Here is a 57,671-nt window from a genome sequence, read left to right as displayed (position 1 = left end):
ATCTCCACCACATACAGTTGTCGTGCTTTTTGTTCGCCCAGGTCGGTTACCTGTTCGGCAAACTGCTCGTGCAGATCACCCAGCAGTTCTTCCAGCAAATGAGGTGGACACAGCCATGCTAATAAGCGATCGGCCCAGGCCGGGGGAGTTGGTGTATGATTTGCCATGATTTATGCCAGAGAAGGAGTAGGAATAGAGTCCCAGAGGTCGTTATGTACAATCCGCATCTCATTCAGTGTTTGCCTTCCTGTTGCCGTAACGGTAAACAACCGCTTCCGATGCCCACCTCGGTTCATGGTAGCCCCTCCAAGTTCTGAAGAAACAAAGCCTTTTTCCTCTAGCCTGTAAAGCGCGATATGTACACCACTGAGGCTACTAATTCGATTCGTGCGTTGTTTCAGCTCAGCAGCAATAACGACTCCGTAAGCGTCTCCCTGCAATACAGCCACGGCCAATAAAACCAGTTCCTCGAATTCACCTAAGTAGGCTCGGCCCATACGAATACAGTTTTTGCTCCATTTGATTATTATTTGCTAAACAAATGTCCTGCCAAACCAAAAACATGCCTATTGCACTCCATTAAAGCCTTTTATTTTAGGTATAGTTGACGATCGCTGTCCAGAAACGGACAGTTTTTGTACGCATGTGGACAGCGTACCAAGTCCGTTGGAAGCCAGCTACCCAAGGAATTACTACCAATCTAAAACTGTACGGTGCAAGGCAGGCGTTTTTCAATAGTTTAACGCGCTACTCTCATCCATCATCTGAATTATGGCAAAGAATCCAGTAGTTTTGGGATCTATTCGGAGAAAGTCACTATGAAAAAAAGCCTGTATTGCCTTAGTTTTCTGACCCTATTCAGTTGTTCAACAAAGGAAAAATCAACCCAATCCGGAGCCACCGATACAGGGCGGGCAGCCACCGAAACGGCCAGTGGACAACTTTCCGGGGAGGGAACCATGAAGTCTGGGTCTACGAACCAAGTCCCTGCCAATGCCGGGAAGTGGCAGTATGACCGCACAACCGATCGAACAAACAATCCGGTTTATAAAGCATCGATTATTTCCTCCAACCTGCTCGAATTTCCGTTTCCCTACGAAGGTGGGTCATCGGCAACATTGACCATTCGGAAACGGAGCAGTGGCACTAACGTCTATCTGGAGGTATCAAAAGGGCAGTTCAACCGGAGTTTTCAGGGCGGAAATGCCCGAATCCGTTTCGACAACAAACCCGCTATTCCCTATGCGTTCTCCGCTGCTGAAAACGGACGGGCTAATATCATATTTTTTGATTCAGAACAGAAACTGATCAATCAGTTAAAAACCGCCAAAGAAACCGTAATCGACGTTGGATTCGACGGTCAGGGAGCCCGTGAGATCAAGTTCAGAACCGCTGGCTTGAATTGGGCCCATTAGTTGTTCAGACAAAAAAACGCGAGGCAGGCACAATGGTCACAACGGTTTATTGCTTTGATTCCTTTGCCCCTGCCTCCTACACGTTGTAATGTACAGAATGTCTTTATAGTTTCTGAAAAACCACAATGCTATTGTGCCCTCCAAAACCAAAGGTGTTGCTCATCGCAACATTCACGCTAGACGGCATAGCCTCTTTGGTAACAATAGTCAGGTTTTCCGGAATTGCCGGGTCCAGAATGGCGGTATTGATCGTTGGCGGAATAACGCTGTCACGGATAGATAACAGACAAATAATTGCCTCGACAGCACCGGCGGCTCCTAACAAATGCCCCGTTACGGATTTGGTAGCGCTAATTTTCAGTTTTGTTTTCTCGGTTCCGGTCAGACTTAACACCGCATTTATTTCCGACAGGTCACCTACCGACGTGGAGGTAGCGTGCGCATTCAGGTAATCTACATCCGAAATGGTGATATTGGCCTCATTCAAAGCCAGTTGCATGGCTTTCGATGCGCCGATACCTTCCGGATGAGTAGCCGTCATGTGATATGCATCGGCGGTCATTGAGGCCCCGGTAATTTCCCCGTATATATGTGCGCCACGTTTAACGGCATGTTCGTATTCTTCAAGGATTAAAGCACCCGCTCCTTCGCCCATAACGAATCCATCCCGGTTTACATCGAACGGGCGGGAGGCAACAGCTGGCTCACTATTATGAGCAGACATAGCCTTCAACGCACTAAATCCGCCAAATGACGCCGGTGTGATGGGCGCTTCAGAACCACCACTGACAATGATTTTTGCTTTCCCCAGCCGAATGTAGTTGAAGGCATCCATAATGGCGGTATTCGACGTAGCACAGGCCGAAACCGTCGTATAGTTAATGCCCATGTAGCCGTTCCGAATGGAAATCATACCCGAAGCCATGTTTGCAATCAGCTTGGGAATAAAAAACGGACTAAACCGGGGCTGGCCAGTGCCTAGCGCAAATTCTTTAACCTGCTCTTCGAAGGTATCCATCCCCCCCTGGCCCGATCCCCAAATGACACCTACATCGAATGGGTCCATCTTATCCAATTCGAAACCAGAATCCTTAATGGCCTGATCAGAAGCAATTAAAGCATATTGTGTAAAGAGGTCGGTCCGCTTGATATCCGACCGGCTTAGATACTGCGTAGCGTCATAATTTTTGAGTTCGCAGGCGAATTGGGTGCGAAATAAGGAAGCATCAAAATGCGTGATCGTGGCCGCGCCACTTTGACCATTTACTACATTTTGCCAAAACGTTTCCACGTCGTGACCAACAGGAGTCAATGCTCCCACACCAGTAATAACAACTCGGTGTAACATGTTTGTTTTTGATTAATAACAACTCGGCCTTGCATTCACCAGACCTGGTATTCGGTAAAGCTATCGTTAAAAAAGCGTCGCAAATGTATGAAAATACAATACCAATCGGTATATTTATCAAATCAAATTATTGACACAATTAGTTCTACCAGCCTATAATCGTCAAATAGGTTCTATAAGCAAGGTCATTAGGCTTTTACAGGTACAGCTTTACTGAGCTTTAATACTAGACAGCACATTTATAACATGGCTACCAAACAATCAAAAGCGGAACGAACCCGCCAGTTTATCATAGAAATGACCGCAGGCATTTTTAACACAAAAGGCTATGCAGGAACGTCGTTAGCCGATTTAACTGAGGCTACCGGCTTAACGAAGGGCAGTATTTACGGCAACTTTGAAAACAAAGAAGAAGTGGCCCTGGCTGTTTTTGATTACAACCTATCACGGATTAAACAGGCGGTTCAGCAGCACATGGTGCAGGCAATCTCAAATTCAGAGAAATTGCTGGTCTATGCCGTGGTTTACGGGACTTTCATTCGCGCCCCCTTTTTGCCAGGCGGATGCCCCATTCTAAACACGGCCATTGAAGCCGATGACACCAACAATCTTCTGAAAGACAAAGCTGCGAAAGCAATTCTGGAATGGAAAAAGTCGATAACTGACATTATCAAAGCGGGCATTAAGACCGGCGAATTCCTCGAAACTGTTGAACCCGAGCGCAGTGCCCTGTCAATTATTGCCCTCATTGAAGGCGGTATCATGATTGCCCGAGTGACCAATAATCCAACCAGCCTGGACAAAATCCTAAAGACGGTAGAATTGCTGATCGAGCAGATAAAAGTAGAAAAATAAAGGGTTTCACCTTAGTGCAGGTTCGTTTCCAGGGCCAGTTGCCAGCCCGCGTAAGCCTTTCCTACCGATAGCCGATTCGCCGAAGGATCAATAACAGACTTACAGTCGTTTAACTGCTGTAAATGCGCTAAGTCCCGATAAACACCCGCTTTTAAACCAGCCAGATAGGCAGCCCCTAACGCCGAAATATCGGCCATTTCGCGGTTGATAACGGGCTTATTGAGGAGGTCAGCCAGAAACTGAAGAACGAAACCATTCGAGGTCAAACCACCATTGACCATTAGCTCCGCTAACGTTATACCGGTGTCCTGCTCCATAGTAACGATTACATCCTTGATCTGGTAGGGAATCGATTCAAGGGCAGCTCTGATAATGTGATTTTTGGTGGAGCCAAATGTAAGGCCAGAAATAGACGCTTTCCGGGCCATGTCCCAGTGAGGAGCGCCCAGACCGCTGAAAGCAGGGACAACATAAACGCCCCCATTGTCGGCTACGGCTGTCGCCAATGCTTCCGTATCCCGGCTTTCGGCAAACAACTCCAGATTATTTTTCAGCCATTCGATGGTTGCGCCACAGGTAACGATTACGCCTTCCAGAGCATAGTCGACCCGTTCTTCGGTGCTCCAGCAGATGGTCGTCACCATGCCATGATTCGATTCTTTACACGCTGGACCAATATCCATCATGATCGAACAACCCGTTCCGAGCGTCGCTTTGGCCGTTCCGGGGGCGAAACATCCCTCCCCGAACGCAGCCGCGTGCGAATCACCAATCATACTGGTAATAGGAAGGGGATGGTCGAACATGCCGTTAAAATTCGATTCGCCAAACAAAAACGAGGAAGGGTTTGGCTCGGGCAAATTCAGTCGGGAAAGGCCAAACTGCGCCAGGATTTCCTGATCCCATGCAAGCGTCTGAAGGTTGAAAAAGAGCGTGCGGGAGGCATTGGTATAATCGGTCAGATAGCGCTGCCCATTGGTTAATTTATAAAGTAGCCAGGTATCTACCGTGCCAAAATAAGCCTTTCCGGAATCGATAGCCTGACGGACTTTTTCATTCTGTTCATACAACCAGATGAGCTTGCTCCCCGAAAAATATGGATCGATAAATAAGCCCGTTTTCGTACGAATCGGCTCTTCGAGTCCTTCGGCTTTTAATCGTTCACAAACGGCTATGGAACGCTTGCATTGCCAGACAATAGCCTTATAGAGCGGCACACCGGCCTCATCCCAGACAACGAAGGTTTCCCGCTGATTAGAAATTCCGCAGGCCGTTATCGACCGCAGATTACCGCCCTGAGCGACAAAGGAATCAAGGCACTTGCCAACGGAAGTGAGCACGTTCCGAACAATTTCTTCGGGGTCCTGCTCCACATACCCATCACCGAAATAATTGGTTTTCAACGGTTCCGAAGCGCGCGAAATCACCTGGCCATTTTCATCAAAAAGCAGGGTCTTTGTGCTACTTGTGCCTTGATCTATGGCTAGAATATAGGAACTGTTCATGTTTATTGGCAGAAAATGAGAACAACTAACAATCTGGCAGACAAGAGATTATTTCTGTTTATTTCTCATTATCCGTTCGTTTATCGATAATAACGGCCAGCAGAATAACAAAGCCTTTTACAACTTGCTGCCAAAACGGAGATACATTGAGCAGCACCAGACCATTATTCAACACACCAATAATAATGGCTCCCTGAACGGTTCCTAAAATACTGCCACGCCCGCCAGATAGCGATGTACCGCCAATAACGACAGCCGCAATGGAGTCTAGTTCATAGCTGGTACCGGCATTGGGCTGAGCCGAATCGAGCCGGGAGGTGACCAGTAAACCGCCCACAGCGGCCAGTGCACCCGCGAGAGTATAGACGATAATTTTGATTCGGTTGATGTTAACACCCGATAACCGGGAAGCACTTTCACTACCGCCAATCGCGTAGATATACCGGCCCAAGCGGGTTTTGTCAGTAATTAGTACCGCGACAGCAACGATGATGCCCGATACCCAGACTGGTAACGGAATTCCCAGAAACCAACCCGTACCTAAATAGGTAAAGGAATCACCCAGACCGGTAATGGGAAAGCCTTCGGTCCAGAGCATGGTCAGGCCGCGCGCAATGGTGAGCATAGCCAGTGTAGCCACAAACGGCGGCAACTTAAACCGGGTAATGGCCCAGCCGTTGAACCAGCCCAGTCCTGAGCCTGTCAGCAATCCGGCCAGCATCGCACCGAGCAAGGTAAAGCCAATGTAGAGATTTGCGGACGGAAGCTGAATACCGTTCCGGAGTAATCCGGCCGTTATTGCCCCCGACAAAGCCAGTATGGAGCCAACCGACAAGTCGATCCCCGCTGTCAGGACAACAAGGGTCATGCCCGTAGAAATACAGACGTTGACCGAGATCTGCCGCAGAACGTTCCAGAAATTGGCCACTGTCAGGAATTTGTCGGACATCAGGCTGATACCCAGGCAGAGTATAAACAGCGCAATGAGCGACTGAAATTTCAGAAAAACGGGTCGATAGGTTTGCAACTGTGCCTGCATAAGACTTAGGCGTTTAAAGGGTTTTAGGAATGGCGGCTTTGAGTATAGAATCTTCAGCAGCATCCTCTGCCGACATTTCGGCCGTTATGGTTCCTTCGCTCATGACCAGAACGCGGTCTGAAATGGCCAGAATTTCGGGCAGTTCTGACGAAACGACGATGATGCCCATACCCTCGTCGGCCAGTTGAAGAATGAGTTTATAAATTTCATTCTTGGCATTGACGTCGATACCCCGTGTGGGTTCATCCAGCATCAATAGCTTCGGGTGGGTAGCCAGCCATTTCGACAGAACGATTTTCTGTTGATTGCCGCCACTCAGATTTTTAGCCGCCTGCTTTTCGGAAGGAGTTTTTATCCGTAACTCAGCAATGTATTTTTTAGCCAGATTCGACTCTTTTTGCCGGTTCAGCAAGCCGGTCTGCTCAATGGAGTCGAGGGTCGATAAGCTAATATTGGTTTGAACATCGAGCCCCAGAACGAGGCCATCTTTTTTGCGATCTTCGGGCACCAGCGCCATACCCGCCCTGATCGCATCGATGGGTGCCTTACAGGAAACAGTTTCACCGTTCAGGCGAATGATTCCGTTAGCCCGTTTCGGATGAAGTCCAAATAGCGTTTCCAGCAATTCGGTCCTACCGGCACCCATGAGCCCAAAAATGCCAACAATTTCACCCCGGCCAACTGTCAATGAAATATTCTTCAGTTGATTTTCCTGCGCGCGGACTGGATGCGTAAGACATAGGTTTTCGACGGACAAAAGAGGGCTATATCCATGGTCATTCCGCTGCCGCCGGATACTGGTAATATCCCGACCCACCATTTTACGAATGAGCGTGTCGTGGTCCATGCTTTGCATATCGCCCGATTCGATCGATTTCCCATCCCGCAGCACAACAAAGTGATCAGCAATCGTAAACAGCTCATCCAGTTTGTGGGAGATGTACACAATAGCTTTATTCTCGCTTCTCAAATCGTCGATGATGCCAAATAAGACCGCCACTTCGCTTTCGCTGATGGCCGATGTTGGCTCATCCATGATGATGACTTTTGAGTCAACCAGCAACGCTTTGGCAATTTCTACGACCTGTTGCTGACCAACTTTCAAGTCCGCAATCAGCCTGTCGGGGTCAAGACTTAGCTTCAGTTTGTCCAGTAGCTGCTGGCAGGTATGCCGCATGGCTTTCTTATCGAGTGTACCCCAGCGCGTGGTAATCTCACGACCCAGAAAGATATTTTCCGTGATACTCAGATACGGAATAAGGTTGAGCTCCTGGTGGATAATTGTTATACCACAATCCTGGGCATCGCGAACGGACGAAAACCGGACGGGTTGCCCATTGAACCGAATTTGTCCCTCGTAGTCCGGGTAAACACCCGACAGAATTTTCATCAGCGTAGACTTGCCCGCTCCGTTCTCGCCAATTACAGCAGTTACCTTCCCGGCCTGAAACTCAAGGCACACCTTGTCAAGCGCAGTTACGCCCGAAAATCGCTTGGTGATATCGTCTGCTACGAGCATGGTCGGGTTTCTAGGGTAGTGTCGAGTTTTAAGAGCGCGACACCACGGCAAGGTATTGAACAGGTTTACTTCACGGTGATCGGAATCACCTCCAGATTATCAAGGTGCAGGTGCTCCCGATTCAGTTCGATTGCGCCCACAAAGCTGACTTTATCCCCTTTTTTGGCGCGGCTTTTCAAACCAGGAATCACCTTCCTGCGAATAATATCGTTGAGTGCGGCAGACACGTTGTTCAGATCCATCGTATTGTCGAACTCAGTGATCTGGATTAACCCGGACGCATCCCGGACCGCATTACCAAAAATGTATTCAGTAGCCAGTTTTACGGACTCGCCATCGGGTAATAGAACCGTTACGTCTTCGTCGCTAATGGCGGTTATTATGCCCTCCCCTTTTACCAGAAAATAGCGAATATTACCAATTCCCAACGCATGTGAATAGCTGGACATGGCCTTCTCTTTATCTGTTTTCAACAGAGTCAGGAGCGAGGTTAAATCAGTTGCCGATTGCTGAGTGGCAGGAATCAGTTTGGTAGTCCAGAACGTCTCCGAATAAGTGGCTGCATTAAATGCTGGACCAAGACTTGAACCAGCTGCTTTCTTTACCTCATCCAGTTTTTTGATGTAAACGGAGTTATAGGCAACTACGCCGACCAGAACCAATAACGCAAGATTTTTAAGAATACTTGTAGACATGGTTTCTCAGAGCTTTTTAGGATCTTGATAGTCAGCGATATTCGCCTGATCGACCAGTTCGACAGCTACGGGTACTTTTTTGGCAAAATCCCGCTTACCCTTGATGTATTCGTCGGCATACTGAGCGGCCGTTCTGGCCATCGTCTGGGGCGATTGCAGTCCCGTGGCTTTAATCTTGCCATCACGGATGGAGTTCATCACATCATCGGCCCCATCGAACCCAAACACGCCAACCTCTTTGGCCTTGCCAGCCGCTACCAACGCCTGATAAGCCCCCATCGCCATCGCATCATTTCCACAGAAGACGGCATCGATATCGGGGTGTGCCTGGAGAATTGACTCCAATACTTCCATCGCCTTATTCCGGTCAAAATCAGCACTTTGCTGAGCGACCAGTTTAAAGCCAGGATAGCGATCCACCACACTATGAAAACCCTTCGACCGGTTCCAGGTGTTGTTGTCGCCTACCAATCCTAAAATCTCGACATAGTTAACGGACGCCGTTTTTGCCTTTTTGCCCAAGGTCTGAACAAAATATTTGCCGATTGCCACGCAGCCCGAGTAATTGTCGGACAGAATCTGACAGGTCGCTGCCCCGGGCGAGTTCACTTCCCGGTCCATACAAAACACCGGAATACCCTCCTCTTTGGCTTTCATAGCATTCACGATGGAGCCATCCGAATCGGTTGGATTGAGCAGAATGGCATCAAACCCAGATACGATGGCGTTCTCGAAATGGTCGTTTTCCAGGGCTGTGTTGTTCTGTGAATCAAAGATCTTTGCCTCATAGCCCAATGCTTTCGCCTGAGCCGCAGCAGTTTCAGCCAGCACCACAAACCACGGATTATTGAGCGTTGACACAATAACCGCTACCTTTTTGGGCTGGCCCGTTTTCGATTTGGTCGTACAGCCAATTGCCACTGCGAACAGGAGCAGCAGTGCCAGTAATCTACTGTAGGTGAATAGGTTGTGCATGAGGGTTTAGGAAACAACTGCTACTCGTTTCTCAGTCCGTTCACTTTGTGCCCTGATCGAACTGACAAAAAATCAGGGCAGTACGGTTACAATAACGCGCCGGTAACGCGTCAGAGCGGGCTCACCCGCATCAGTCACGGCCAGTACGATATGGATTGTTTCAGGTGTAGTTACTTTGGGTGCTACGATAAAGGCATTCTTTTTCTGTTTATCCTGTATTTCGAGCGGGCGATTGCTTTCGAATGTCCCAGGTTCACGGTAATAAATCCACTCGTATGTCAACGAATTCCCATCGGGATCACTGGACCCTTCCGCATTTAGCGTAATCTTTTCCCCACCTTTTACCTGTAGCTCACTGGCATGACCCAGAACGGCAACGGGCGGATGATTGGCTTCTTTATAGGGCTTGACCGTCCAGTCGATGCGGGCGGCAAAATCATGCTGATACGCTTTTCGCCATCGCCAGATCGTTGCTTTGTTGCTGTTATGCCAGGCACCGTCGATCCCCTGTACCTCATCTTCAGCATCGGTCCAGATGGGTCGGGTTTCGGGTTCCATGAACCATTTTCGGGTGCGAGGAGTGTAGAGTTCATAACGTCCCCCCCAGCTACCATAATTCGGATGCTCAGGGTCGCTCAGGCCATTGTTTATCAGCCAGAGAAAACTGGGCGTATCGCCTTCCATAATAAAATCCGTATGTGGGTGCTCGGCCCCCAACGGACCATGATTTTTACGAATATTCGCATCCAGCCAGGCATTGTTTACCAGGTTGGAATCAGCCCCATCGAAACCACGCGTAAATCCATCGCCACTGATGCCTCGCCAGGTTGAATAATGATAACCACCGCGTGCATGAAAGCCAGGGCTTACGATGAAGAATAGAGAAGGAAACGTCTTCCGAAGCCACGGCCCGGTATCGTCCTGATCAGAAATCGTATAGACACGAAGTTTAGCAACAAATTTGTCGACCTCGGCGGGTGTACGGGTCTGCCGAACTTTCCAGAGTGCCTGCGCCAGGCAGTTTGCCCCGCCCCAAATGGGTATCCAGACCGGCCGTTCATCTTTTTTGTCGACGACAGCAATGATGTGCTCCGAACCTTCGGAATCGTTGCCCGGCCCAACGGCGTCCATGCCATATTTGGGGACCGACGATTTGATAACGCTCAGCAAATAAGCCTCTTCGGGGTATCCTTTTTCGTGAAGCAGTAAGTTAGTCCGAACTTTACCGTAGGCCTGCACAATCCGCCGGATACGCTCGGGGGCTACCCGATTTCGCTGGTGGACAGACGTGGTCGCCACGAGCCCTTCTACATCCCATTGATTTACGTAGGTCAGAAAACGAACCATCGACTGAGCATCATCCGGCTCATTTTCGATATCGGTCAGGACCAGAATTCGTAACTTTTTACTGACATCCTGTGCCTGACAAATTGTTAGTGCCAGCGCCAGCAGGAAGAGGAAGCAGATAGACCTTTTCATAACGGATCAAGCGTGCTTTTGGAGTAGATTAAGCGCCATATCGGCAATTCCGATTTCCGAGAGCCCATAATGATCGAATATCTCTATCTGTGACCCGGTTACTGTATATTCATCAGGTATCCCCATGATTTTAAACCGGTTACGAAACCCATTCTCCAGCAAAAACGAAGCACAGGCCTCCCCTAAACCACCGTAAACACTGTGTTCTTCAACGGTCAGAATGGGGCAGCCTTTGGCCGCTACCGAAGTCAGCAACGCATAATCCAGCGGCTTAATGGTGTGCATACTAATCACCGTTGCCTGGATACCGTGTACGTTCTCCAGCTGGCGGGCCGCCTGAAGTGCGGGATAGACCGTTTCGCCTGTAGCGACCAGAATTAAATCGTCGCCCTCATTCACAATACGACCTTTACCGAATTCAAATTGTTGATTTTCTTCCGATAAGAGGGGCATCGCTTTTTTACCGAACCGGATATAAATGGGATGGTCCGTTTGAGCCGCCAGCCTGATGGCCTGCTCCGTCTCGAAATTATCGGCGGGTGCCACAACGATCAGGTTATGCACTGCCCGCAAGGCCGCAAAATCGTGTAGACTGTGGTGCGTAGAGCCTAACGCGCCATAACTCACACCGGCACTAATACCAATGAGTTTCACCGGGTTGTTGGAATAAGCGACATCCGTTTTGATCTGCTCGAATGACCGGGCAGTCAGGAAACAGGCGGGCGAAACGGCAAACACTTTTTTACCGGTCGAGGCCAATCCCGCTGCCACGCCGACCAGATTTTGTTCGGCAATGCCGATCTCAATAATCTGTGACGGGTATTTCTGCCCAAAAGGCACGAGCTTTCCAGATCCACGCGAGTCGCTGGTTACCGCCAGAATATGCTTATCGGTACTAGCCAACTCCTGAAGTGTACTGGAAAAAACGTCTAAGTTTGCCAGACTTTTCTTATCCGCTACTAGGGTATTTAGTTCTGCCATGAGTTTATTGAATCTCTACAATGCCATCCCGGCCTCTTCCAACTCTGTCAATGCCTGTGCGTACTGTTCCTGATTTGGTACGCCGTGATGCCATTTCAGTTGATTTTCCATGTAACTGATACCTTTTCCTTTTATGGTATGAGCAATAATCAGACTGGGTTTACCCGGCTCAAAAGGCAGCGAATCGAACGCTTCGGTAAGTTCCTGGAAGTCATGTCCATTCACGTGACGAACCGCCCAGCCGAATGCTTCAAACTTCTTGTCGAGCGGGTCGGTGTTGCACACATCGGCCGTTGGACCCGAAATTTGCAGGGTGTTTTTATCGACAATAGCGCAGAGGTTGTCAAGCTTATAATGCGATGCAGATAAAGCCGCTTCCCAATTGGAGCCCTCGGGTAATTCGCCATCGCCAAGGAGTGTAAAAACGCGATAGGTCAGTTCATCCAGCTTGGCAGCCAGGGCCGTTCCTACACTCAAGGCCAGACCGTGCCCAAGCGAGCCGGTGTTCTGCTCGATTCCGTTTACTTTTCGGGTTGGGTGACCAATGTAATGCGACTGATATTTGCACAGGGTCTCCAGATCCGATTCCGGGAAAAATCCTTTATCTGCCAGTACAACGTAGAGAGCCTCTACCGTATGCCCTTTGCTCTGGATATAGCGGTCGCGGTTGGGCGATTTAGCTGTTTCCGGACTGACATTCAGAACGTAATTATAAAGTACATTCAGAATATCGACACAGGACAGACTCCCTCCCGTATGACCAGCTTTGGCCCCAACAATGTACTTCAGAATATTTTTTCGATACGTAACCGACTTGCGGGCTAATTCCTGTAGGCTCATAGACTTCGCAGTTGAACAACACTAAAAATTGATGGTGTGGATAGAATCAGGATTGATGCTCATAAACCTCCCAGCCCATATAATTCGACAGGGCCTCTTTGAGAATACCAGCGGTTTTGGACGCATTCATGACGACATGGTGTTCAAAACCATTTCGGCATACATACTGCATAAGATTCTGGAGATTGTTGATCTTCGCCACAGCCCGGTTGCCGAATGTATTCAGGGCATCGTCGGTTAGGGCACCCTCGCCAATATAGGCTTTGATAATTCCTTTGGGATCGTCGGTACTGATCCGGCCGAAGGTAAGCGGAGAGGCAGGTGTACGCCCTGCTAAAGCGCCATATGTATTTTCTTCCCCAACGGTAGTACCCAGAATCGGTGCCGTGCTGATTTCGATATCGGGCAAAAACGATTTTGCCCAGTTACCGCAATGGAAAAGAACGCACTTGTTTTCGTCGTCGGCGTAGTTGTTGTTCCAGTCGACCAACGCACTCGGCGAACCCGATGCGAGCTGCATGGCATACATGCTCAGCGTGCCAGTTACGTCTACTTCACACGCGCTGGGCAGCATGTTCTCGCTCATGATACTCATGCTCGTACAGACATTGCAGCCATAATTTTGCTGAAGCGATGTCCAGCACTGAATGGCCGTGGCGTCCAGCGCGTGTTCGGCCATAAAATCAGCCAGCACCACATCCAGTTTGGCAATCTGAACCAGTTTGTCGTCGGGCGTACGGCCCGTTGGTGTGTAGGCTTTGATGGCTTCGAGCCGCTCTTTTACCGACTGATCGTCTTTCGTCAGTTTATTGGCATTACCCAGGATCTGCGACAAATCGACGGTAACGACCGATATACCATGCCGCTGGAGTATTTTTTCGCTATACCTTACGGTGTTAAAACCACCGGGCCGAGCGCCAACCGCTCCGATTCTGACATTCCGCATTCCTTTCACGACCCGGCAGGTAGCTACAAAATTCGTCAGGTCTGTGGCAAAACTGGGGTCTGACGGATGCACGACGTGCTTGGTTGTCAGTGAGTATTTTATGCCGAACTGATACAGGTTATTGCAGACAGAGATCTTCCCACACCAGGCATCCCGCCGACGAGCTACGTCCATTCGGTTCAGATCGTCGGGGTAGGCCTGAATCAATACGGGCACATCCAACCGGGCAAGTTTTAATGTTTCAGCAACTCCTCTTTCGTCGCCAAAATTGGGCAGAACCACCAGAATGCCCATTATTTCATCGGCATGTTTTCTAAATAGTTCAGCGCATTTCTGAGCTTCCTGAAAGGTTTCGACACCTCCCAGCTTCGTCTGCGACTCATCCAGCATAATGGGTTTGACCCCTACTTTCTGGAATATGTCCAGCAAATCTGTCCGGCATTCGCCAACTAGTTTATCAGGAAAGAAATCGCGGTTGCCAATGATGACGCCTAAACTTACAGGGGTAGTCGATTTTATACTCATGATCTGGAGAATCGCAATAAATCAAGCAATTGGCCTGCTGGTGAGCGTTTGTACTACGCAGTAACAGTAACCAGAGCAAAGATAAAAGCAATAAATAGAAAATAAAAGAAATAAAATGAAGATTTACGAGGCATTAATTTGGTATTATAAGGTTGTCATTCAGAGTCAATGCAATCGGCACTATGAAAATCAGTGAGATTTTGACCAAGCAATGTGCTTATTTTTCAATCAAAATCAGCTTATTCCTGCTCTAAAGTAGTACCTATTTTATTTTTTATTTAAAAGGAGAATGACTACTTTCTTTTACTTTCTAAAATATTCTTATTTTTGCCATCCCCAAGAAGTTACACGCTTAACACGGTGAAATCTTCAGGTCGACCGCTCGCATTTTGACGCCGATCGTTCGCCATCTCGTCTCTGAATCCTATACATTCCATGAAAAGAGCACTTTCCCTCATTGCCATACTCGTCTCTATTACGTTAACTGGTTTCGCTCAGAATCAGGCGACCTGGATCTGGTATCCGGGTGATTTTGAAATCTGGCTGGGCAATAACATGCAAAACCGGCGCACAGAACGCGGAACATTTTTACCTCCCTTCTGGAAGCTGGACAGCCACTACAACCTCATTGATTTTCATAAGGATTTTGATCTGGCGCAGCCGGAAGAAGTCGATCTTTTTGTGGAAGGGAAATACAATGTAAAAATCGATGGCAAAGCCTTTTCGGGTTACCCTAAACGAATTACTGTGCCTGCCGGAAAACATAAAGTAAGTCTGAAAGTCTTTTGCCAGGACCGTGTCCCAGCCATTTATGTACGAGGCAAGAACGTGGTTTCCGATGGCTCCTGGTTAGTCACATTTGAAGACAAGGAATGGATCGATGAAACCGGGAAAGCATCTGATCAATCCGGTACGACCTGGCTTAAAGCTGGCTCCTGGAACTTTAATGATCCTCAGCAACCGCCCTCCAAATTCAAGCTGAATACCAAAGAGTTATCGGCAGTAAACGCAACCAAAAAGGCGGGCTCACTGCTGCTTGATTTTGGCAGAGAAACGTTTGGCTTTATCAAACTGAAAGGGCTGACGGGTAAAGGCCAGGTCACTATTTATTACGGCGAATCCCGCGAGGAAGCCCTGGCCACTGAAACCTGTGAAACCACCGATCATCTGGAAATCGATCTGACCCAGAAGCGCGATTCGATCATGGAATTGACCAAAGCGTTCCGGTACGTGAATGTGCAATTCGACGGCAGTGTTTCGATCGATTCGGTCTCGATGCTGTACGAATACCTCCCTGTTGCTGATCGGGGGAGTTTTCGATGTTCCGACGAGCAGATCAATAAAATATACGATGTAGCCGCTTATACACTGCATCTCAATACGCGTGAGTTTTTCATCGACGGTATCAAGCGCGACCGCTGGATCTGGTCGGGCGATGCTTACCAGAGCTACCTGATGAATTATTATCTGTTGTTCGACTCGCCCTCTGTGACGCGGACATTGCTGGCTTTGCGGGGTAAAGACCCGGTCACGAGCCACATCAACACCATTATGGACTATACATTTTACTGGTTCATAGGCATTTACGATTACTACCAATATACTGGAGATAAAACCTTTATTCAGCAATTTTATCCGCGTATGCAAAGTCTGATGAACTATTGCCTGTCGCGTCGGAACAAAAATGGTCTGCTGGAGGGGCTGGCAGGCGATTGGGTATTTATCGATTGGGCCGACGGATTGAGTAAAAAAGGGGAAGTTAGTTTTGAACAGTTGTTGTTCGCACGAAGTCTGGAAACGATGGCGCTCTGTGCCACGATCGTGAATGATACGCCAAACGCGGCCACTTACAGTCAGTTGGCAGCAGATGTAAAAACGAAGCTGTTTACCAACTACTGGAGTGATTCCAAACAGGCGCTGGTGCATAGCCGGGTCGATGGTGTGCCGACCCAGAACGTAACCCGGTATGCCAATATGTTTGCCATCTTTTTCAATTATCTGGACGATCCCAAAAAGCAGGCCATCAAACAGCACGTGCTCCTCAACCCGGAAGTACCAAAAATTACTACTCCCTACATGCGTTTCTACGAACTCGAAGCCCTTTGCGCGCTGGGTGAACAAAGCTATGTAACGAAAGAAATAAAGGATTACTGGGGTGGCATGTTGAATCTGGGCGCTACCTCGTTCTGGGAAGAATATAACCCCGCCAAAAAAGGGGCCGAACATTATGCGATGTATGGGCGGGAGTTTGGCAAAAGCCTTTGCCATGCCTGGGGTGCCAGTCCTATTTATCTGCTCGGCAAATATTACCTGGGAGTCAAACCAACAGCGCCCGCCTATGCAACGTATTCCATTGAACCACAACTGGGTGGATTACAGTGGATTGACGGAAAAGTTCCCACGCCGGATGGTGATGTTAGCGTTTATTGCAGCACCAAAGAGATCAAAGTAACGGGAGCTGGCGGAATCGGAACCCTTCGATTTAAAAGTAAGATAAAACCCGTATCCAAACAAGCCGCCATTCGATTAGTGAGTAGTGGCCTGTATGAAATGACCGTAGAAAAAGGCAAAAACTACCAGGTGAATTATCAGCTATAAGCCAGCTGGGCAAATACGACAACATCCTACAATTTCCAGAGAAAATAGCATATCCCATAAGGGATTATTGCTATTAATTTTGACTTTCGTGCTATTTAATTATCAGAATCTCATTGGAACGGATTACAGCCACATACTTCGTAGAAACACCCTTTAACCCTGAATCAGCGGCATCTGTACTGGCGGGAGAGCAATCGTCAGGAACGTTCGTGGCCGTGCCGGGTGAAACAGAAGAATTAAAACACCGGTTTGCGGCCCGTGTCGAATCGGTCGAGCGATTAGAAACGGTTCAGGAACCAGCCATTCCGGGGGCGGTTAGCGCATCGGGAAATTACCATCGGGCCATTATCCGGGTGTCGTGGTCTGTCGAGAATTTTGGGTATAACCTTCCGGTTCTGATTTCTACAGTACAGGGTAATCTGTATGAACTACGGCAATTTACGGGCCTCAAGCTCCTCGATATCGAGCTACCACCTTCATTTGCCAGCCAATATGCAGGGCCAGCTTTCGGTATTGCCGGTTGTCGGACGCTCACTGGTGTGCAGGATCGGCCTTTGATTGGCACTATTGTTAAACCCAGTATTGGGCTGAGTCCCCGGCAAACTGCCGATCTGGTCAAAACCCTTGCAGAAGCAGGCATCGACTTCGTAAAAGATGATGAATTGCTCGGCTCTTCGGCCAATTCGCCCTTTGCTGATCGGGTCGATGCAGTCATGGACGTGATCAATCGACACGCTGACAAAACGGGCAAAAAAGTAATGTATGCCTTTAACATCAGCGGTGACGTAGACGATATGCTGCAACGGTACGAGAAAATAGTTAGCCGGGGCGGAACCTGCGCCATGATCAGCCTGAATAGTGTCGGTATATCGGCCACCAAAAAAATCTGTGACCAACGCGAGCTGGCCATCCATGGGCATCGCAATGGTTGGGGCATGCTTACCCGCCATCCCCTGTTAGGCATTGCGTTTCCGGCCTATCAAAAACTCTGGCGTTTGGCAGGTGTCGATCAGATTCACGTAAACGGCATTCAGAATAAATTCTGGGAGTCGGATGATAGCGTTGTGCAATCCATTGAAGCCTGCCTGACTCCGCTGTTTGGTGGTTATTCAATACTGCCCGTAGTATCGTCGGGGCAGTGGGGTGGTCAGGCTCCCGAAACGTATCGCCGAACCAGAACAACCGATTTACTGTACATGGCCGGTGGCGGAATTCTGGCTCATCCAATGGGACCAACTGCGGGCGTAATAGCTCTACAGCAGGCCTGGAAGGCTGCAGTCGATGGATTAAGTGTTCAGGAAGCGGCTAGCGTCTATCCTGAGTTTGCGAAATCAGTCGAAAAATTCGGTGGAAGTTAAGCCCAATTCATATAACCCTGATTTACAGCACCATTACAACATATCAATAGTACAATTCAATGAACTCCTCCCTGCTCTTGGCCTATTATGGCGATGATTTTACGGGCTCTACCGATGCACTGGAATTCCTGAGCCGGGCAGGGGTCAAAACGGCTTTGTTTATTGAAACGCCAACACCTGAGCAGTTGGCATCCTATCCCGATCTGCGTGCAATGGGCGTGGCTGGCATGACCCGTTCCATACCACCAGCGTCCATGGAACCAATTCTGCGATCGGCATTCACGGAATTGCGGAAGCTCGGTTCACGGCATGTACATTATAAAGTTTGTTCAACGTTCGATTCGTCCCCTACGATGGGCAGCATCGGAAAAGCGATTGACGTCGGCCAAGAGGTTTTTCATAAGAATTTCATTCCGTTACTCGTCGCGGCACCGTCGCTTGGGCGTTATTGCGTATTTGGTAACCTGTTTGCCCGGATGGGTATTGGCAGCGATGGCGCCATTTTTCGGCTCGACAGGCATCCGTCCATGAGCAAACATCCCGTAACACCCGCTGATGAAAGCGATCTCCGGCTTCATTTAGCCAGACAAACAACTAAAAAAGTGGGCTTGCTGGACATACTACAACTTGTTAAAAATCAGGAAGATATTCAGAACACGATTACGGCCTTATTGCAGGACGGGTCGGATATAATCCTGTTTGACGCCCTCTATGACGATCAGTTAACACCCATTGGCGAACTGATCGATTCGTATGGGCATCCGCACAATCCGTTGTTTTTGGTTGGCTCGTCGGGTATCGAAATGGCACTTGGAAAATACTGGGAGTCAATCGGGGCGTTACAGCCCGTAACCCCCTGGCCAGATCCGGGTAAAGCAACCCCCTTACTGGTGTTATCGGGCAGTTGTTCGCCCATTACGGCCAAACAAATTGCCTGGGCTACCGCCAATGGCTTTGCCGAAATCATCATCGATGCGCAACAGATTGACGCTGGGGCCTGGTTGCTCCCACACATGACGGATTATAACCGAAAAGCGATTGAGTTCATCAGCGAGGGCCGTTCTGTCATCATCCATACGGGCGGTACTAGTGCAGCACAAAACAAGCTGTTTTCCTCCCAAAAATTAGGTACTGCGCTGGGATTGATTGCCCGAGAAGTAGTTGGCCAATGCTCAGCGATAAAACGAGTAGTTGTGGCCGGTGGCGACACGTCGAGCTATGCGGCCAGAGCCATGGGCATCGAAGCCGTTGAAATGATCGCTCCGCTGGTGGCTGGAGCCCCCCTTTGTAAAGCCACGGCCCCAGGATCACCCATCGATGGAATTGACGTAAACTTTAAAGGTGGCCAGGTTGGTGCCGAAAACTACTTCGGCATTTTGCTCGAAGGACACGTATTTTAAACGGGATTGCGGGTCGAATTCTCCAAAAGGACAATGCCGGCACGTGAGCTGATAACAGCCAGACATTACTTAACAGAGTGAAAACCAAACAGACAAAATGAGCGTAAAAACAATAGGTCTCATTCATACCTCAGCCACGTTAGTACCTGTTTTTCAAGCACTAACCAACGAGTATTTGCCCGGCATTCAAACGTTTAACATTGTTGACGACAGCCTGATCAAAAACGTCATCAAGCGCGGAGAACTTACGCCCGATACCGCCCGGCGCGTGGTCGATTATGTCGGTTCGGCCGAGGCCGCCGGAGCTGATTTTATTCTGGTTACCTGCTCATCCATTGGCGCTGCGGTAGAAGCGGCTGCCGCTCTCACACAGGTTCCCGTTTTGCGGGTCGATCAACCGATGGCCGACAAAGCCGTTCAGATCGGTAAAAAGATTGGTGTCATTGCGACCCTGCCAACCACCCTTGGCCCTACCAGCGATCTGGTTCGTCGGCGGGCAGTGGTTGCCGGTCAGGAAATCGAACTCACATCCGTCCTGTGCGAAGGGGCATTCGACGCGCTCATGAAGGGCGACACAGCCACGCATGATACGATGGTCGCAACAGCTTTAAAAGATTTGAGCACCCGAGTCGATGTGATTGTTCTGGCGCAGGCATCAATGGCGCGGGTTGTCGATACGCTGGATGCCAGTGATAAAAAAGTACCGATTCTGGCAAGTCCGACGATAGCGATCCAACATCTGGCCGCACAGTTTTCGTAGTGTTCAGACGTATTTTCTGTCATCCCGACGCCGTAGGAATGGCAAAAAACTAAACCCATGAATAAAATACCTCTCATCATCTCTGCCCTTGCCTTGGCTCTATTGCTGGCTGGCCTTTTCCTGCAAAATGCCAGCCTCTGGCAACCGGCAGCGGTGATGGCTGCGATCAGCTTTGCGCTGGGCATGAAGGCCATTCCTGCCCTGAAAACCTATCAGTATACTGCCTGGATCATTGTGGCCGTGATTGCGGGAATGATTTATCCGGCGGCTTTCAGCCATTGGGGATCGTTCGACCTACGGAATAAATGGCTCATTCTGCTGATTATCCAGCTGGTCATGTTTGGGATGGGGATTCAGATGAGCATCCGGGATTTTTCGGGGTTGGCGACAACGGGCAAAGGTGTAGCGATTGGTCTTTTCTGCCATTTCTCGGTGATGCCGCTGATGGGCCTGCTCTTGACCAAAGTATTTAAGTTTGAGCCAGAAATAGCGGCTGGTATTATCCTGATTGGCTCCTGCTCAAGTGGATTGGCCTCCAACGTGATGGTTTATCTAGCCAAAGCCAATCTGGTCCTTTCGGTTGTTGTAACGGCCATGGCAACGCTGGCGGCCCCATTTCTAACACCTTTATTGCTCAAGCTACTGGCGGGTACGCTTATCGAAATCAAGTTTGTGAACATGATGATGGAAATTATCAAAATTGTCATTGTTCCTATTTTTGCAGCCCTGGTACATGACTACCTAAAAACAGCTTCCACGACCAGCAGACGGATGGCCTTTTTGCTGGCTGGACTGGCTACAGGATGGTTGGTTGCACTCGGATTTGGCTTGTGGTCCTTTTTTGAGACTCTACTACCAAGTCCCGAATTGCTTCAATTCATGGAGATTTTCAGCTTTTTACTGGCGGCTTTAGTCGTCGGCGTTATTTATCATCAGGTAGCAACCAGCAATCCTAAACTGGATGCGTTAATGCCTTATTTGTCGATGTTTGGCATCATCTATTTCACCGCCGTCACGACCGCAGCCGGTCGAGATAACCTTCTTAATGTCGGTCTTTTGCTCTTTATCAGTTCCGTGATTCACAACGCAGCTGGTTATTTTTTTGGTTACTGGTTCAGTCGCCTGTTCGGTCTCGACAAAAACTCAGCCCGAACCGTTGCCTTTGAGGTTGGCCTGCAAAACGGCGGTATGGCGTCGGGCCTGGCAGGCAGTATGGGTAAATTAGGAACCGTTGGTCTACCAGCCGCGGTATTCAGTCCGTGGATGAACATTTCGGGGTCTATTCTGGCAAATTACTGGCGTCGCAGACCGGTATCGGATACATCCACCAGTACATATGAGGAGAAGGTCACTACGTCGGCTCACTAAAAATTTGGTCGGATACTTCTTTCTGATTACTTCGGTCAACTACTCAAACCAGCGTTTTACACCTCCATCAAAAATTCAAAATTTTCAAGAAGTTATACCATGCTAATATTGTATAATTTTTAGAGAAAATGGTGGAAACCGACGTTCACTTAATGCCCTAAGTTTGTCAAATCCCTTCAGCTCTTAAAAGTATTCTGCTTTTAAGAAGCTATGACATAGGTATTCACATCGAGGCTGTAAAGTAAACAAACGCTTGACTACTAGCGCTGTACAAGACAACTCCTTAATCAATAGTACGATCATGAAAAATATGTATACCTGCTTTCTCAGTCTGCTTGGACTGATTCAGGTAGGTTTCCCAACTGTAGTATTTAGTAACCCGGAGCGAACGCTCCAGGTTTCTGAGAACAAGGCTTCGACGGTATTATTTACCCACCTGGTATCCGCAAAAATACCTGCACTAACGCTTGCTCCAACCGATACAAAATCGGATCAACCGGCAGCAGACAGAACGATCAAAGGGACGGTTAAAGACGAAAATGGCCAGGGTTTGCCGGGCGTTAGCGTGGTTATCAAAAACACCGGTAAAGGAACTACGACCGACGCGAATGGCCTCTATCAATTGACCGCTCCTGACGCGGCTACTACCTTGGTTTTCAGTTTTGTCGGTTATCTGTCTCAGGAAGTGCCGATTACGAACCAAACCGACCTGAATATAACGCTTCAGGTCGATAATAAGCAACTGAATGAGGTCGTCGTAGTTGGATATGGAACGCAGCGCAAACGGGACCTGACCGGCTCGGTAGTTTCCATCAAGGGCGACGAAACAACCAAGATACCCGTGACTACGCCGGTCGAAGCGCTCCAGGGGAAAATTCCCGGTGCCGACATCACCCGGAATAGTGGGTACGCTGGTGCCAGTGCTTCGATACGGATTCGGGGGAACCGCTCGATTGCTAACCCCAGCAGTTCGAACAATGTTCTGTATATCGTCGACGGTGTGCAGGGTGTGAATGCCGCCGATATAAACCCGAATGATATTGCCTCAATTGACGTATTGAAAGATGCGTCCTCAACGGCCATTTACGGTTCTCGTGGGGCCAACGGAGTAATTATCATCACAACCAAGCGCGGCACAGGCGGCAAACCTAAACTCAGCCTGAGTTCGTATGCGGGTGTATCGGAGGTAGCGGGCTATGGTAAGTTTATGACTGGTCCTGAATACATTGCATTCCGGCGCGAAGCCTACCGGGCCGCTGGCACCTGGAGCAGCCCGGCCGATGATTCGAAGATTTTTAATGCCCCCCAGTTAGACGCCATTCAGAAGCAGCAGTTTCCAGTCTGGCCCGATCTGTTGCTGAAGCAGGGATTTCAGCAGGACCACCAACTGAGTGTTACCGGCGGGACAGACAAAACCAAAGTGTATTTCTCGGCTGGCTATTATAACGAAAAAGGCATCCTGCGACTGGACGAGTACAAACGCTATTCGGCCCGGATGAACATCGACCAGACCATCAACAACTGGATTACGGCAGGCATCCAGACCCAACTCGCGTACATTGACAACGACATTCGCCGGGACCCGTTCAACCGGGCCTCCAACATTCCGCCGTTGGGCACACCTTATGACGAAAACGGCAATTTTATCCCGTTTCCGCTGGGTGGAAGTGTCATCAATCCACTGGCCGATGAGCAGCCAAACGCCTACAAACGAAACCAGAAAACAAATCGCGGTACGCTTTCGGCCTATGTCGAACTGGCCCCATTTACGGGCTTCACGGTTCGCTCAACACTGGGCGCGATTTTCTCGACGTCAGAGTTGGGAAATTACTACGGCCGCAACACCATCGATGGCGCCGGAAGCCGATCGCAGGCATCCATCACCAGCAACCAGAGCCGAAATATGAGCTGGGAGAACGTATTTACGTATAAGCGAGCCATTCAGGACCACTCGTTTACCATTACGGGCGTTACGAGCTATCTGTCGTTCAATAATACGTCAAGCTTCGCGGGCGGTAATAACCAGCTGATTCCGGCCCAGTATTTCTATAACCTGGCAGCGGCTAACCAAAACCCGTTCTGGGGGAGTGGCTTTAGCAGCAACCGGCTGATTTCATTTACCGGACGTATCAATTACAACTGGAAAGACAAATACCTGCTGACCGTTACAGGGCGAAGCGACGGTTCATCTAAATTAGGCGAAGGGCATAACTGGGCTTTCTTCCCATCGGCCGGGTTGGGCTGGCGCATCAGCGACGAGTCGTTCATGAAAAACCAAAAAGTAGTTACCGATCTGAAACTGCGGGCGAGCTATGGCGTATCGGGGAATGACGTCATCAATCCGTACGCGACACAAAATTCACTGACCACGGTTTCATTTGCCTACAACGACGCCAATGCTGCCAATGCGTACCTGATCAGTCCAACCATTGGGAACCAGGATCTGAAATGGGAGCTAACCACCACCGCCGATGTGGGTCTGGATGTGGGCTTGCTCAACAATCGCATTACGGCCAACATCGATTACTATGACGCCCGCACCAACGACCTTATTTTTCCGTATACCCTGCCGCTGCTGACGGGCGTAACGACGGTGAACCGCAACATTGGCGTAACCCGGAACCGAGGGCTTGAAATTGGCATTACGACGCAGAACATCAATCAGAAAGGCTTTAGCTGGTCAACGAATCTGACGTTTGCCCGCAACAAAGAGATGATCGAGTCACTGCCAAACGGCAATGTCATCGCCGACGATTACCGGAACTCCCTGATCGAAGGACAGCCGTCGCAGATTTATTACGACTACCAAAAACTGGGTATCTGGCAGTTAGGCGAAGAATCAGCCGCAGCTAAATACAATGCCATTCCCGGCGACATCAAAATTGCCGATATAAACAACGACGGTAAAATTGACGGAACAGACCGGACAATCATCGGATCGCGGGTGCCGCAGTGGACGGGTGGTCTGTCAAACGACATTCGCTACAAAGGGTTTGACCTGAACATTCTGTTTATCGCCCGGGCCGGACAGTGGATCAGCTCGGACTATTATGCCAAGTACAACCGGAACGGCAATAATAACGGCGCCAGCATCGACTACTGGACTCCCGAAAACCCTACCAACGAGTACCCTCGTCCGAACGCCAACCGCAGCTCGACCTACGTCACAACCCTGACCGAGCGGCAGGCTTCATTTGTTAAACTCCGCAACGTTACATTAGGCTATACGATTCCCAAGACAGTTACTGGTAAGCTTAAAATCGATAACCTACGGCTATACGTATCGGGCAAAAATCTGTATACGTTCAGCAATCTGAAAGATTTTGATCCGGAAAACGAAGGTGTCATCGACCAGCCGCTTTCTCGGCTGTACGTATTCGGTCTGAACATTGGCTTTTAAAGAGCGAAAGAGAGGCAGAGCGTATTTACAGGTATTCGCACTTTCACTCTTTCATTCTTTCGCTCATTGACTCTTTTAAAAATGAAAACATACATAAAATACATAGCGCTACTTGCCCTGACCGCTACCGGGTTTTCGTGCAAACAGGATTTGCAGGAATATAACCCAGCCGGATCAACCGCCCAAACCCTGTTCACTACCCCCGAAGGCATTGAAGCGGGTGTCAATGGGGTTTACTCATACAATCGCTATTTCTACGGAAAAGAAGAAGGGCAGGCGCTCATGGAAATGGGCTCCGACATCTGGACGAATGCCGCCAATAACGGCAATACCGGTACGAATGGCCTTTTCCCACAGCCTCCGCTGATGACGTATCAGGGGCTGACAACAGACAATGTCTGGGTAAAAACCCGGATGTGGCAACAATGCTACGCAGCCATCAATCTGGCGAATAACGTACTAAAATACCTTCCCAGCGCTGGCGTTCCTGCCGCTCGTCAGAAAGAACTGGAAGGTGAATCGCGGTTTCTCCGGGCCTGGTATTACTGGCATCTGGTCGAAAGTTTTGGCCCGGTTCCGCTTCAGTTAGAGCCTACAGAAACCATTCTGACAACCGCTACCCGCACGCCCGTTGATGCGGTTTATGAGCAGATTTTCCAGGATCTTCAGTTTGCTGTTACGGCCATTCCGCTCACAACCACAGACTATGGACGGATCACCCGCCCGGCTTCCGAAGCCTTTCTGGCAAAGGTGTATCTGACGAGGGGAAAAAATCAGGAAGCGAGCAATTACGCCAAAAAGGTAATTACAGGCTACTCGTATAAGCTGTTGCCTACATACGCTAGTTTATGGTCGATAACGGGTCAGCAAAATACAGAAGTGCTGTGGTCCGTAAATTACTCGACCAATCTGGCATTCAATGCGGGTAGTAACCTGAATCATACGCTGTTCCTGATGGAGTACAACACCCAACCGGGTATGAAACGCGACGTAGCCAATGGTTTTCCAAACGTTCGCTACATGCCGACGCTGTTCCTGCTCAATCTGTTCAACGAGCAAAATGATTCCCGGTATAATGCATCGTTCAAGTCGGCCTGGAAAGCCAACGAAACCGACGCAACCAAACGCCCGGCGGGGATGAATGTGGGCGATACGGCCGTTTTTACAACAAAATACCCGGTAACAGCCGCTTTCCGACAGTCGAAAAAGTACAAGATTTATGACGTAAATGATATGTACAAAGCCGACGGTACGCCCAGCGATCGTTTTCACTACGTTTCACTTCAGAAATTTGATGATCCAACTCGGGCGACAGATGCCGAGACCCAAAGTGCGCGAGATGCCTATATTCTGCGACTCGGTGAGATGTATCTGATCGCGGCTGAAGCGCAGTTTAACCTCGGCAAGAAAGATTCGGCGGCTTATTACGTGAACGAAATCCGGACGCGGGCTGCCGTACCGGGCCGCCAGGCAAACATGCGTGTAGCAGCCGCCGACGTAACGCTCGACTTCATTCTGGACGAACGTGCCCGCGAATTAGCCGGTGAGCAGGTTCGCTGGTTTGATTTAAAACGGACGAACAAACTGGTTGAGCGGGTCAAAAAATACAATCCCGATGCGGCTCCGAGCATCCAGCCATTTCATGTACTCCGGCCCATCCCGCAGAGCGAAATAGATGCGGTGACGAACAAAGGTGATTTCAAACAAAACGCGGGCTATTGATAGATTACCAACAGACTAAGCTTCAACCGTCCGAAAGTTTTAAGCTTTCGGACGTTTTTTTTGAGTGCCTTGCGACCACCTGTAACCTAAAAACACGGAGCTGTCTCATTCGCTCCGTAAACTCGTTACCGGATTCATCAAAGCCGCCCGGATACTTTGAAAACTGATGGTTACGAAGGCGACTGTTATGGAAAGAGTAGCAGCTAGCACGAACACCCACCACTGAATATCGGCTTGGTAAGCAAAATTCTGTAGCCACCGGTGCATGCCATACCAGGCTATGGGAGAAGCTATCAGAAATGCAAGCAGTACCAGTTTCAGGAAGTCTTTAGATAAAAGTCCGACAATACTTCCCGTCGACGCACCCAGCACCTTACGTACACCGATTTCTTTGGTACGCTGCACCGTAGCATACGAGGCCAGGCCCAGCAATCCCAGACAGGAAATGAAAATCGCCAGTATGGCAAAATTCAGAAAAAGCGTTTGAAAGCGTTCATCACTACGGTACTGGCGATCGAAAAACTCGTCCATAAAGTAATAATCAAAAGGCCGGTCGGGATTTTTCTGCTTCCATTGGGTTTCGATCGCAACGAGGGTTTCTTTGACCTGACGACCAGCCATTTTGACCGATAAAAGATCACCATTCCACCAGTCGATCGCGCGGAACGTTAGGGGTTTAATTGTTTCCTGCAACGACTTGTAATGGAAATCTTTCAGGACACCTATGATCGTACCTTTACGATCCCATTGGTCAAATTTTTTGCCGATGGCTTCCTGCGGGGTACTGTATCCCAAAGCCTTTGTCATGGCTTCGTTGATGATCAATGCCTGGGTGCTATCTGACCTGAAGTTCGCAGAAAAAGCCCTGCCAGCCACAATTTTGAGATCGAATTGCGGGATAAAATCGAAATCGACCCGGTACACGTCCAGATTGCCAATCTGCATATCACCATTTTTATTTTCGATCATGGTGTGAGCTTGCGGGTTCCAGCCGCCCGGTATACTCGATGAGGCCGCGGTTGATTTGACACCATTTAATCCTCGGATGGCAGCACTGAATGCATCCCGTTTCGACCCTGTCTGCGTCTTAATAACCAGCATTTGGTCTTTAGAAAAACCCAGATCGCGGCTACGCATGAAATCCACCTGCGTATAGATAACGATTGTCGATATGATCAAAGCTGTCGATATGACAAATTGCGCTGTTACCAGGCCTTTCCGAACTAAAACACTGCTTGCATTTCCCCTGAAGCGTCCTTTTAAGACGATAACAGGTTCGAATGAAGAGAGCATCAGCGCAGGATATGCGCCAGCCAGGCAACCAATGATCAATGAAGCAACAAACAAGCCTCCTACAAACGGCAGATTGTTCAGAATTCCTGGGCTTATCATCTTTCCGGAAAGCGTGTTAAACCAGGGGATCGAGACTGTGGAAAGCACTAGTGAACAACCAAAAGCGATCAGACAGATTAGCACCGATTCGCCAATGAATTGTTGGGCCAGCAGCCATTTGGCAGCTCCGATTGCCTTGCGAATACCCACTTCTTTTGCCCTGTCGACCGATCGTGCTGTGGTCAGGTTAATAAAATTGATGCACGCAATCAGCAAAATGAACAGGCCGATGGCTGAAAAAATAGACACATTGGTCATACTTCCAGATTCCTCTCCGGGCCGTGTTGAATATAGATAAACGTTCCGTAATGGCTCCATAACCATTGTCAGGAACATTTGCTGTTCACGCATCATCTTACCGGCATGGTTTTCCAGAAACGAAGGGAATTTCTGGGCAAGCGCATCAGGATTTACGCCGGGTTTGAGTAGCAGGTAGGAATAGGTGCCAAAACTCCCCCAATCCTCATCAATACCTTTATTGAAATGCTGGGTATACGACACCATCGAAACGAACAGATCGCCTTTGATCTGCGAATTTTCGGGGATATCCTGCATGACCCCGGTGACCTTTGCCGGAACCCCTTCATCACCCAGAAGCAATGTTTGGCCAATTGGATCGGCATTGCCAAAGTATTTTCTTGCCGTTTTTTCAGGAACGACCACGCTCATAGGTTCTTTCAGCGCCGTTTGGAGATCACCTTTGAGCAGCTTGAAATCGAAAACGCTGAAAAGCGAGGAATCCGCAAAAACTGTTTTGTTTTCCTGAAATTTCAGATCGCCCTTTCGCACCAGACGCTCCTTGACACTAACCCGGACAAAGTTTTCGACCTCGGGAAATTCTTTTTTGAGATTAGGCGCGAAGGCCCACGAACTGATGCCATAATGAATGGTTTCAGACGTCGTTTTGATGTCCGTAGCGAGCCGGTAAATGCGATCGGCCTTTTTATGGAAAGCATCGTAGGTTAGCTCAAAATGAACATAGAGGGCAATCAAAAAGCAGGCAGACATGCCAACACTTAGGCCCATCACATTGATGAATGAAAATGACTTGTGTTTCCAGAGGTTGCGGAAAGCAATTTTGAGATAGCTGCGTAGCATAGTAAGGCTTAAGAAAGCAGGTTGAGAGTCATCGGGGTAGGTGTTGTAACGGGATTTAAAAGCAGGAACAGCTTTCGGGCGCCACAGGCGGGGATGCAGTAAAAGCAAAATATCGATCAGATACAGCCACCGGGCTCTGGAATAGCCATAGCGCAGAGCCCTCTTATGAAACAATTCATCCAGATCGCCCTGTATTTCCTCCCGTAAATGAGCAGCTGTAATTCGCTCCAGCAGGGTCTGGGCCCATCGGGGAGGTTGAGGGGTTGTCGATTTTTTATTCATACCATTCCAGTTCCAAAAGCGGCTTCCGGGTTAGACCCATAGCTCATTGCGAATCCGACGGAATTTCTTTAAGGTTTATTCGCCGATAGTTGTAACGGTAAAAAACCGTTTTCGGCGCCCTCCCCGTTCGGCAGTTGCTTTGCCGAATCGAGAAATTTCCAATGCTTTCTCTTCGAGTCGTTGCATAGTTCGGTAAACGGCTCCCAAGCTCATCGGCAGTTTCAACCGCGGACTAAGTTCTTCCATAGCTGCCACGCAGTAGGCATCGTTATAGAGTAGGGCAATGGTTAGTAAGACTAACTCATCAAATTCACCGAAAGAAGTGCTTTTCATCATAGAATTTGACCGCATTAGCTATCCTACTCATTTGTATAGCAAATAAACGGCCAACTCGTCAAAACCGCCCTCTAGAAGATTAAATGCGGTTTTTCTGTAACAATTGGGGGTTTATCTGTCCGTAATTGGACATATCCTGTTCACATACGGACAGCCGCTTAACTGAGGCTGCTTACCTGATAAAAGAATAGAAGCTATCTATCTCAGAAGCGTGTATGCGATTAGGCTTTACGAATTCACGCGGATTTCTGAAAATCGCCAATCAATCAGGTAGCCTTCAAACAGACTACGCTAATATTGTACAATTTTCAGAGAAAATGGTGGAGATTGATGTTCACATAATCTCGTAGGTTTGTTAAATCCTGTTAGTTTCATTTATATCGACTTCCTGAAGGCGCTGGCCTTCGGGAAGTTTTGTACCTGGAAAGCCCTGAACCTTATATGAAGCGATATCCTGGGATCTTTTCCCTCCTATCTTTCCTTATTTTGTTGACCTTTCTACCTTCGAGCGCAGAGCAATCAGCAGGGAAAGGGCAGAACCTCACACTGATTATTCCCGTTTCGGCCCACGCTCGGGTAACATTCGGAGCGCAAAAATTACAACAGGCGCTTACCAAAGCCGGTTATCAGGTTCAGATAAAACCAGGCAATCAGGTAACGCAAAGTAATTCACAGTTAATCATCGGCTTATCATCTGACGATGTAGTCAAACGAACGGCTTCGTTATACAATCTTCCCAGTGTTCCAGGAAAAGAAGGCTTTTCGATTCGAAAAGACCCCCAGAAACCGATCCTGATCGTTGGAGCCGATCCATCCGGGGTGTTGTATGGTTGCCTGGAACTGGCTGATCAGGTAACGAAAACCAATAAGCTTCCCGAAACGATCAATCTGACCGATAAACCAGAAATGGTACTTCGCGGTACGTGCATAGGGGTGCAGAAGCCTACCTATTTACCCGGCCGCGATGTGTATGAGTACCCCTATACACCCGAAACCTTTCCCTGGTTATATGACAAAGCCCTCTGGATTCGGTATCTGGATATGATGGTTGAAAACCGGTACAATTCATTGTACTTGTGGAACGGGCATCCATTTGCCTCGCTGGTTCGGCTGAAAGAGTATCCCTACGCTGTGGAAGTTGACGACGCGACGTTTAAAAAGAACGAGGAGATGTTTCGTTTTCTGACTGAAGAAGCCGACAAACGTGGCATCTGGGTCATTCAGATGTTCTACAATATTATCGTCTCCAAGCCTTTTGCCGAACACCATCACATCAAAACTCAGGACCGTAATCGCCCAATAATACCACTCATTGCCGATTATACCCGGAAGTCGATTGCGGCTTTTGTCCAGAAATACCCGAACGTTGGATTGCTCATTGCGCTGGGTGAAGCCATGGAGGGAGTTGGGCAGGACGATGTGGACTGGTTCACAAAAACGATCATTCCGGGGGTTAAAGATGGCCTGAAAGCACTTGGGCAAACCACCGAACCACCTCTCGTTCTTCGCGCCCACGATACGGATGCCCCTCGTGTCATGAAAGCAGCGCTGCCCCTGTATAAAAATCTGTATACGGAAGCCAAGTTCAATGGCGAGGCATTGACTACCTATACTCCGCGCGGGAAATGGGCCGATTTACACCGAACACTAAGCAACATTGGTACGGTTCAGATTGAAAATGTGCACATTCTGGCCAATCTGGAACCGTTCCGCTATGGCTCTGCCGATTTTATCCAGAAATCAGTACAGGCAATGCACAGCGTGTACGGCGCGAATGGCCTGCATCTGTATCCGCAGGCGTCTTACTGGGACTGGCCCTATACGGCGGATAAAACCTCCCCTCGCCTTCTCCAGCTCGACCGCGACTGGATATGGTATAAAAACTGGGGTCGTTACGCCTGGAACTCGCAACGCAACCGCCCCGACGAAATCAACTATTGGGGGACTCAACTGGCCAATAAATACGGGTTGTCGACCGACAAAAGCAAAGATATACTGGAAGCCTATGAACAGGCTGGTGAAATTGAACCGAAACTATTACGGCGGTACGGCATTACTGACGGCAATCGCCAGACCCTGACGCTGGGGATGCTGATGACTCAGCTTATCAATCCGTTTCGGTATGGCCTGCTCACGTTGCTATATGAGTCGGAAGCTCCTGAAGGCGAGATGATTATCGACTACGCCGAGAGAGACTGGAAACACGATAAACACATTGGCGAAACCCCCGTTCGGGTTGCCGACGAAGTGGTTGAGCACGGCAAAAAAGCGGTACTAGCCATTGAGAAGGCTGCTAGTTCGGTCACGAAAGAAAAAGAAGAATTCACGCGTTTGAAAAATGACATGTATTGCCAGAATGCTTTGGCCAATTTCTACGCGCAGAAAGCCCGTGCCGCAATAGCCGTCCTACGCTATAAGTATTCCAGCGACGTTCGGGATCTCGACAAAGCGGTGCCCTTGCTGGAAAGCAGTGTCAAACACTACGCTGAGCTGGTGAACCTGACAAAAGATACGTATCTGTATGCCAATAGTATGCAGACAAAACAACGCAAAATTCCCATGCGGGGCGTCGATGGCACCTACATAACCTGGGAGGAGATGCTACCCGTTTATCAAAAAGAACTGAATCGGTTCAAACAGGCGATCGACTCGCTGAAATCGACCAGCAATGCCGTCGCCAAACAGCCTATTGCACTAAAACCAGCAACGGTCACGCTCCAAAGCCCGCAGGTTGAAACCTATTCTCTGGAAAAAGGGCAACCCGTTTTTGCCGACACAACCGTAGCCATTACGGAGATAGCCCCTGAACTCAAGCAGTTGAAAGGTCTAAAGTTTTCTAAAGCAAAACAGCAATCCGAACGAACCAGCCTGACCTTTACGGCAACCCAGCCCGTAAAACTTCTGATCGGCTTTTTTAACGAAAAGAATCCGAAATACCTGCCTGCTCCCGAATTGGAAACCGATGCCAGTGCCAACGATTACGGCCAGTCGGAAATCAAAATCTCGAACGCCATTCTGGTTGGAGGATTACCGCCCGTGAACGTTCATGCGTATTCGTTCAAGGCTGGGCAACACACGCTCAACTTAGGAAAAGGAGCCTGCCTGCTGCTTGGCTTTATGGATGGCAATCAGGAGATCCCGATTTTCGATGCCGGCCTCGCAGGAAACAAGAAAAATATAGACTGGTTGTTTGAGTAACGAACGCAAACAATCCGGCCTTTCCCGACATCGGTGTGGTTTCGCTAACGGATAACTATCTCTTTACTAGATTGATAAACAGAATAATTTCTTTTGTAGGTCAGTCGCAATCCGATAGCGTGAATCGGTTGTGGCTTGCCCGGCCACAATATATGCTATGAGTCAGGTCGCGATAATCAGTTCGATTTCATTATCGTGAAATACCTGCTTATGCTTCTCTTCAATGCCGGCATCGGTGATGATGTAATCGATGAGAGATAAAGCACCCAAACTGGCAAAGGCGCTTTTGCCAATTTTGGTTGAATCAGCGACCAGATAGGTTGTGTCGGCCGCATCGATCATTGCCTTTTTGACAACTAAGTCGCTGATACTCGGGTAGGTAAGGCCAGATTTGAGCGATATGCCGGCGGTTGCCAGAAACAACTTCTGGACATTGATCCCTCTGAAGAAATCGGCGGCTTTCTGACCGGTTAGCGATAGCGTAGGTGGCTTAAACTCACCGCCCGTCATAATCACTTCAATACCCGGCTCCGCGCCCAGAATCAGCGCGATATTCAGGGCATTGGTGATGACCGTCAGGTTCTTGTAGCCCCGCAGTTTTTTGGCGATTTCGGTAGTGGTCGAACCCGAATCCAGAATAATACTATCGCCACTTTCAATAAATTCCAGGCATTTGGTAGCGATCCGCTCTTTCCTATCGATATTTTCCTGGTTACCCAGCGAAAACGTACGTACCTGATCTTCAACGTTTTTCAGATAGGCTCCGCCATGTTCCTTGGTTACTAATCCGTCCTTTTCCAGCTTCTCCAGATCCTGACGAATCGTAACTTCCGTTACCTTAAAGATTTTAGCCAGATCGATGACCTTAGCGGATCCATCTTCTTTCAATAATTCGAGTATTTTATCCCGACGTTGATTCGGCAGCATAATTCTGGTTTCGTTTCTAAAGTATCCAAAAGTAAGGAAAAGTTTTTTCCCTTTGCTATACTTCGCAAACACAACCAATCAATAGAAAACGGAAGTCGAACCAGTTTTTTCAGCGACGTGCCAACTCCGTGTTTAGTAAGTCATCAGGACCATATGCCGTGCCAAAGCGATAAGCGATCCTGCCAACTCAGTCAATCACCATTTTCATTATTTTTCCCTCTGCGAACGTATATATATGCCTAACCTGATCATCTGCCACCACCTGGCCATCTAAATCGCGGACAACCTGATGGACCTCTACCCCGATTTCTCCGTTTGGCTTGACCTGAAATGCAATGGGAGTTACGTTGGGGTTAAGCTGTTGCCATTGTCGTACCCAATAGGCCCGTACCTCGTCGTGCCCATGTACATACCCTCCCTCCCAGCCATTTGGCCAATCAACATTTGGGTGCATTAAGGCTAACACAGCGTCAATATCCCGGTCATTGAAAGCCCCATAGGCTCGGTTGAGCAGATTCTGATAGTCGTCCATTTATAAAGCAGGGATTATAGTTTCGCACCGGATTCTGGTATCAAAAATAATCCAGCCTTATCATTGGTAAGAGTCGGCGAAAGTTGAGATTATGTGGGATTTTCTTAACAGGACAGCGGCTATTTCAGCCAGCAATATGCCAGTAATAATAACCTGGGGCTACTCAGAATGATTAGAGTATCTGGGCGACAAATGAGCTTCGTCGGGCTAAACGACTACATAACCAACTCAGAATCAAGGCTCCTGAAAAGACAATAAGGAATTTTACGATTACGGGTAAGTCGATGCTTAACAGGACAAACTGTAGCCAGGTAACAAATCCATAATGCACAACATAGATGCCGTATGCATTCGCGGATAAACTGGACCAGCCTTTACTTGGCCGGGTTATCGTTTGTTTAAAGTAGCTCAAACAGGCACTAATACTGGCCAGGCAACTGGCAACAAAGAATAGGTCATACATAAAATAGCCTTCCGTAGCAGATAACTTTCCCTGTCGAACCCAACCCTCTCCCAACCGCGAGATCATGACAAATAGTACATAACAGATCAGGCTCAGCCCAAGCCAAAACGGCCAGCCCTTACCAAAGAGCTTATTCTGTTTAAAAAGATAGTTCTGCCAATCTGTTGCCCCTAAACAACTGCCCACCAGAAAGAACAACCAATAAAACAAAAGCCGGTTTAGCTGAAAATCAAACGGCCCCCAGTGCCCCACCCATGTATATTGGCCTACCCACAGGCTTAAGGGAATCAGGCTAAGGGCAACGAGGGCATAAATTACTGCAAACAGGCGAAATGGGCGTTTGCTCAGGTCGGCGAGCCCGTTGCCAACGGTCAGAAAAAAAGAAGGCCAATAGCTAAAAACAAGCCCTCCGATCCCATCAAACGCTAACAATAGCCAGATAAACCAGGGTGGTCCGACTGGCCATTGCTGGGTACTAATGTAGTCTCGTACAAACGGTACAACATCAATGGAATGCGTCGCTTTATAGAAGGATGGTGCATAGGCCAGTGGAATTAGCAACACTTCAGCAATCAGAAAAGGAACACCCAATCGCATGAATCGATCCCTTAAATACGCATTTACTCCTTTTCTGGCAAGACCCCGGTAGACGAATAAACCGCTAATCAGGAACATCAACGGCATAAAAAACAGGTCATTAAAGCCAATAAAAAAATCCATACCCTTCCACCGATTATCGTCCACAATCGGTGCGGTCGAGTAGATATAATGAGCAGGGTCAAAATGGGCGAATGTTGGATAAGCCAGGGCCGCATGATGAGCGACGACTAACAGGGTAACAAACGAACGTAAATAGTCCAGCCAAATCGCTCGCGCGTTACCATTGCTCATAGATTGTTTCGGGAAGTGATATTGATCCTATCAATGACAATCAAAAATCAGAAAAGATGCATCCTGCTTCCTATTCTCTATACGTTCTGTTTTTTCTACGGTGTTGTCTTACCTGACATTACGGGCGGCTCTGCTACTAAAAATAAAGCGTACCCAGGCATATCCCTAACCAGTAGTTTCAATAAAGTTTACTGACCTTCACACAAAATCATCCTTTACTGATAAAAACAAAAACAAAGGAAACAAAAGGAAATAAATTCTATTGGCTTCCATAATCAATCACTAATCGATTGAAATGAGCAGTTTGTGTTTCAGCCACGACTTTTTAGCGTCACTTAGGCTATTATTTAAGTTGAATTACTCAATAATTTATAGTTTTTCTTAGTCCATCATTAATTTAAAGGTTTTCGATTATAGTTTAATAAGACGCTATCTACCGCTGAAAAGAGGAAATATAGACTTTCGTTTTCTTTCGAATTAAGTGATAGAACAGGAGAGTACAGGAGAGTGGCGTACCTGCATCGGCTTACCTTCACGTATTATTTTTAGTAGTTTTTCATGATTTGATTAGCTAATTTACCGATAACGCTATTGAAATGAACCCTACCCTATCGTTGCCGCGGTCGCTTTTGGCCAGCCTCTTATTTACTTTACTTTGTTTTATTTTCCTTCCAGCTAATGGACAGGTAAAGCCGGTTACTGTAACAGGTAAAATTACGGATGAGAGTGGAAAACCATTACCAGGCGTTTCAGTACTGGTAAAATCGGCAAAGACCGGAACGATCTCCAACCAGGACGGTCTTTACTCGATTGCTACCGATGCAGATGCCATTCTGGTGTTTAGCTCCATTAGTTTCGACTCCCAGGAAATTGCCGTCAGCAATCGTTCGGTCATCGATGTGGGCATGCTGCCATCGAATAAAACGCTGAATGAGGTTGTTGTGGTCGGTTACGGAACTCAGAGCAAACGGGCTATAACCGGAGCTGTGGCATCAGTTGGCTTCAACGAACTGAAAGACCGTTCGTTCAGCAATGTCACTCAGTCACTGGCGGGCAAAATTGCGGGCGTAAACATTACTCAGTCGCAGGGGGCGCCGGGCGTTTCTCCGATTATCCGCATACGGGGTGTTAGTTCCATTACAGCGGGCACGAACCCCTTATTCGTGGTGGATGGCGTTCCGCTCGAAAACTTTAATCTTAACCTGATCAATCCGCAGGATATCGAATCGGTCGATGTGTTGAAAGATGCGTCGTCGGCTGCTATTTATGGATCAAGAGGAGCCAGCGGTGTTATACTTATCACGACTAAATTAGGAAAGCCAGGCAAAACCACCATCAGCGCGGGTTATGAATATGGCACCCAAACGGTAGCGCGGAAAGTTCCGCTGATGAATGCCCAACAGTGGATTGGTTATTACATCGACGCGCACAATAATGCGTGGGTCGATTTGAATCCTGGCGTCAATAAAGCGACTGACCCCAATAGCGTTCGCCCGTCAACGTATCGCATCCCCGACGATTTTATCACCAATCCCCAGCAGTTTGGTAACGGCACCGACTGGCAGGATGTCATGTTTCGGGTGGCTCCGTCGCACAACGCACAGTTGTCGGTTTCGGGCGGAACCGAGAAAACGCAATTTTTATTCTCAGGGGCTTATCTCGATCAGCAGGCAGTTCTGGATCAGAACTATTACAAACGTCTGGCCATTCGCACCAACATCAAACACAAGGTTTCTGACAAGTTTTCGCTTGGTTTGAACCTGGGAGCCACCACTATTTTTGACCGAACAGAAGGTACACAAGGCAAAAGTGACGTGATCAGCCTGGCACAGCAAAGTGACCCTATTTTCCCGGTTTACAATGAAAATGGGAATCTGGGTTATCGCGATCCAAATTCTGTCTGGAATAAATATGTCGCCTACAACGACCTGAATCTCTGGCATCCGTATTCGCTGACCCGGTTTTACCACAAGCAGAACAAATCGTTTAATACGCTCGGAACAGCCTTTGCCGATTATTTTATTACCGACGACCTTAAGTTTCGGACGAGCATCAGCGGTAACCTGTTCAATACCCGGTTGAATTCATATCGCGTTAAAAATCAGGGATATGGTTATTCGGGCCTGCTCCCCGCTGAAGGGAACACCCAGAGCACATACTCGCTGAACTGGCTGTCGGAAAACACCCTGACGTATGACAAGCTGTTTGGCGATCACAGCTTGAATCTGCTGGCCGGTTATTCGGTTCAGAAACAGCGGGATGAGTTTGCAACAGTTACCTCGGGGAGTTTTCCTAATGATCTGGTCGAAACGCTGAATGCCGGTGTCGTAACCAGCGGCTCCAGTACCGCGACCGAATGGTCAATGATTTCGTATCTGGCACGGGCTCAATACAACTACCAGAATAAATATTTCTTTACGGCAGCCATTCGGCGGGATGGTAGCTCTCGATTTGGGGCTGACACGCGTTGGGGTTACTTCCCATCCGTATCGGCAGGCTGGCTGATTTCGGACGAGACGTTTATGAAAAATATCAAATTCGTTTCCAGCCTGAAACTACGCGCCAGCTATGGTGTAGCGGGTAACAACCAGATTCCCAACTACGGCGCGATCAGCCTGCTCGGTTCGTCCAACTACGTATCTGGCTCAGCGTTAGCGTCGGGCCTTACCATTGGCAACATCGCCAATACGAACCTGAAATGGGAACGGACCAACCAGTTGAACATTGGTATCGATCTGCGAATGCTGAACGATCGCATAGGGGTTTCGGCCGAATTTTACAATTCGGTTACCCGCGATATGCTGCTGAACGTACCGATACCCGACATTTCGGGCTTTTCGACGCAGCTGACCAACATTGGCCGGATGCAGAACCGGGGGATTGAACTCAATCTGAACACCAAAAATACAACTGGCAAATTACTATGGACGACAGATTTCAATTTCAGCATTAACCGCAACAAAGTGTTGCAATTAGGGCCTGGCAATGCACCGATCATCTACACCGATTTCGTCGTAGCGGTGAAAACCGAAGTTGGCCAGCCGATCTCGAATTTCTACGGCTATGTTGTCGATGGTGTCTTTAAAAACCAGGCAACTGTCGATGCGGCACCGCACTATAGCTCCACAAAACCCGGCGATCCGATTATTCGGGACGTGAACGGTGACGGAAAAATTACCCCGGACGACCGCACTACCTTAGGGAACTACCAGCCTGACTTCATTGCTGGTCTTACAAACACGTTCTCTTACAAAGGCTTCGATTTTTCATTCATGCTCCAGGGTTCGTATGGGGGTGAAATTGTGAATCAGAACTTCCGCTATTTAGGGTTCTGGAACAATGGTCGCAACATGTTCGCCAATGTCGATAATCGCTGGCGGTCAGAATCAGATCCGGGCGATGGCAAGCACTTTCGGGCAACGCTCGGCCTGACGGGTTTGCAGGATCAGTTCCATAGTCTTTGGGTTGAAGATGCATCGTTCACGCGTCTGAAAAACATCCGCATCTCATACACCCTGCCCGCGTCGCTTACCAGCAAAACGCCGTTTAAAGTTACCCGGTTGTACGTGAATGCAGAAAACGTTTACCTGTGGAGCAAATACACCAATTACGACCCTGAAAACACGACCTACGGAGCCAGCAACTACGCCAGTGGCGGCAACGGGCTGAATGCGTCAGGAAACGCGCCCAACGGTGCTTTTATCGGAGTTGATTACGGGTCGTATCCATTACCACGCGTTGTTACAGTCGGGCTTAAGGTTGATTTTTAGTTAGTTAAAAGCGAACTCATGAAAGCGATAAAACATACTCTAACCCTCTTCTGCATCTGGCTACTGGCATCAGGCTGCAAGGAATCGTTTCTGAATTTAACGCCGATCTCCAACCCTACGGCCGATAATTTCAAAACCCAGGATGATTTCGAACTGGCAGTCAATGCGGCTTATGCCTCACTCTACACGGTTTACCACCCTGAAGGATCGGTCTCGTATGCGAACGAGCAAATGAGCGATAATGCCATCGTGTTTAATATCTCAGGGATTCAGGCCGATAAGTGGCAGTTTAAAGATTACAGCCTGGCCACGTCCAACACCATGGTTTATCAGTTCTGGCAGGAATACTACAAGGCCATTTTCAACGCTAACATTGTCCTGGACAAAATTGAAGGCGCGAATCTGGCCACTCCCTACAAAGAAGGGGTCAAAGCCCAGATGATGTTCTTACGGGGATTGTACTATTTTAACATGGTCCAGCTTTGGGGTGATGTACCCATCGTAACGACACCCCTCACCGGCGAAGACAGTTATAAAGTGCTACGTTCTCCACAAGCTGCCGTTTATGATCAGATCAAAAAAGACCTCATTTATGCGGCCGAAAAACTGCCATTAGCTACAGCTATCACCATTCCTGGCCGGGTTTCAAAAGGAGCTGCGCAGACCTTGCTTGGAAAAGTGTATTTGACACTAGGAGATAAAGCCTCAGCCGCAACCGTACTGAAAGAAGTGTATAACAGCAACCAGTATTCGTTGCTGCCCAATTATGCCGATTTGTGGGGTCCGAACGTAAAAAACACGAAAGAATCTATTTTCGAGATTCAGTATCTGGGCGGAAATGCTTCAGCACCCTTTAGCCGGTATTACCAGACGTTTTACCCCAACAACAATTTTCTGGGCTTTTACGGTGGGGGCATGAATCAGGTTACGGACGATTTGTACAATGAATACGAAACGGGCGATACCCGCCGGGATGTTTCGATTGCGCTTGGCTACAACAACTCCGGGACGTTCATTAATCAGAAATACCCGATCAAATGGACCGACACGAAAGCCACTCAGGTTGGTGGTAACCCACTGGCTAACAACAACTTTATGGTTTTACGTTATGCTGATGTGCTGTTGCTGTTGACCGAAGCAACGGGCGACGCAACCTACCTCAATCTGGTACGGACACGGGCCAAACTGCCCAAATACGGCGATGCAACGTATCCATCGGCAAAATACGCGTCCCTTGATTTAGCCATCGAACACGAGCGTCGTACGGAATTAGCCATTGAATTCAACCGCTGGTTCGATCTGAAGCGAACAAACCGGGCGATTCCGGTGCTAACGGGAAAAGGCAAAGCCATTAATCAGAATAAACTATTATGGCCGATTCCGCAGATTGTTCGCTCACAAAATGACGCCATAACCCAGAATGCAGGGTATTGACAGTAGGCAATTGGAATTTTGATTAACGGTAGAGAACTGGCGTTAGCCCCCGTTCACCAGCTACTAGCCCTTCGCTTCCCGAAAGTTTAAAACTTTCGGGAAGTTCTATTTTTAGGCCATACAGGATTGATAAAATCATACAAACCGCCGAAAAAATCATACACATTACCGCCCTCAAAAAGCCCATTCTTTGTAAATGCTAAATTTAATAATCAAACGAACCTTCTTTTTTATTCTCGTAGCAGCCACACTGGTTGCCTGTAGCCCAACCGAAAAAGAGTTGGAAGCAAGTCGGCTTCTTGTTACATCGAATGGCCGATTCCTATCCACCAGTGACAACAAACCCTTCTTCTGGCTGGGTGATACAGGCTGGTTATTGTTCAGCCGGTTAAAGCGGGAAGAAGTCGAGACGTATCTGGAAAACAGAAAGCAAAAGGGCTTTAATGTCATTCAGGTAATGGTATTGCATACCCTTGCAGCCGCCAATGCCTATGGCGACTCGGCATTGATCGATCGGAATGTTGCCTCACCATTGGTTACTGAAGGTGATTCGTTTAGTGATAGCCTGGCCTATGACTACTGGGACCATGTCGACTTTGTCATTGATAAAGCGGCCGAAAAGGGTATCTATATGGCACTGGTTCCCGTTTGGGGTAACAATGTAAAAAAAGGCGGTGTGAATCAGCCGCAAGCCAAAACGTTTGCTGAATTTTTAGCCAATCGCTACAAAAACCGACCAAATATCATCTGGCTGAATGGCGGAGATATTAAAGGGAGCGATTCGCTGGATGTCTGGAAAACTATCGGCCGAACCATCAACCAGATCGATTCAACACATTTAATCACGTTTCATCCGCGTGGTCGATCGTCCTCGTCGGAGTGGTTCCACAACGAAGACTGGCTGGATTTCAACATGATCCAGTCCGGCCATAAGACGTATGCCCAGGATACGGCAGCAAACGAAACATTGCATTACGGCGAAGACAACTGGCGGTACATTCAGGCTGATCTAGCCCTGAAACCACTCAAACCGACTATCGATGGTGAGCCCTCGTATGAAGGTATTCCGCACGGACTGCACGATGTTAACCTCCCCCGCTGGACGGCCGATGATGTGCGCCGATACGGTTACTGGTCTGTGCTGGCAGGGGCGTTTGGCTACACCTATGGGCATAATTCGGTGATGCAGATGTATAAGCTGGGCGATAAGGATACCTCGTTTGGCCCCCTCGAAACCTGGGACAAAGCCATTGATGCCCCCGGAGCCGGACAGATGATTCATCTGAAAAATCTGCTGCTCGCTTACTCCTTTTTCGACCGTGTTCCCGACCAGTCACTGATCGCCAATCAGGGCAGTCGGTATGACTATCTGGTCGCCAGCCGTGGTCCGGATTACGCCTTGGTTTACACCTATACGGGTCGAAACATCAGGCTAAGCATGGGTAAACTTCCGGGCGATACAGTAGTTGCCTCATGGTTCAATCCACGAGATGGAAAAACAGTCTCAATCGGCGATGTATCGAACAATGGTATTCAGGAATTTAACCCACCCGCCGAACCCAAAGCAGGCAATGATTGGGTCTTAGTCATTCAGAAAAAATGAACCGGATCATCTGTTTACTCTTCATTACCCTGTTCTTCTGCTCCTGCTCGAAGAGCGTCTATCTGTTTAGTTCGTTTCATGAGCCAGCCAACGAAGGGCTTCGATTGCTCTACAGTCATGATGGCTATAAATGGACAGACCTCAATCACACGTATCTGAAGCCCGAAATTGGTAATCAGAAAGTCATGCGCGACCCGTCGATTGCGCAGGGGAAAGATGGGACATTTCATCTGGTCTGGACGAGCAGTTGGAAGGACGACAAAGGGTTTGGTTACGCCAGTTCAAACGATCTGATTCACTGGTCGGCAGAGCAGTTCATACCGGTTATGGAACACGAGCCGACAACGGTAAATGTGTGGGCGCCCGAACTGTTTTATGATTACAAAGCTGACCAGTTTGTCATCATCTGGGCGTCAACGATCCCAAATCGGTTTGAGCGGGGTATTGAGGACGAGAAGAATAACCATCGCATGTATTACACGACCACGAAAGATTTCAAAACCTTCGCGCCGACCAAGCTCTTTCTCGACCCTAAATTCAGTGTGATCGATGCGGTAATTGTAAAACGTAAAGCGGCCGATTATGTCCTGGTTCTGAAAGACAATACCCGTCCGGAGCGGAACCTGAAAGTAGCCTTTGGCAACAGCGCAACCGGGCCCTTTACCAATGTATCGGAACCGTTCACGAAGAAATTTACCGAAGGCCCATCCGTGGCTAAAGTTGGTAACAACTGGCTAATTTATTTTGACTCGTATCAGGACAAAAAGTATGGTGCTGTAAAAACCGCTGATTTCAAAACCTTCACGGACGTTTCCACCCAAACGTCAATTCCGGAAGGCCATAAGCATGGCACCATTTTCAAGGTAAAAAAGCGTGTTTTGAAGGCATTGTTGAAATAAAATCGATTGGTTGTCATGTCTACTGAATGACAACCAATCGACTCAGGCGACCAAAACACGGCCTTTATTCAAATATTTACGCTTGTATTCCAGCGGTGTCAGTCCCGTCACTTTTTTGAAGTGGCGGTAAAAATTCGACACGTTATTGAAGCCGCAATCGAAACAGATCACTTCGGTTGGCGTTTTATCTTCAATTAAAGCCCGGCAGGCATGACTAATTCGTATTTCAATCAAAAAGTCATAATACGTCTTATTGGTCATCAATTTAAAATACCGGCAAAATGACGTAACACTTAAATTGCTGATAGCCGAAATTTCCTCCAGTGTGATATCTTTTTTATAATTTGTTAGCGTATAGTTACAAACCTTATTCAGCCGGAGTGTATCGGTTTCATTGGACTGATAAAATTCGGCCCGGCCGCTAACAATCATCTCGTATTCATCGGTTTCAGCCAGCGTCTTAAGAATTGAGAGCAGAATGATAATTTTATCAAGATTAGTGGCGTGCACGGCCTGGCGCATTAGCTCAACAAGTTTTTGATTTGTTTTGCCGGTAATAACCATGCCGCTCTTGGCTTTTTCGTAGAGCTTGGGAATTAAATAAGCCTCCGGTAATTTCAGCAAATGTTCACCTAAACAATCCGGCAAAAATTGAATAACGATAACTTCAATTGCTAAATCCGGATCGTTGTGAAAATATTGTTCATTACTGCGCCAGGTATGCGGCAAATTTTCACCGACCAATACAATTTCACCGTGCGAGAAATTGCTGATTTTATCACCAATAAATCGGACGCCTTCCCCCTTGACAATATAATGCAGTTCAAGCTCAGGATGGTAATGCCATATATTCTTAAAATGCGGTAATGTATCATGTCGAACCGTAAACGAGCTCTCCAGTTTTACGGTCACTTTTCGAAATAATGGCTTCATACTAGTAACAAATAAGATTCAGTGCCGTTGACAGCTATTCCTGTTGATTTTCACTGATAAATCATTCAAAATAAACGCTAAAAACAATTCAAAGCTACAACCGGCTTTCCTTCGGGACAAGCTACTTACGATTATAGAAGCAGTTCGTCCGGCTTATTCACTGAACTGCTATTGATCAGAAATAAGTAAATATCACCACCGGCAAAGTCGCTCACTATCTGTCTGGTTTCAACGTAGTAACCTCATTAGAGCGTGTCTGAGCTGAAAGTTACCCTTCTATTAGTATATAAACGAAAGAACCTGAATTATTCATATTTGTTCTATGATAATTTCCTACAATAAATTGACAAAAAAATGCAGTTGTAGCCCTATAATGTACTATATTTTTGTACTGTATTATAGAAAAGTATAGTTTAATATAGGTTTTTCCTGTTTTTAAGGCGCATTTAGTAAGGCACACCTGATCGATTAATGGCAGATCTTATGCCCGGTAAGGCAAATTAACTTACGTAGTTTCTGACTCTAAATTTGCACAAATGACTAGCACGTTGAAGGGCTTCCTGACTGTGGTTATTACCTGTATCGTTGCTATAGGTTCAGCGTTGGGGCAGCAACAGACCCCCGAAAGTAAAGAAGCAGTCTACACACGGGTGATCAACGAACGGGCCGCTAAGATTGTAGCAGGTCTTGGCATCACCGACGAGCGGGCTTCGGCGCATGTTCAACAAACAATTACTCAGCAATATCGAAGTCTTAATGCGATTCACGAAAGCCGGAAAGAGGCACTCAATACCCTCAAAAGTATAACGGAGAAAGAAACCGCAGAAGCTGAAAAAAATAAAATTGAAGCGGAGTCAATGGATAAGCTAAAAAAATTACATGATGCGTACTTATCGAAGCTGGCAGCCGATTTAAATCCGACACAGGTCGAGAAAGTAAAAGATGGAATGACCTATGGTGTTTTGCCGCTGACGTATAAAGGGTATCAGTCGATGTTACCGGATTTAACCGATACCCAAAAAACTCAAATACTTGCTTATTTAACCGAAGCCCGTGAACTGGCGATGGATGCCGAATCATCCGAGAAAAAACACGCCGTTTTTGGAAAATATAAAGGCCGGATCAATAACTTTTTATCAGCGGCTGGAATAGACATGAAAAAAGCAAGTAAAGAGTGGGAAGAACGCATTGCAAAAGAGGCTGAAAATCCGAAAAAACAAGGGTAATTTTTGCTATATTTTTCGGGTATTTTTTTACTTTTCCCCTACTCAACTATCCTGCTTTTCCCTAAACTTTTTAATTAAACCAATCACCATGACTTTGGCTTTACGAACGCAAAAACTCTTCAGCAGCACCCTAAAACTGGCTTGTGCACTAATGCTGGGATTGGTTACGGAAGAAGTCTGTTACGCAGAAAAAGGCCGGGCGGGTCTATTTATGGGTTCGCCTGAATGGATAGCACCCCTGGAAAATGTTACCGGTACCGTTAAAGATGCGAAAGGCGATCCCTTACCTGGCGTCAACGTGTTGATCAAAGGCACCAAAACCGGTACCGTTACCGACATAAAAGGCACATTCAGGCTGAACCTGCCCAAAGGGAATGAAACCTTAATTTTCAGCTATATCGGTTTCAAAACGCAGGAAGTTCCGGTAAGTGGGCAGACTACGTTTACCGTTCAGTTAGAGGAAGATGCAGCTGCCTTGGGCGAAGTCGTTGTTGTCGGCTATGGCGTACAGAAAAAAGTAAGCCTGACAGGAGCCGTTGCATCGGTCGACATGAAAGCGGTGCAGGATCTGCCGGTCAATAACCTATCAGCCGTACTGGCAGGTCAGTTACCTGGCGTTGGTGTTTCGGGTGGTACGAGTCGCCCCGGCGATAATGCCCAGATTACGGTTCGTAACCCAATTATCCTCTCCAAAGATGGCGGAACGCTTCAACCGCTCTATGTCATCGATAACGTAGTCAGATCGTCTGATGATTTCAATGCACTCGATGTATCGGAAGTGGATGCGATTTCAGTGTTGAAAGATGCCGCTGCCGCTATTTACGGAGCCCGTTCTAATCAGGGCGTTGTTGTCGTTACAACCAAACGCGGGAAAGCCGGGACGCCTAAATTCAGTTATAGTGGCTCAACGGGTATTTCCAATGCAACGCTGCCCAAAATGATGAATGGGGTTCAGCAGGCGACCTACCTGAATGACCTGAACTACGCAGCCGGAAAACCGGCGACCGATCCGCTCATCTACACACCCGACGAACTAGCTTATTTCAAGGACAACAATACGGATTGGTTACGTAAGGCCTGGCAGCAGTCGACCGTTGTGCGTCATGCCCTCAACGTAAGTGGAGGAAACGATAAAGCAACCTATTTTGCCGGGGCCAGCTACAACGCTCAGGACGCTAACTTTGACAACATCAATACCAACAAGTGGACATTCCGGGCAAGTGCTGATATGCAGGTAACGAAAGGCCTCAAAGCAGCTCTTTCATTGAGCAGCTACATTGGTAACAAACGCATGTACTACCTGAAGCAGGGTGGCGAAAACTCGGAGAACGACATGAAGGGCCTTCTCTATACCCCTCAGTTTGCACCACCTTATGTGAATGGCTTACCGGTTCTGTTATCTAATTCCGGCAACACGAATACCATCGATGCCTTTAATTTCTTCGAGGTTCAGAATTCAAACAACTATACCCAGACCAAAAGCACGGGGCTGAACGTAACCGCGAATCTGGACTATGAAATTCCATTCGTAAAAGGGCTGAAAGCCCGCGTTCTCTACAGCCGCACGTTCGATAATAGCTTTGGGAAGCAGTATGGCACTAAATACAACGTGTATAGTTTCTCGATGCTGGGCGACCATAAGCACATTTACGGGGGAGATGTCATCAAAACAACGTCGCTCAACAATGGCGACCGCGTCCGAATCAATCCAGGCTATATTGATACCTACCAATTCAACGGCTATCTGAACTACGATCGTCAGTTCGGCAAGCATCAGGTAACGGCTATCGCTTTCTTCGAGCAGGCCGAAACCCACGCCGACAATGTACAGGCTATGGCTGAGGGAGTCATCATCGGTGGCCTCGACAACATGCGGTACGCGACTGGTACCCAAACAACCTCAGAAACAGAGTCGGAAACAGGGTTCCTGTCTTATGCCGGTCGGGTCAACTACAACTACGCCAACAAATACCTGTTTGAAACAGCCATTCGCTACGATGCTTCGACCAACTTCGCCCCTGAATATCGCTGGGGATTATTTCCATCCTTCTCGCTTGGATGGGTTATATCGGAGGAGCGGTTCTTTCGGGATAATGTCCGCTGGATTGACTTCCTGAAACTGCGTGGTTCACTGGGCTTTCTGGGCGGTGATGCGACAAAAGCCTATAACTGGCTGACCAGCTACTCGATTCAGCAGGGGAAAGGTGCCGTATTTGGCGGCAATGCAGACCGACCACTGGTTGTGACACCCAACAACTCGATGGCTAACCGTCAGGCTCGCTGGGACGACAATACGAAATACAACGTCGGTATCGACGCTCAATTCCTGAAAAATAGGCTGTCGGTTACGCTTGATGCCTTCTATGACCACCGCTACAACATGCTGACCACGTTAAGCTCGTCAGTGCCTTTACTGGTTGGCGCTACCCTACCCTCCGAAAACTACGCGACTGTAAATGGATTCGGAACGGAGATTTCGCTGGGCTGGAATGATAAAATCGGGAGCGACTGGTCCTATAAAGTCAATACCTTCTTTACCTGGAATGACAACAAGCAGGTGCTGGTCGATGTTGATCGGGGCAAAATTGGTACGTACTTAGATCCAACCGGAAAATCGAATGATATGGGTGTGCTGGGCTACCATTACCTGGGTATGTTCAGAACGCAACAGGATGTTGATCAATATCTGGAAAAGAATCCGGGCTATACCCTCTTTGGTGCTGCTCCCAAACCAGGCATGCTTTATTATCAGGATGTCAGGGGGCCGAAAGATGCGTCGGGGCAGTTCACCGCACCGGATGGGAAAATTACCGATGCCGATTTAGACTACCTGACCAAAAAAGCCAACAATCACTACAGCATTGGATTTAATTTCTCGGCTTCGTATAAAAACTTCTCGCTGGCAGCTGTGATCGGCGGTTCGTTTGGCGGCCAGTCAATGGTAGAAGGAACCGCCCGGGCACAAGGAACACTCACGTCGAATCGTCCGGTATTCTGGGCTGATCACTGGACACCCGAGAATCCGAATGCGGCTTACCCAAGCCCGTATTATAAGGACACCTACACGGTCGATTCGCAATTCTGGTACGTCAGCTCTACCCAACTGTCGGTCCGAAATCTAAACCTTTCCTATGGGCTGCCGGCTGCTCTGGCCAGCAAACTAAAGCTAAGCAGTGTGCGTGCTTATCTGGTAGCGACAAACCCGCTTAATCTGTATAATCCATACAGCTGGAAATCCTACTCGGGCAATTTCGATTCCTATCCCATGCTGCGGTCGTTTTCACTGGGCCTGAATCTTGGTTTGTAAACCCCATCCGATATCATGAAACTTTCCAATAAACTACTCGTCGCTTTCTGTTCATCGCTCCTGCTGACAAGCTGCATGGACGTGCTCGATAAAACGGATCTGGGTTCAACACAGGGGTCACTGATCTTTAAAGATTCGATGCTGACCCAGATGAACCTCGATTTCATCTACGATCAAAATCTGCCCGCTCCAATCGGAAGTTTGGGGCCGGAGCCACTCGGGATTAGCGGTCTGTCAGACGAATCGTATGGCGAAAGCAAAATCCTTCAGGGAACCCTGCTGATCAATGAAATTGGCGATTTTGGTACTGCCCTCAAGGCCGATAACAACTACGGTAAGATTCGGGTCATCAACATGTTCCTGAATGATGTAAAAGCAGGGCCGCTACCACAATACACCAAGAATAAGCTTCGGGCGCAGGCGCAGTTTTTTCGGGCATGGCGCTATTTCGATCTCGTTCGTTTATACGGTGGAGTTCCATTGGTCTTAACGCCACTGGCGGCCGTTGGTGTCGAAGCCAAGCAGCTTGATTTTTTGCCCAGAAACACCACGGCCGAAACGTTTGCACAGATTGTTAAAGATCTGGATTCGACCATAGCGTCGGTGCCGGGCCGCTGGACCACTGCCAACGATTGGGGCCGGGTTACAAAGGGCACTGCTGCTGCCTTGAAAGGCCGGGCACTATTGTATGCTGCCAGCCCACAGTTCAACCCAACCGACGATCAGGCCCGATGGCAAGCCTCCTATGATGCCAACAAGCAGGCTTACGATCTGCTAACCGCCAATGGCTATGGTCTGCATGCGTCGTTCGATCAGCTATGGTTTCAGGAAGTCAACAATCCGGAAGCTGTTTTTCTGACTGGCTATAATACAGCAACCGGCACTCAAACGGCCAAAAGCAACGGCTACGATAACAGCACACGCCCATCGTATGCCGGAACGGCTGGCGGCTCCAATCAGCCGTCGTGGGAAATGGTCAAAGCGTTTCCAATGCTGGATGGCAAAAAGCCGGGTGAGTCAACGAAATACACCTACTCCGAACAATTGTTCTATAAAAACCGTGATCCGCGATTTGATAAAACGATCGCTTATAACGGCGCAAACTGGCCATTAAATGGCAACACGGCCTATAAGGTTTGGACCTATTATGTAGGCGGCAAAACCATCGAATCGAAAGCGTCCAACACCGGATTTTATACCCGTAAAGCCATAAACCCTTCGGTCAGCACGGGTGATGCTCAGTATTCGGGAACCGACTGGATCGAGATTCGCTTTGCCGAAGTGCTGCTAAACCTGGCCGAAAGCGCTGTTGGGATCAATAAACTCGACGAAGCTTATACGCAACTCAAAGCCGTCCGCAAACGGGCGGGAATTGAAGCAGGTACCGATGGTTTATACGGTCTGAAAGCCAACATGTCCCGTGCCGAACTCTTCGATGCCATTCTGTACGAACGGCAAATTGAATTTGCGTTTGAAGGCAAACGATTCTGGGATTTACGTCGCTGGAAGCTGATCGAAAAAACGTTGAACGGAACCCGTAGAACCGGCGTTACGATCAATCTGAAAACAACGGGTGTTCCGTCTGATTTTGCGACCAATCGCGACAATGTCAATCTGGATGTAGCCTACACCAACTACTTTACACTGGCGTTCAAACAGCTCGACACGAAGTATTCAATCGCCTGGAAACCAGAATACTACTTCTTTGCAATACCCCAATCCGCCATCGATAACAACCCTAAATTAATTCAGAATACTACCTGGGGTGGCGCATTCGATCCGCTGAAATAAAATAGAATAGGTTGGTTTGTTTTCTAATCGGTAGCATTGCCTGTTGGCAGTGCTACCCTCTTTTATACGCGCGATGAAAACGTTAGTTTGTACCACTCCCGGTCAACTGGACTACCAACAGGGTGTAAAACCTAAACCGGCTCCCGGAAGAGCCATCATTGATATCCGGCGAATCGGGATATGCGGCACGGATCTACACGCTTACGAGGGTACACAGCCGTTTTTTGCGTATCCACGAATTTTGGGCCACGAGCTGGCGGGCGAACTTGTTGAGGCCGATGATGCTCCGGGTTTCCGGCCGGGCGAGCGGGTTACAATCATTCCTTATTTTCACTGTGGCCGTTGCATTGCCTGTCGATCCGGCAAACCGAATTGCTGCACGCAGATGAAGGTCAGCGGTGTTCATATCGACGGTGGCATGGCCGAATACCTGTCTGTTCCGTCTTATTCACTGGTGCATGGTCAGGGCTTGACTTTCGATGAACTGGCTTTGGTAGAGCCACTGGCCATTGGTGCCCACGGTGTTTGGCGAGCAGGTATTGAACCCGGCGAATTCGTGCTGGTGATCGGAGCTGGCCCCATCGGTTTAGGCATTATGGAGTTTGCCCAAATCGCGGGTGGTCGGGTTATTGCCATGGATATCAACGGCTCCAGGCTCGCTTTTTGCCGGGATAAACTCCACATTAACTATACCGTTAATGCCAGTTCGGACTCGGTTGCTGAACAACTTCATGCCATCACAAACGGTGATATGCCGACTGTGGTTATTGATGCGACGGGGAGCCGACATGCGATCAATAATTCCTTTCGGTTTATGGCACATGGGGCACGTTATGTGCTGGTCGGCCTCCAGAAAGGTGATATCTCCTTCAGCCATCCAGAGTTTCACAAGCGTGAAGCAACACTCATGAGCAGCCGGAATGCAACCCGCGCCGACTTCGAACACGTAATTTCCTGTATGCAAAAAGGGCTGGTTAATCCCACAACGTACATTACGCATCGCGTTGATTTTGGTCAGGTGAAAGACAGTTTCGAAACCTGGCTCAATCCAACTACCGGCGTTATTAAAGCCATGGTAGAACTTGACTGATTGCTATACTCAACGAAGCAACCGCATGAAAACCACCACGATCTATTCGCTATTACTTGTATTTTGCCTGACTGTTTTTGGAACGATCAGTGCATCAGGACAACAATCTCTCTATTTCAATGTCGTGCAGTATGGAGCAAAGAATGATAGCAGCAAAATCGCAACTGGGCCTATCAAAAAAGCCATTGATGCGGCCGTGAAAGTGGGCGGAGGAACGATCTATTTCCCACCGGGCAAGTATCTGACGGGCCCCATTCACCTCAAAAGCAACATTACCATCCTGATCGACGCGGGTGCCGAACTGCATTTTAGCGATAATTTCGACGATTACCTGCCGATGGTTCCCTCACGCTGGGAAGGAACCGATGTGACGAATTTTTCGCCCTTGTTTTATGCCTACAAAGCCGAAAATATTGCCATTCGGGGGCGTGGAGTCATTGATGGACACGGCAAAAAATGGTGGGGTTATTCAGAAGTTACCGTCAAGACATCGCCCGGTTCAACGTGGCAAGATGAATTCCATCGCCTGAACAAAGACATTCTGCGTCCCGATTTGCCGGGCTGGGTCGAAAAAGGATTTCTTCGGCCACCCTTCATTCAGCCGATGCATTGCAAGAATGTGCTGATCGAAGGCATTACGATTCGCAACTCGCCCTTCTGGACGGTCAATCCGGAGTTCTGCGAAAACGTGACCGTGACCGGTGTAACCATCAACAACCCGCATTCGCCCAATACCGACGGCATTAACCCCGAATCGTGCCGGTACGTGCATATTTCCAACTGTCACATCAGCGTGGGCGACGATTGCATCACTATCAAATCGGGTAAAGATCGGGCGGGCCGAAAAATGAACGCACCGGCTGAAAATTACACCATCACGAACTGTACCATGCTGGCCGGACACGGGGGCGTAGTGATTGGTAGTGAGATGTCGGGGGGCGTAAAAAAAATCGTGATTTCGAATTGTGTTTTCGACGGTACCGACCGGGGAATTCGCATAAAAACGGCACGTGGCCGGGGCGGTGTTGTTGAGGACATTCGGGTGGACAACATCATCATGAAAAACATCCGTGAACAGGCCATTGTGCTCGATATGCAGTATGCCGCGACGAAACCTGAACCCGTTTCAGAGCGGACACCGGCCTTTCGGAATATTCATTTCAGCAACATCACTGCCGAAACCAATCAGGCTGGTTTTCTGAACGGCCTGGCCGAAATGCCCATCGAAAACATCAGTTTCAGCGGGCTGGAATTCCGGGCAAAAACGGGATTTGTGATCAATCAATCCCGGCAGGTAGCGTTTCATAACGTAACGGTCAATACGGCGAGTGGGCCGTCTATCAAAGCGGCCGAGGTGCATGATCTGGAAATCGACGGCGTAACGAGCCGAACCCCGCACGCCAACACGCCTGTAGTGGAGTTAAACGATGTAGACGATGCTTTCATTTACGGCTGTTTTCCGAAAGTGGGCACCGATGTATTTTTGAAACTAAACGGCGGGAAAACCCAGAATATCACGGTAAATGGCAACAACTTTCGGCACGTAAAAACGCCCGTACAGAAAGAGGAGAAGCTCGAAAGTCTGAAAATTGACCCGAACCAGCCCTAACAGAAACGTCCCGAAAGGGTTGACCTTCCGGGACGTTAATCTTCGTTTTCGATTCAGCCTACATAGCTACCCGAAAGTCATTCTGAACGGTTTCAGAGCTCCTCAAAGCGGATTCTTTCAACCGTTTATGATAGAAAAAATACGAACCAAAACCCAGCGCAACAAAGATGAAAATAGGCGACCATTCGCCGAGAGTCTTACCGCTATTCGCGACGGAATACGTAGCACCCAGCAAATCAAAAATGAGTCCGGCATACGCCCATTCTTTAATACGCGGAAAACCCGGAACCAGTATGGCCACCACACCAAGAAGTTTGGCCCAGCCCAGAAACGGGATTATATAGGTCGGATAACCCATTTCTTGAAAACCCTGCACCGACATTGGATTAACCATAATATTGGGAATGGCCGAGCCCGCCATAACAAAAGCGAATAATCCTGTCAATACCCAGTACGTGATTTTTGTCTTTTTCATGGTTTTTTGCGTTGCGTTTACTGAATGGAGTTGTGTCATTTTGTAGTTGTTGTTCCGTTGATTAACAGAACAAATTTACCACCCACAACTGACTTCAACAGGGGGTATAACCGGCAAAAAAAGGGTGATTTGCGACATTATTTCCCACCCATTTTATAGCCAGATTCAGGGTATATTATCGACCCCAGAAGCCAGGCAAACGTCAACCTGAATTTGGTATTCTGTCAGAGCAAAACAGCAGAAGATAAACGAGATACCAGCCACACTTGCGCCGATAAACCGGAGCTATTACGCCAGAAATTGAAACGTATTAAAACATTGCCATCGGCGTACATTGACGCGACTAAATGAAACGTTATAATACGGTCAGATCCTGATTCAATCGGTACGTTTTCCCTTTTTCAGTCGTAAAACGAGCCTCCTTATCACCGTAGCGAAGTACGCAGGGTTGCCCAGCTCTGGAGGTAACCTCAACCCCGCTCAAACGCCCGTTTTGCCAGCGGATGTTCAACACAAAACCACCCTGAGCGCAAATACCGTTGACAAATCCGGTTGGGAGCGCCGTTGGAAGCGCCGGGAGCAGATCAATCGTTTTCCCCTGACTCTGTAACAGCATTTCAGCAATGCCGCTGGAACCGCCAAAATTCCCATCGATCTGAAAGGGTGGATGTGCATCGAAAAGATTGGGGTAAGACCCTCCACCTGTTGTTCCTTCCGGCGAAATGGCGGGACGAAACAGCAACTTGAGCATGTTGTACGAGTGATTTCCATCGCGAAAACGTGCCCAGAAATTGATTTTCCAGGCCAGGCTCCAGCCCGTCCCTTCATCGCCACGCTCCAAAAGCGACTGCCGGGCAGCTTTCATCAGATCGGGCGTATCATCCCAGGTAATATCGGTGCCTGGATGAACACCCCAAAGGTGAGAAACGTGCCGATGGGTATCTTTAGAATCATCGACGTCCTGTAACCATTCCTGCAATTGACCACGTTTACCAATCTGGTTTGGGGCAATCTGGCGATACATTGTCTGGAGAGTATCGCGGAATGCAGCGTCGGTATTGAGAACTTCACTGGCCGCTATGCAGTTTTTGACCAGATCCCGGATTAGCTGATGATCCATCGTCGGCCCGGCAACCAAACCACCATGCTCCGGTGAGTTGGAAGGCGTGCTGATGAGCCAGCCCGTTTTGGGATCTTTAACTAGAAAATCCACGAAAAAACGAGCGGCTTCTTTCATGATCGGGTAGGCACGATCATGCAGAAAGGTTCGGTCCTGCGTGTAGCGATAATGCTCCCAGAGATGATGCGACACCCAGGCTCCACCGCTCACCCAGATCCCGTGATTCGATGCATTGATGGGAGCCGTACCGCGCCAGAGATCGGTATTGTGATGCAGCACCCAGCCACGGGCATTGTAGTGTGCTTTAGCTGTTTTTCGCCCTGCTTCGGCCAGTTCTTCGATGGCTGCAAACATCGGTTCATGGCAAGCCGATAGATTCAGCATTTCGGCGGGCCAGTAGTTCATCTCCAGGTTGATGTTGGTGGTATATTTACTACCCCAGGGCGGAGTAAGCAGATCGTTCCAGATACCCTGCAAATTAGCCGGACGCGTGCCGGGCCTCGAACTCGAAATCAGCAGGTACCGCCCGTATTGAAGATACAGTGCAGCCAGTGCCGGGTCCAATGATTTCTCGAAACGCTGAAGCCGTTCGTCGGTTGGTAGCTGCTCGTTGGCCGAGTGGCCCAAATCGAGTGTCAGGGTATTGAAGTATGTCTGATACTCCCGACTATGAGCCGATTTGATCGCATCGAAACCTTTAGAACGGATGGCCTGTAACGGGCGCTGGCTCAGGGTAGCGGGATCGCCTGAAACGTCTTTGTAGTTTTTGAAATTAGTTCCTGCCGTTAGGTACAGCGTTGCTTCGTCAGCGCCCGACACCGTCAGTTTATTGCCCACCACGGCTATCTGGCCCTTCTTCGTTCGGATATGAAGTAAGCTTTCCCCTTTTAAGGCTCCGTCGCGTACCTGAACCGCCAGAGCAATGGTTTGGTCATCAATTTTCCGAACGGACGCTCCCCGGTGTGGACTATTCAGTGTAGCGTCGAAGCTGATTTTACCCGGCTGGCTGGCCGTCAGATGAACAGCCATAACCTGATCGGGTGCACTTACCAGGTATTCGCGGGTGAAATTCACTCCATTGACAGCGTACGTAACACGGGAAATCGCCGTCGTCAGGTCCAGTTCCCGACGATAATTTGTGGCTTGTACTGTGTTTCCAAACTGGATCCACAAATCACCAAATGGCTGATAATCGGCCTGGTAACGGGGCGAAGCCGGGGGCGTCTCATCCTGAACCCAGTATTTAAATGGTTTCGCCAGCGGAACACCATCAGCCGGTTGTTGCCCTTCCGGATAAACAACAAATGTCGGCTGGCTGGTTTTGACGCCAATAAAGCCCCCTTTATCGAACAGATTAATGACCTGAATCGCCACTTGATTTTTACCAACGTGCAGTTTAGCCGCCGGAATTTTGTAACGTCGGTTTTTGGCGATGCCTTCATCGGAGCCAACCAGTTCACCGTTGAGATAAGTAAAATCCTGATCGCGGATACGCCCCATATCCAATACCACATCTTTTCCTGCCCAGGCCTGTGGTAAGTCAAATGAAGTCCGGAACCAAAGAGCACCGTCCAGCCCTTCCAATCCGACCTTTTCCCAACCATCAGCCGTTGGAACGGGCATTGTTTTCCAGGCACGATCATCAAAAGCAGTAGCCGCCGGATTCGCACTGGCACTGGTCAGATTACGTACGCTTGCCAGCCAGGCCGTTTTCTTCTGTTCGTATCCTTCTTCGTTGCTTTGTTTGCCCATAAAATGCTCCTGGGCTAGTTTTTCTGCTTCAACCTGTCTGCCATCGGCCAGCAGCTGACGAATCTGGGGCAGGTATTGAGCCGCTCCTTCTCGCTGATATTCACGCGGTCCGCCCGTCCAGAGCGTTTCTTCATTGAACTGAATATGGTCCGTTTCAACACCGCCAAACACCATACCACCTAGTCTCCCATTGCCAATAGGAAGCGCTTCTACCCACTGACGGGCAGGCTGCCAATACCAGAGCGTAAGCGACTGACGAACTGGCGGTTGGGCCTGAGCGGCCAGGATGGTCATTAAAAGTAAGGTGCTTACTCGTAGCATGGTTTGTTCGTGGTTAGTCATCACTTCTGCATCGGAGCAACTATCGAATCGCTTTCAATTCTACCCATACCTCGCCCGGCTTGGTGCCCGAAATCCCTTCCTGATACGTTTTCATCCGGGCATTCCACTCCTCGACGCGGGGGTTATTTTCGGTGGTTTTCGGGTTGAGTTTGTCTAAACGTTCGCCTTTGGGAAGGCTGATCACCAGCATCAATTGCCGCCCGTTCCTGTATAGCAACACTTGTTGAAACTGCGCATTGCAGAATCCTCTGGCAACTTCAGGCCATTTATCAAACTGGCTTTCATGATAGGCCAGGTAATCGTTCTGAAGCACAGGGTCAGCGACCAGATTAGCGGTTAATATCGTATGCTCCCAATCACCCTTTGTCTGGCCAGCATCGCAACGTTTTCTGTTGAATTCGTAAAATAGATCATAATAGGTCTTAACCTTTGCGGTTGGGAAGGCGGACTTCAGCCGTTCACTCAATACGAAA

At 48.5% G+C, this 57,671-nt stretch carries 40 protein-coding genes (2 of these 40 only partly in view); 19 read left to right on the top strand and 21 right to left on the bottom strand.

Annotated features, from left to right (window positions below; all coding sequences use genetic code 11):
* Positions 1 to 167: the 5' portion of an FtsX-like permease family protein gene (locus G8759_RS13975; RefSeq protein ID WP_232074250.1), read on the bottom strand. The gene continues 2,566 nt to the left of window position 1, outside the view; the window shows 167 of its 2,733 coding nt (coding positions 1-167); the start codon lies at positions 165 to 167; its stop codon lies off the left edge, out of view.
* A gap of 3 nt (positions 168 to 170) precedes the next feature.
* The gene (locus G8759_RS13970; protein ID WP_167208930.1) at positions 171 to 497 is read right to left on the bottom strand and encodes a PadR family transcriptional regulator; all 327 of its coding nucleotides are present in this window, start codon (positions 495 to 497) and stop codon (positions 171 to 173) included.
* A gap of 321 nt (positions 498 to 818) precedes the next feature.
* Here G8759_RS13970 and G8759_RS13965 point away from each other — a divergent pair, with 321 nt between their 5' ends.
* Positions 819 to 1,415 (top strand): hypothetical protein, encoded by a 597-nt coding sequence (locus G8759_RS13965; protein ID WP_167208928.1) that lies wholly within the window; start codon positions 819 to 821, stop codon positions 1,413 to 1,415.
* Between the two features lie 103 nt (positions 1,416 to 1,518).
* Here the strand turns inward: G8759_RS13965 and fabF are convergent, their stop codons facing one another.
* The gene (fabF, locus tag G8759_RS13960) at positions 1,519 to 2,763 is read right to left on the bottom strand and encodes a beta-ketoacyl-ACP synthase II (RefSeq protein WP_167208926.1); all 1,245 of its coding nucleotides are present in this window, start codon (positions 2,761 to 2,763) and stop codon (positions 1,519 to 1,521) included.
* A 246-nt stretch (positions 2,764 to 3,009) separates the two neighbouring features.
* Between fabF and G8759_RS13955 the strand changes: the two genes are divergently transcribed.
* Positions 3,010 to 3,618 (top strand): TetR/AcrR family transcriptional regulator, encoded by a 609-nt coding sequence (locus G8759_RS13955; protein WP_167208924.1) that lies wholly within the window; start codon positions 3,010 to 3,012, stop codon positions 3,616 to 3,618.
* 11 nt (positions 3,619 to 3,629) lie between these two features.
* Here the strand turns inward: G8759_RS13955 and G8759_RS13950 are convergent, their stop codons facing one another.
* From G8759_RS13950 to G8759_RS13910, 9 genes are all read right to left on the bottom strand, one after another.
* A complete protein-coding gene (locus G8759_RS13950; protein WP_167208922.1) occupies positions 3,630 to 5,123 on the bottom strand; it encodes an FGGY family carbohydrate kinase in 1,494 nt (497 codons plus the stop codon).
* 58 nt (positions 5,124 to 5,181) lie between these two features.
* A complete protein-coding gene (locus tag G8759_RS13945; RefSeq protein WP_167208920.1) occupies positions 5,182 to 6,162 on the bottom strand; it encodes an ABC transporter permease in 981 nt (326 codons plus the stop codon).
* Positions 6,163 to 6,175: 13 nt separating this feature from the next.
* A complete protein-coding gene (locus tag G8759_RS13940; RefSeq protein ID WP_167208918.1) occupies positions 6,176 to 7,681 on the bottom strand; it encodes a sugar ABC transporter ATP-binding protein in 1,506 nt (501 codons plus the stop codon).
* Between the two features lie 65 nt (positions 7,682 to 7,746).
* The gene (locus tag G8759_RS13935; RefSeq protein WP_167208916.1) at positions 7,747 to 8,376 is read right to left on the bottom strand and encodes a DUF2291 domain-containing protein; all 630 of its coding nucleotides are present in this window, start codon (positions 8,374 to 8,376) and stop codon (positions 7,747 to 7,749) included.
* A gap of 6 nt (positions 8,377 to 8,382) precedes the next feature.
* On the bottom strand, positions 8,383 to 9,351 hold the full coding sequence (locus G8759_RS13930) for a D-ribose ABC transporter substrate-binding protein (protein WP_167208914.1): 969 nt from the start codon (positions 9,349 to 9,351) through the stop codon (positions 8,383 to 8,385).
* Between the two features lie 72 nt (positions 9,352 to 9,423).
* Positions 9,424 to 10,830 (bottom strand): DUF1593 domain-containing protein, encoded by a 1,407-nt coding sequence (locus G8759_RS13925; protein ID WP_167208912.1) that lies wholly within the window; start codon positions 10,828 to 10,830, stop codon positions 9,424 to 9,426.
* 6 nt (positions 10,831 to 10,836) lie between these two features.
* A complete protein-coding gene (locus G8759_RS13920) occupies positions 10,837 to 11,811 on the bottom strand; it encodes a transketolase family protein (RefSeq protein ID WP_167208910.1) in 975 nt (324 codons plus the stop codon).
* A 15-nt stretch (positions 11,812 to 11,826) separates the two neighbouring features.
* A complete protein-coding gene (locus G8759_RS13915; protein ID WP_167208908.1) occupies positions 11,827 to 12,651 on the bottom strand; it encodes a transketolase in 825 nt (274 codons plus the stop codon).
* A gap of 46 nt (positions 12,652 to 12,697) precedes the next feature.
* Positions 12,698 to 14,122: an L-fucose/L-arabinose isomerase family protein gene (locus G8759_RS13910; protein ID WP_167208906.1), complete on the bottom strand. Its 1,425-nt coding sequence runs from the start codon at positions 14,120 to 14,122 to the stop codon at positions 12,698 to 12,700.
* Between the two features lie 435 nt (positions 14,123 to 14,557).
* Here G8759_RS13910 and G8759_RS13905 point away from each other — a divergent pair, with 435 nt between their 5' ends.
* From G8759_RS13905 to G8759_RS13875, 7 genes are all read left to right on the top strand, one after another.
* Complete coding sequence (locus tag G8759_RS13905) at positions 14,558 to 16,720, top strand: alpha-L-rhamnosidase-related protein (protein WP_167208904.1); 2,163 nt, start codon at positions 14,558 to 14,560, stop codon at positions 16,718 to 16,720.
* Between the two features lie 113 nt (positions 16,721 to 16,833).
* Positions 16,834 to 18,078 (top strand): ribulose-bisphosphate carboxylase large subunit family protein, encoded by a 1,245-nt coding sequence (locus G8759_RS13900; protein ID WP_167208902.1) that lies wholly within the window; start codon positions 16,834 to 16,836, stop codon positions 18,076 to 18,078.
* A gap of 59 nt (positions 18,079 to 18,137) precedes the next feature.
* The gene (locus G8759_RS13895; protein ID WP_167208900.1) at positions 18,138 to 19,478 is read left to right on the top strand and encodes a four-carbon acid sugar kinase family protein; all 1,341 of its coding nucleotides are present in this window, start codon (positions 18,138 to 18,140) and stop codon (positions 19,476 to 19,478) included.
* Positions 19,479 to 19,575: 97 nt separating this feature from the next.
* Positions 19,576 to 20,238, top strand: a complete 663-nt coding sequence (locus G8759_RS13890) for an aspartate/glutamate racemase family protein (protein WP_167208898.1) — start codon at positions 19,576 to 19,578, stop codon at positions 20,236 to 20,238.
* A gap of 57 nt (positions 20,239 to 20,295) precedes the next feature.
* A complete protein-coding gene (locus tag G8759_RS13885; protein ID WP_167208896.1) occupies positions 20,296 to 21,606 on the top strand; it encodes a bile acid:sodium symporter family protein in 1,311 nt (436 codons plus the stop codon).
* A gap of 301 nt (positions 21,607 to 21,907) precedes the next feature.
* The gene (locus G8759_RS13880; RefSeq protein WP_197933132.1) at positions 21,908 to 25,006 is read left to right on the top strand and encodes a SusC/RagA family TonB-linked outer membrane protein; all 3,099 of its coding nucleotides are present in this window, start codon (positions 21,908 to 21,910) and stop codon (positions 25,004 to 25,006) included.
* A gap of 81 nt (positions 25,007 to 25,087) precedes the next feature.
* On the top strand, positions 25,088 to 26,728 hold the full coding sequence (locus G8759_RS13875) for a RagB/SusD family nutrient uptake outer membrane protein (protein ID WP_167208893.1): 1,641 nt from the start codon (positions 25,088 to 25,090) through the stop codon (positions 26,726 to 26,728).
* Between the two features lie 105 nt (positions 26,729 to 26,833).
* On the opposite strand, the gene G8759_RS13870 is transcribed toward G8759_RS13875, so the two are convergent.
* Together G8759_RS13870 and G8759_RS13865 are read right to left on the bottom strand one after the other, a co-directional pair.
* Positions 26,834 to 29,500, bottom strand: a complete 2,667-nt coding sequence (locus G8759_RS13870; RefSeq protein WP_232074249.1) for an ABC transporter permease — start codon at positions 29,498 to 29,500, stop codon at positions 26,834 to 26,836.
* A 75-nt stretch (positions 29,501 to 29,575) separates the two neighbouring features.
* Positions 29,576 to 29,836 (bottom strand): PadR family transcriptional regulator, encoded by a 261-nt coding sequence (locus G8759_RS13865; protein ID WP_167208891.1) that lies wholly within the window; start codon positions 29,834 to 29,836, stop codon positions 29,576 to 29,578.
* Positions 29,837 to 30,322: 486 nt separating this feature from the next.
* Between G8759_RS13865 and G8759_RS13860 the strand changes: the two genes are divergently transcribed.
* A complete protein-coding gene (locus tag G8759_RS13860) occupies positions 30,323 to 33,034 on the top strand; it encodes an alpha-d-galacturonidase (protein WP_232074248.1) in 2,712 nt (903 codons plus the stop codon).
* Between the two features lie 162 nt (positions 33,035 to 33,196).
* Here G8759_RS13860 and G8759_RS13855 read toward each other — a convergent pair whose 3' ends face one another.
* From G8759_RS13855 to G8759_RS13845, 3 genes are all read right to left on the bottom strand, one after another.
* Positions 33,197 to 33,961, bottom strand: coding sequence for a DeoR/GlpR family DNA-binding transcription regulator (locus tag G8759_RS13855; protein WP_167208887.1), 765 nt, complete (start codon positions 33,959 to 33,961; stop codon positions 33,197 to 33,199).
* Positions 33,962 to 34,148: 187 nt separating this feature from the next.
* Positions 34,149 to 34,493, bottom strand: a complete 345-nt coding sequence (locus G8759_RS13850; RefSeq protein ID WP_167208885.1) for a nuclear transport factor 2 family protein — start codon at positions 34,491 to 34,493, stop codon at positions 34,149 to 34,151.
* Between the two features lie 172 nt (positions 34,494 to 34,665).
* Positions 34,666 to 35,847 (bottom strand): acyltransferase family protein, encoded by a 1,182-nt coding sequence (locus G8759_RS13845; RefSeq protein WP_167208883.1) that lies wholly within the window; start codon positions 35,845 to 35,847, stop codon positions 34,666 to 34,668.
* A 596-nt stretch (positions 35,848 to 36,443) separates the two neighbouring features.
* Between G8759_RS13845 and G8759_RS13840 the strand changes: the two genes are divergently transcribed.
* From G8759_RS13840 to G8759_RS13825, 4 genes are all read left to right on the top strand, one after another.
* A complete protein-coding gene (locus G8759_RS13840) occupies positions 36,444 to 39,617 on the top strand; it encodes a SusC/RagA family TonB-linked outer membrane protein (RefSeq protein ID WP_167208880.1) in 3,174 nt (1,057 codons plus the stop codon).
* 18 nt (positions 39,618 to 39,635) lie between these two features.
* Positions 39,636 to 41,051: a RagB/SusD family nutrient uptake outer membrane protein gene (locus G8759_RS13835; RefSeq protein ID WP_167208878.1), complete on the top strand. Its 1,416-nt coding sequence runs from the start codon at positions 39,636 to 39,638 to the stop codon at positions 41,049 to 41,051.
* 196 nt (positions 41,052 to 41,247) lie between these two features.
* Positions 41,248 to 42,654, top strand: a complete 1,407-nt coding sequence (locus G8759_RS13830) for a glycoside hydrolase family 140 protein (protein ID WP_167208876.1) — start codon at positions 41,248 to 41,250, stop codon at positions 42,652 to 42,654.
* Positions 42,651 to 43,553: a glycoside hydrolase family 43 protein gene (locus G8759_RS13825; protein ID WP_167208874.1), complete on the top strand. Its 903-nt coding sequence runs from the start codon at positions 42,651 to 42,653 to the stop codon at positions 43,551 to 43,553. The genes G8759_RS13830 and G8759_RS13825 overlap by 4 nt, the downstream gene beginning before the upstream one ends.
* 42 nt (positions 43,554 to 43,595) lie before the next feature.
* Here G8759_RS13825 and G8759_RS13820 read toward each other — a convergent pair whose 3' ends face one another.
* Positions 43,596 to 44,486 carry an AraC family transcriptional regulator gene (locus G8759_RS13820; protein WP_167208872.1) on the bottom strand — a complete coding sequence of 297 codons (891 nt, stop codon included), beginning with the start codon at positions 44,484 to 44,486 and terminating at the stop codon, positions 43,596 to 43,598.
* A 536-nt stretch (positions 44,487 to 45,022) separates the two neighbouring features.
* Between G8759_RS13820 and G8759_RS13815 the strand changes: the two genes are divergently transcribed.
* From G8759_RS13815 to G8759_RS13795, 5 genes are all read left to right on the top strand, one after another.
* Complete coding sequence (locus G8759_RS13815; protein ID WP_167208870.1) at positions 45,023 to 45,712, top strand: DUF3826 domain-containing protein; 690 nt, start codon at positions 45,023 to 45,025, stop codon at positions 45,710 to 45,712.
* 88 nt (positions 45,713 to 45,800) lie between these two features.
* A complete protein-coding gene (locus G8759_RS13810) occupies positions 45,801 to 49,019 on the top strand; it encodes a SusC/RagA family TonB-linked outer membrane protein (protein ID WP_167208868.1) in 3,219 nt (1,072 codons plus the stop codon).
* A gap of 15 nt (positions 49,020 to 49,034) precedes the next feature.
* Entirely contained in the window at positions 49,035 to 50,810 is a 1,776-nt protein-coding gene (locus tag G8759_RS13805; protein ID WP_167208866.1) for a RagB/SusD family nutrient uptake outer membrane protein, read from the top strand.
* A 73-nt stretch (positions 50,811 to 50,883) separates the two neighbouring features.
* Positions 50,884 to 51,900, top strand: a complete 1,017-nt coding sequence (locus G8759_RS13800) for a zinc-binding alcohol dehydrogenase family protein (RefSeq protein ID WP_167208864.1) — start codon at positions 50,884 to 50,886, stop codon at positions 51,898 to 51,900.
* Positions 51,901 to 51,925: 25 nt separating this feature from the next.
* The gene (locus G8759_RS13795) at positions 51,926 to 53,509 is read left to right on the top strand and encodes a glycoside hydrolase family 28 protein (RefSeq protein ID WP_167208862.1); all 1,584 of its coding nucleotides are present in this window, start codon (positions 51,926 to 51,928) and stop codon (positions 53,507 to 53,509) included.
* Between the two features lie 58 nt (positions 53,510 to 53,567).
* Here G8759_RS13795 and G8759_RS13790 read toward each other — a convergent pair whose 3' ends face one another.
* The 3 genes from G8759_RS13790 to G8759_RS13780 form a co-directional block, all read right to left on the bottom strand.
* Positions 53,568 to 53,984: a DoxX family protein gene (locus G8759_RS13790; RefSeq protein ID WP_167208860.1), complete on the bottom strand. Its 417-nt coding sequence runs from the start codon at positions 53,982 to 53,984 to the stop codon at positions 53,568 to 53,570.
* Between the two features lie 355 nt (positions 53,985 to 54,339).
* Entirely contained in the window at positions 54,340 to 57,177 is a 2,838-nt protein-coding gene (locus tag G8759_RS13785; protein ID WP_232074247.1) for a glycoside hydrolase family 95 protein, read from the bottom strand.
* A 40-nt stretch (positions 57,178 to 57,217) separates the two neighbouring features.
* Positions 57,218 to 57,671, bottom strand: partial view of an L-rhamnose mutarotase gene (locus G8759_RS13780; protein WP_197933131.1) — the 3' portion only. Its footprint extends 2,168 nt past the window's final position; 454 of the gene's 2,622 nt are visible here — the last part of the coding sequence; its start codon lies off the right edge, out of view; its stop codon occupies positions 57,218 to 57,220.

It is taken from the genome of Spirosoma aureum, assembly GCF_011604685.1.
In the GTDB taxonomy this organism is placed as follows: Bacteria; Bacteroidota; Bacteroidia; order Cytophagales; family Spirosomataceae; genus Spirosoma; species Spirosoma aureum.
Note: the sequence above shows the minus strand (reverse complement) of the source record. Positions and strands in the feature narration are given on the sequence as shown.

Excerpts from the sequence above, each read along its gene's own strand:
- G8759_RS13890 (WP_167208898.1), top strand. The coding sequence starts at position 19,576 with ATGAGCGTAAAAACAATAGGTCTCATTCATACCTCAGCCACGTTAGTA.
- G8759_RS13930 (WP_167208914.1), bottom strand. The coding sequence starts at position 9,351 with ATGCACAACCTATTCACCTACAGTAGATTACTGGCACTGCTGCTCCTG.
- G8759_RS13910 (WP_167208906.1), bottom strand. The coding sequence starts at position 14,122 with ATGAGTATAAAATCGACTACCCCTGTAAGTTTAGGCGTCATCATTGGC.
- G8759_RS13855 (WP_167208887.1), bottom strand. The coding sequence starts at position 33,961 with ATGCTGCCGAATCAACGTCGGGATAAAATACTCGAATTATTGAAAGAA.
- G8759_RS13940 (WP_167208918.1), bottom strand. The coding sequence starts at position 7,681 with ATGCTCGTAGCAGACGATATCACCAAGCGATTTTCGGGCGTAACTGCG.
- G8759_RS13870 (WP_232074249.1), bottom strand. The coding sequence starts at position 29,500 with ATGAATAAAAAATCGACAACCCCTCAACCTCCCCGATGGGCCCAGACC.
- G8759_RS13785 (WP_232074247.1), bottom strand. The coding sequence starts at position 57,177 with ATGCTACGAGTAAGCACCTTACTTTTAATGACCATCCTGGCCGCTCAG.
- G8759_RS13835 (WP_167208878.1), top strand. The coding sequence starts at position 39,636 with ATGAAAGCGATAAAACATACTCTAACCCTCTTCTGCATCTGGCTACTG.
- G8759_RS13965 (WP_167208928.1), top strand. The coding sequence starts at position 819 with ATGAAAAAAAGCCTGTATTGCCTTAGTTTTCTGACCCTATTCAGTTGT.
- G8759_RS13850 (WP_167208885.1), bottom strand. The coding sequence starts at position 34,493 with ATGGACGACTATCAGAATCTGCTCAACCGAGCCTATGGGGCTTTCAAT.
- G8759_RS13800 (WP_167208864.1), top strand. The coding sequence starts at position 50,884 with ATGAAAACGTTAGTTTGTACCACTCCCGGTCAACTGGACTACCAACAG.
- G8759_RS13795 (WP_167208862.1), top strand. The coding sequence starts at position 51,926 with ATGAAAACCACCACGATCTATTCGCTATTACTTGTATTTTGCCTGACT.
- G8759_RS13915 (WP_167208908.1), bottom strand. The coding sequence starts at position 12,651 with ATGAGCCTACAGGAATTAGCCCGCAAGTCGGTTACGTATCGAAAAAAT.
- G8759_RS13895 (WP_167208900.1), top strand. The coding sequence starts at position 18,138 with ATGAACTCCTCCCTGCTCTTGGCCTATTATGGCGATGATTTTACGGGC.
- G8759_RS13970 (WP_167208930.1), bottom strand. The coding sequence starts at position 497 with ATGGGCCGAGCCTACTTAGGTGAATTCGAGGAACTGGTTTTATTGGCC.
- G8759_RS13950 (WP_167208922.1), bottom strand. The coding sequence starts at position 5,123 with ATGAACAGTTCCTATATTCTAGCCATAGATCAAGGCACAAGTAGCACA.
- G8759_RS13825 (WP_167208874.1), top strand. The coding sequence starts at position 42,651 with ATGAACCGGATCATCTGTTTACTCTTCATTACCCTGTTCTTCTGCTCC.
- G8759_RS13830 (WP_167208876.1), top strand. The coding sequence starts at position 41,248 with ATGCTAAATTTAATAATCAAACGAACCTTCTTTTTTATTCTCGTAGCA.
- G8759_RS13935 (WP_167208916.1), bottom strand. The coding sequence starts at position 8,376 with ATGTCTACAAGTATTCTTAAAAATCTTGCGTTATTGGTTCTGGTCGGC.
- G8759_RS13880 (WP_197933132.1), top strand. The coding sequence starts at position 21,908 with ATGAAAAATATGTATACCTGCTTTCTCAGTCTGCTTGGACTGATTCAG.
- G8759_RS13945 (WP_167208920.1), bottom strand. The coding sequence starts at position 6,162 with ATGCAGGCACAGTTGCAAACCTATCGACCCGTTTTTCTGAAATTTCAG.
- G8759_RS13885 (WP_167208896.1), top strand. The coding sequence starts at position 20,296 with ATGAATAAAATACCTCTCATCATCTCTGCCCTTGCCTTGGCTCTATTG.
- G8759_RS13840 (WP_167208880.1), top strand. The coding sequence starts at position 36,444 with ATGAACCCTACCCTATCGTTGCCGCGGTCGCTTTTGGCCAGCCTCTTA.
- G8759_RS13865 (WP_167208891.1), bottom strand. The coding sequence starts at position 29,836 with ATGATGAAAAGCACTTCTTTCGGTGAATTTGATGAGTTAGTCTTACTA.
- fabF (WP_167208926.1), bottom strand. The coding sequence starts at position 2,763 with ATGTTACACCGAGTTGTTATTACTGGTGTGGGAGCATTGACTCCTGTT.
- G8759_RS13845 (WP_167208883.1), bottom strand. The coding sequence starts at position 35,847 with ATGAGCAATGGTAACGCGCGAGCGATTTGGCTGGACTATTTACGTTCG.
- G8759_RS13955 (WP_167208924.1), top strand. The coding sequence starts at position 3,010 with ATGGCTACCAAACAATCAAAAGCGGAACGAACCCGCCAGTTTATCATA.
- G8759_RS13925 (WP_167208912.1), bottom strand. The coding sequence starts at position 10,830 with ATGAAAAGGTCTATCTGCTTCCTCTTCCTGCTGGCGCTGGCACTAACA.
- G8759_RS13815 (WP_167208870.1), top strand. The coding sequence starts at position 45,023 with ATGACTAGCACGTTGAAGGGCTTCCTGACTGTGGTTATTACCTGTATC.
- G8759_RS13905 (WP_167208904.1), top strand. The coding sequence starts at position 14,558 with ATGAAAAGAGCACTTTCCCTCATTGCCATACTCGTCTCTATTACGTTA.
- G8759_RS13920 (WP_167208910.1), bottom strand. The coding sequence starts at position 11,811 with ATGGCAGAACTAAATACCCTAGTAGCGGATAAGAAAAGTCTGGCAAAC.
- G8759_RS13805 (WP_167208866.1), top strand. The coding sequence starts at position 49,035 with ATGAAACTTTCCAATAAACTACTCGTCGCTTTCTGTTCATCGCTCCTG.
- G8759_RS13810 (WP_167208868.1), top strand. The coding sequence starts at position 45,801 with ATGACTTTGGCTTTACGAACGCAAAAACTCTTCAGCAGCACCCTAAAA.
- G8759_RS13820 (WP_167208872.1), bottom strand. The coding sequence starts at position 44,486 with ATGAAGCCATTATTTCGAAAAGTGACCGTAAAACTGGAGAGCTCGTTT.
- G8759_RS13790 (WP_167208860.1), bottom strand. The coding sequence starts at position 53,984 with ATGAAAAAGACAAAAATCACGTACTGGGTATTGACAGGATTATTCGCT.
- G8759_RS13875 (WP_167208893.1), top strand. The coding sequence starts at position 25,088 with ATGAAAACATACATAAAATACATAGCGCTACTTGCCCTGACCGCTACC.